This window comes from Nocardioides sp. Z43_10 (assembly GCF_059766615.1).
Genome location: NZ_JCBAJY010000006.1, coordinates 111172 through 167366 on the forward strand (window position 1 = coordinate 111172; position 56195 = coordinate 167366).

Consider the following 56195-nt stretch of genomic DNA (forward strand, 5'->3'; position numbering starts at 1 on the left):
CGCCATCGACGGCGTGGCGTTCTTCGGGCCGGTGCTCGGGAGCATCCCGCGCGGCGAGGAGGCCGGCCGGGTCTGGGACGGCGCGGTGGCGCTCGCGGCGTACCCGCAGTTCTTCGAGCTCAAGCGCTCGCGGACCGGGGACCTCGACTTCAGCTGAGCCCCGCGAGCGGGGCTCAGCCGCTGCCCGTCGTGGTAGCCACGGTGGCGGCCACCATCACCGCGGCCATCGCCGCCTGGGCGGCCTCCACGGCGTCCTTGACGGCCTCGGCCGCCCAGGCACCCTGGGCGATCTCCTTGGCCCGGTGGCGCACCTCCTTTGCGGTGAGGCCGTCGACCTCGATCAGCCGGTGCGCCTGGCCGGCCGCGGACAGCAGCGCGATCAGGGCGCCGGTGCGTGGGTCCACGTCCGCCCCGGGACGCAGCGCGGCCGCGATCAAACGGCGCACCTGCTCCTCGTGGGTGGAGGTGCGCGCCGGCCAGCGGCGGCGGGGGAAGACCCCGAGCACCTTGTCCTCGCGCCGCTCGAGGATGCCCTCCTCCTCGAGCCGGCCGAGCAGGGCCTGGCGCAGCCCCTTGCCGAGGGCCCCGACGAGGTCCTGGGCCGAACGCTGCTTGGCCGCGACGGTGGTGAGGGCGTCGCACAGGACCCGGTCGTCGAGCTCGGGCGCATCTTGGACCACGTGCACGGTGCTGCGCGCCCAGCGGCCCTCGCGGCGCTGGACTTCCAGCGCCCCGAGCACGGCCAGCTCGATCAGCACCGCGCCGCCGAGCAAGGCGTCCGGGTCGTCGACCCAGGCGAGCCTGCCGGACTCGTCGTCGAGCAGGAGCAGCAGCAGATCCTCTGCGATCAGCGTCATGGCCGGACTGTAGTTGCCCCTGGGCGTCGCGTCAGGTGGGCGGCGTGGGCGGTGATGACGCAGGATGGGCCGCGATGAGTCTGCTTCCTCCGCCTGCCCGTGTCCGTGTCCTTCTCCCCGCCACCGTCGTCACCCTGGTGGCGACCCTGCTCGGCCCGCCGCCGGCCGTCGCGACGGGGCCCGCCGAGGCGCTCCCGGCCCCCGCGCGTGTCCAGCTCAGCGACGACGCCGGTTCGGGGGTGCCGCGCGCGGAGGTGCCGCTGGGCGGCGTGCTCCAGCGCACCCGCGCGGGCGGTGAGGTGCGCCGCACCACCACCGTGACGACCTCGGCGTTCCGGATGGTGGCGCTGACGTGGCAGGGCCGGGCCCGGACCCCCGACCTGGCCGTGCGCACCCGCACCGCCGACGGCTGGGCGCCGTGGCAGGACGCGCCGTCGCTGAGCGACCAGCCGGACGCGGGGGAGGGTCGGGCCGTCCGGGCCCGGGGCACCCAGCCGCTGTGGGTCGAGGAGTCCGACGCCGTCCAGGTCCGGGTGCGCGGCCAGCAGCCGCCCGGGCTCGCCCTGGTGCTGCTGAACCCCGAGGTGCGCCGCGCCGATGCCCGGCTGGGCCGGACGGGGGCCGGCGGGGCCGTCGCTCGACGGGCCGCCCGGCCCAAGGCCGCCCCGCGGCCGGTGCTGCTCCGCAGGCCCCAGTGGGGTGCGGACGAGTCGTGGCGCACCAGCGCTCCGCGCTACAACCGCCGGCTCCAGCAGGTGCACGTACACCACACGGCGACCAGCAACTCCTACACCCGCGCCGAGGTGCCGGCCATCATCCGCGGGATGTACAGCTACCACACCCGCAGCCTGGGCTGGTCCGACCTCGGCTACAACTTCCTGATCGACAAGTTCGGCCGGATCTGGGTGGGACGGGCCGGCGGCCCCAACCGGCACGTGCGCGGGGCGCACACGCTGGGCTTCAACCACACCTCGGTCGGGGTGGCGCTGATCGGCAACCACGAGGGCTCGGCCCCCTGGGCGCGGGCGGTGACCAGCCTGGTCCGGGTGGCGGCATGGAAGCTCGACCGGGCCAACCGGCGCCCGACCGGCGTCGTCCCGGTCTTCTCCCAGGGCAGCGATCTCTACCCGGAGGGCCGCCGGGTCCGGCTGCCGGTCATCGACGGGCACCGCGACACCAACCACACCGCCTGCCCGGGTGGGGACCTGCACGACCTCCTCCCGAAGATCCGGCGCCGCGCCCAGAAGCGCGCCGACAGCTTCGGCCGCTGACGCGCCGTCGCCCGTGCCGACCCCTCCTCCTAGGATCACCCCATGAGCAGAGTCCTGTCCGCAGTCGCCTGGCCCTACGCCAACGGCCCCCGCCACATCGGCCACGTCGCCGGCTTCGGCGTCCCCTCCGACGTCTTCAGCCGGTACATGCGGATGGCCGGGCACGACGTGCTGATGGTCTCCGGCACCGACGAGCACGGCACCCCGATCCTGATCGCCGCCGACGAGGCCGGCGTCAGCGCCCAGGAGCTCGCCGACACCAACCACCGGATGATCGCGCAGGACCTCTGCGGGCTCGGGGTCTCCTACGACCTCTACACCCGCACCACCACGCCGAACCACTACGCCGTGGTCCAGGAGCTCTTCACCGGCGTCCACGACAACGGCTACTTCGTCGAGAAGACCACCTACGGCGCGATCTCGCCGTCCACCGGGCGGACCCTGCCGGACCGCTACATCGAGGGCACCTGCCCGATCTGTGGCGCCGAGGGCGCACGCGGCGACCAGTGCGACACCTGCGGCAACCAGCTGGACCCGCACGAGCTGAGGAACCCGCGCTCGAAGATCAACGGCGAGGTGCCGGAGTTCATCGAGACCCAGCACTTCTTCCTCGACCTGCCCGCGCTGGCCGACGCGCTCAAGGAGTGGCTCGACGAGCGCGAGGCGTCGGGGACCTGGCGGCCCAACGTGATCCGGTTCAGCCAGAACATCCTCAAGGAGATCAAGCCGCGCGCGATGACGCGCGACATCGACTGGGGCATCCCGGTGCCGCTGGAGGGGTGGCGCGACAACCCCACCAAGAAGCTCTACGTGTGGTTCGACGCGGTCGTGGGCTACCTCTCGGCCAGCATCGAGTGGGCGCGGCGCACGGGGGACCCCGACGCGTGGCGCTCCTGGTGGAACGACCCCGAGGCGCTGTCGTACTACTTCATGGGCAAGGACAACATCACCTTCCACAGCCAGATCTGGCCGGCCGAGCTGCTGGCCTACTCCGGCAAGGGGAAGTACGGCGGCCGGCCGGGCTCCCTGGGCGAGCTCAACCTGCCCACCGAGGTCGTCTCGAGCGAGTTCCTGACCATGGAGGGCAAGAAGTTCTCCTCCTCCAAGAAGGTCGTCATCTACGTGCGCGACATGCTCGCGCGCTACCAGCCCGATGCGTTCCGCTACTTCGTCGCCGCCGCCGGGCCCGAGAACCAGGACAGCGACTTCACCTGGTCGGAGTTCGTGCGCCGCACCAACGACGAGCTGGTCGCCGGCTGGGGGAACCTGGTCAACCGCACCGCCACGCTGGTGGCGAAGAACTTCGGCGAGATCCCGGCCGCCGGTGAGCTCACCGACGCCGACCGTGCCGCGTTGGCCGGCACCGAGGCGGCCTTCGGCGTCGTCGGCGACCTGATCGCCCGGCACCGGCAGAAGGCCGCCATCGGCGAGGCGATGCGCGCGGTCGCCGAGGTGAACAAGTACGTCACCGACCACGAGCCGTGGAAGCTGGCCAAGGACCCGGCCGACCGCGAGCGGCTGGCCACGATCCTGCACGTGATGACGCAGTGCGTCTCGGACCTGAACACGGTGCTCTCGCCGTTCCTGCCGTTCTCGGCCAACACCGTCGACGAGGTCTTCGGCGGCGCCGGCGACGTCCAGCCGATGCCGCGCCTGGAGGAGGCCGAGGACCTCGACGGGGGCGCGTCGTACCCGATCATCACCGGCGACTACACCGGCGCCCGGCGCTGGGCCCGCACGCCGGTGGTGGCCGGCACCCCCGTCGCCAAGCCGACCCCCGTCTTCACCAAGCTCGATCCGGGGGTCGTCGACGAGGAGCTGGCCCGGCTGGCCGGCTGAGTCGCATGTGTCATTACTGCGGCTGCCGCCAGATCCCGCTGATCCGTGACTACATCGCCGAGCACGAGCAGATCACCGAGCTCGCCGATCACGCCCTGCGGGCCCTCGACCAGGGTGAGCGGGCGGCGGCGGCCGGCTACTTCTCGCAGATGGTGCCGCTGCTGCGCAGCCACTGGCAGGGCGAGGAGGAGGGCGTCTTCAAGGTGATGGCGCAGACCGAGGAGCTCTACGCCGACTACGTCGCGCCGCTGGTCGCCGAGCACCGTGCGCTGGACGCGTTCCTGAGCGCGCTGGACCTCGACGTGCCCGAGCAGGTCGAGCGAGTCCGACACGAGATGGCCGAGCTGGGCGAGCACATCCTGCGCGAGGAGGACGGGCTCTTCCCGCCCACGCTGACCACGCTGAGTGGTGAGCAGTGGGACGAGGCCATCGCCGCCTGGCACCGGGCCCACCCCGGTGCCGAGCTGATCGCCGACTAGCGAGGCGATCGGGTCCTCAGCGCAGCATGATCGATCCGCCGTCGACCATCAGCGTCTGCCCGGTCATGTAGGAGGCGTCCTCGCTGGCCAGGAAGACCGCCACCCGGCCGATGTCGGACTCGGGGTCGCCGAGGCGGCCCAGCGGGGTGCCGCGCAGCAGCAGCTGCTCCTGCTCGGGGTGCTCGGCGATGAAGGCGTCCACGCCCTCGGTGCGGGCCAGCGGGCAGATCACGTTCACGTTGATGTGGTCGCGGGCCCACTCGTGCGCGGCCACCCGGCTCATCGCCCGCACCGCCTCCTTCGCGGCGGCGTACGTCAGCTGGCGCGGGTTGCCGCTCAGCCCCGCCCCGGAGCCGAAGTTGATCACCGAGCCGCGGGTCCGGGCCAGCTCGGGGTGGCAGGCCCGCATCAGCCAGAAGGCCGGGTAGAAGCCCGTGCTGAAGGAGAGGTCGAACATCTCCTGGGTGGACTCCAGCAGGGTCGCCTGGCGCGAGGCGTGCGCGTTGTTCACCAGCACGTCGATCGCGCCGAAGGCGTCGAGGGCGGCATCGCGGATGACCGGCGCGCTCTCCTCCACCGAGATGTCCTGGGCCAGGAAGCAGGCGCGCTCGCCCAGTTCCTCGGCCAGCTCGCCGCCGAGGTCGGCCTGGACGTCGACGAACAGGACACGCGCCCCCTCCTTGACGAACGCGCGCACGATGCCGCGCCCGATGCCGCCCGCTCCACCGGTGACGATCGCCACCTTGCCGTCCAGTCGCATCCTCGTGCTCCGTTCCTCGCAGGTCTGGTTCCGCGAGGCTAGGGAGTCTCAGGTCCGTCGTGTCGCGCGATCCTGCTCAGCGGTGCGGCCACTAAGGTGCGGCCATGACTGCCGATATGTACCTGCCGGGCTTCTACGTGAAGCAGAAGATCACGATGATGATCAACCGCTACGAGATCGTCGCGATGAACCCCGATGGCAGCGAGGGGCAGCTGATGGCGCTGGCCGAGCAGAAGCGACTCGCCTTCAAGGAGCAGGTCACCTTCTACGCCGACGCCGCCAAGACCCGCCCCGTGTTCGGGTTCAAGGCCCGCAAGACGATCGATCTCGGCTCCGGCTACGACGTCACCGACGAGACCGGCAAGCAGATCGGCTTCTTCAAGAAGGACTTCGGCGCCAGCCTGATGCGCTCCACCTTCCACATCGAGGGGCCCGGCTACACGGGGACCGGCCAGGAGCGCAACCAGGCCGTCGCGGTGCTGCGCCGCTTCACCGACCTGCCGTTCCTGGCCGTCCACTTCGACTTCAAGGACCCGTCCGGGGCCCTGCTGATGTCCAGCGAGCGGCAGATGGCGCTGCGCGACAAGTACACGGTCCGGGTGCCCGACCAGCGCGTCGACTTCCGGGTCGCGGCGGCGATGGCGGTGGGGCTGGACGCGCTGATGGGGCGCTGATGCTCCACCCCCAGGCGCGGCGCGCGGTCGACACGCACGCGGTCGAGCCCAAGGTGCACGAGCCGGGCTACGACATCGCCGCGGCGCGGGCGGCCGCCCGCGCCGCGGCCGCCGCCCAGCCCCGCGAGGAGGTCGCCGAGGTGCGCGACCTGGATGCCGGCGGGGTGCCGTGCCGGCTGTACCGGCCGGCGGCCGGCGGCGCGCCGGACGCCGCCCCGGGCGTGGTGGTGCACCTGCACGGTGGGGGATTCGTCTTCAACGACGTCGAGGTGCACGACGCCGCCGCCCGCCGGCTGGCCAACCGCTGCGGGCAGGCGGTGCTCAGCGTCGACTACCGGCGACCGCCCGAGCACCGGTTCCCGGCGGCGCCCGACGACGTCGACACCGTGGTGGCCTGGCTCGACGCCCACGCGGGGTCCCTGGGGCTGGCCGGGCCGACGTACCTGCACGGCGACAGCGCCGGCGCCAACCTCGCGCTGGTGGCCGCCCTGCGCCACCCCGGCCGCTTCCAGGGGGTCGTGCTGATCTACCCGTTCCTCGACCCGACCCAGGGCTTCGACTCCTACGCCGCCGCAGAGGGCTTCGACGCGGCCGAGGCCGCCTGGTACTGGGCGCAGTACGCCGCGCGCCCCGAGGACCTGCGTGACCCGGACCTGGCGCCCCTGCTCTCGCCGAGGCTGCACACGCTGCCGGCGACGCTGGTGGTCAGCGCCGAGCACGACCCGCTGCGCGACGAGGCCGAGCACCTGGCCGGGCTGCTGGCCGAGGCCGGGGTCCGGGTGGTGGCCACCCGCTACCTGGGGCAGGTGCACGGCTTCTGGCGTCACCCCGACGCATTCGACGCCGCAGAGCCGCTGATGCAGCAGGTGGCCGGTTTCCTGCGGGCCTGTCGCGACTGAGAGGATGGTGCCATGCGCGTTCACCTCGGTTCCGACCACGCCGGCCTCGAACTCAAGGACCACCTGCTCGCCTGGCTGGTCGACAACGGCTACGAGGTCGTCGACCACGGCCCCTTCGTCTACGACGCCCTCGACGACTACCCGGTCTTCTGCCTGCGCGCCGCCGAGGGCGTGGCCGCCGAGCAGGCCGAGGGCCTGGACAGCATGGGCGTGGTGATCGGCGGCTCCGGCAACGGCGAGCAGATGGCCGCCAACAAGGTCGTCGGCGTGCGCTCGGCCCTGGTGTGGTCCGAGGAGATCGCCGTGCTCGCCCGCGAGCACAACGACGCCAACGTGATCTCGGTCGGCGGCCGGATGCACACGCTGGCAGAGATGACCCGCTTCGTCGAGGTCTTCCTCTCCACCGCCTTCAGCGGCGACGAGCGCCACGTGCGGCGCATCGCCCAGGTCGGCGAGTACGAGACCACGCGCGACCTGCCGCCGCTCCCGGAGTCCGCCCTGAAGGGCCCGAATGCCTGAGGGTCACACCCTCCACCGCCTGGCGCGCGACCTCTCACACGCCTTCGCCGGCCGCCGCGTACGCGTCGCCAGCCCCCAGGGGCGCTTCGCCGACGCGGCCGCCCTGCTCGACGCCAGCGTGCTCGAGGCCGCCGAGGCCTGGGGCAAGCACCTGTTCCTCGCCTTCGCCGGGGAGCGGCTCGTCCACGTCCACCTCGGGCTGTACGGCAAGCTCGCCGTGCACACCGGCGTCCAGGACGTGCCCGACCCGGTGGGCCAGGTGCGGCTGCGGCTGGTCGCCCCCGATGCGCCGGTCTCCTACGCCGACCTGCGCGGGGCCACGACCTGCGCCCTGCTCACCCCCGCGCAGCGCGACGCGGTGATCGCCCGGATCGGCCCGGACCCGCTGCGCGCCGACGCCGACTGGACCCGGGCCTGGGAACGGGTGCGCCGCAGCCGGGCCAGCATCGGGGCGCTGCTGATGGACCAGAGCGTGCTGGCCGGAGTCGGCAACGTGTACCGGGCCGAGGTGCTGTTCCGCCACCGCATCGACCCGCTGCGGGCGGGGAGCACGCTGCGGGTCTCGCAGTTCCGGGCGATCTGGGACGACCTCGTGGAGCTGATGGCGGCGGGCGTCGAGGCCAACCGGATCGACACCGTGCGTCCCCAGCACACCCCCGAGGCGATGGGGCGCCCCCCGCGCGTCGACGACCATGGGGGAGAGGTCTATGTCTACCGGCGCGCCGGACAGCCCTGCCACGTCTGCGGCACCGCGGTCCGCACCGAGGTGCTGGCCGCGAGGAACCTGTTCTGGTGCCCGCGTTGCCAGCCGCGCTTCCGCTCCCGGGCCGTACAGTGAGTGCATCCGAGGCGCTGGAGGAGGACCGATGACCTCTGCGCGTGTCGTCACCGGAGACCACAGCGAGCTGACAGTCTCGCGGCGGCTGCGCACTGCCACCGCGCGCCGAGCAGCGCAGCTCGGGTTCCTCAAGCGTGTGCACACCCACACCGACCCCAGCCTGCGGGTGCTCCTCGCCATCGTCACCCTCGGCGGGATCGCCGGCCTGGTGTGGACCGAGGTGGTGCCGCTCAACTTCTTCGTGCTGCCGCTGGTCGTCGGCAGCCTGACCCTGGGGCCGCGCCAGCTGCCGTGGTTCGTGGTCTACTGCCTCGGCTGGCTCGCTGTCGTGGTCGCCGTGCAGGCCCGGATCGACGCGCGGGTCGTGGGAACGGTGGGGATCCTGTTCCTGGCCGGGCTCGTGGTGCTGCTCACCTCCTTCCGGCGCTCCCGGCTGGGGGTCGGCGGTGCGATGGGGGAGTCGATGTTCATCGACCTGCGCGACCGCATCCTCAACCAGGGCCAGCTGCCGGACCTGCCGGCCGGCTGGCACGCCGAGGCGGCGCTGCGTTCGGCCGGCGGCACCCCGTTCGCCGGAGACTTCGTGGTCGCCGCGCGGGCCGAGGACAGCAGCCGGCTGGAGGTGGCGGTCGTGGACGTCTCCGGCAAGGGCGAGCAGGCCGGGACCCGCGCCCTGCTGCTCTCCGGCGCGTTCGGCGGCCTGCTCGGGGCTCTCCCGCCCGAGGACTTCCTGCCCGCCGCCAACGACTACCTGCTGCGCCAGCGCTGGGACGAGGGGTTCGCGACCGCGGTGCACCTGTCCCTGGACCTGGACACCGGGGACTTCGAGATCCGCACCGCCGGGCACCCCCCGGCGGCACAGCTGCACGCCGGCTCCGGGCGCTGGCACGTGACGCAGAGCGAGGGATCGGTGCTCGGTCTGGTCCCCGACGCCGGCTTCCGGACCGCGCGAGGGACCCTGGGCCCGGGCGACGCGATGCTGCTCTACACCGACGGGATGGTGGAGACCCGCCGGCGTGACATCGGGCTCGGCATCGACAAGCTGCTGGGCCAGGCCGAGCGGCTGCTGCGCTCGGGCTTCGTCGGCGGAGCCGACCGCCTGGTGGACGCCCTGGGGTCCCAGGACGACGACCGCGCGCTGGTCCTGCTGCACCGCGCGTGAGCGCCTCGGTTGGGGGCCGGACGGCACCATGTGGCACCATGACTCCGGCACACGTGTGGGCAGCCGGGCGAGTGCGTGCGGATGTAGCTCAATGGTAGAGCCTCAGTCTTCCAAACTGATTACGCGGGTTCGATTCCCGTCATCCGCTCCAAGGGCGGCTCCGGCCAGACCGGGCCGACTTGGCGGGGCGTAGCGTAGTGGCTAGCGCGCCTGCTTTGGGAGCAGGAGACCGCAGGTTCGAGTCCTGTCGCCCCGACTGAACTGCACCGCCCGGCTTGCCCCTGAACACAGCAGAACCCTGTGGGCCGGCCAGCCCCACCATTGTCAGCAACCACTGAGAACACCAAGGAGACACCTGTGAAGAGCGCCGTCGAGTCCTTGACCCCCACCAGGGCCAAGCTCACCGTCGAGGTGCCCTTCGAGGAGCTCAAGCCGAGCCTCGACGCGGCGTACAAGAAGATCGCCCAGCAGATCAACGTCCCCGGCTTCCGCCGCGGCAAGGTCCCGCCGATGGTCATCGACCGTCAGGTCGGCCGTGCCGCCGTGCTGGACGAGGCGATCAACGAGGTGCTCCCGAAGAAGTACATCGAGGCGCTCCAGGAGAACTCCCTCGAGCCGCTGGCCCAGCCGGAGATCGAGGTGACGAAGTTCGAGGACAACGAGACCCTCGAGTTCACCGCCGAGGTCGACATCAAGCCCGCGATCGACCTGCCCCCCTACGAGGGCCTCGAGGCCGAGGTCGAGGACATCGAGGTCACCGACACCGACGTCGAGGAGCAGGTCGAGGCGCTGCGCGAGCGGTTCGGCACGCTGAGCGACGTCGAGCGCGAGGCCGCCGACGGCGACTTCGTGGTCATCGACCTCAAGGCCACCCAGGACGGCGAGGTCCTCGAGGGGGCCGAGGTCTCCGGGATGTCCTACCGGGTCGGTCGCGGCGGCATGCTCGAGGGCCTGGACGAGGCGCTGCTGGGCATGAAGGCCGGCGAGACCAAGACCTTCTCCTCCGAGCTGGTCGGCGGCGACATGGTCGGCCAGGCCGTCGAGGTCGAGGTCACCGTCACGCAGGTCCAGGAGCAGGAGCTGCCCGCGTTCGACGACGAGTTCGCGCAGACCGCCTCGGAGTTCGACACCGCCGAGGAGCTGACCGCGGACGTGCGTGAGCGCCTGAGCCGGGGCAAGCGCCTCGAGCAGGCCGCCGCGGCCCGCGACGCGGTCCTCGAGACCCTGCTCGAGAAGGTCGAGATCCCGCTGCCCGAGAGCCTGGTCACCGACGAGCTCAACGCGCGCCGTGAGAACGTCGAGCAGCAGCTGATGATGGCCGGCATCACCATGGAGAAGTACCTCGAGGACGAGGGCCAGACCCTCGAGGAGTTCGAGGCCGAGCTCGAGCGTCGCGTGCGTGACGCGGTCGCCGCGCAGTTCATCCTCGACGAGATCGCCAAGAAGGAGGAGTTCGGCATCGACCAGAACGAGCTCTCCTCCCACCTGGTGCGTCGCGCCCAGCAGTCCGGTCAGGACCCGCAGGAGTTCGCGAACCACATGTTCGAGCACAACCACATCCCGGACCTGGTCCAGGAGATCCTGCGCGGCAAGGCGCTGGCGACCCTGGTCGAGTCGGCGGTCGTCAAGGACGCCTCGGGCAACGTGGTCGAGCTGAAGAACCTGCGCCCGGACGGGACCATCGGTGAGCCCGAGGCCCCCGAGGCCGAGGTCGAGGAGGCCGACGAGGCCCCCGAGGCCGACGCTGCCGAGGCCGACGAGAAGGACAAGCCCACCGAGGCCTGATCCCCCTGTCGCCGACGACCCGCCCGAGCAGCTCGGGCGGGTCGTTCGCATTTCCCGTGCGCGGCGCTGCCCGCCGACATGGGTGAACGGATGTGCACCGGAGCGTTGACACCGGCCCGCGGGCTTCCCATGCTCAGCACATGACGTCCACCCACGCGCTCAGGCGTGTCGCGCCCGGTGCCCGGCGCGCCCGCGCGCATCGCGACGGCGAGCCCGGCCTGCTGCACGCCCTGTCGCTGCTCGCCCGGGTCTGTGACGACCTCGTCGTCGCGACCGCCCGCGACACCCACCGGGCGTGGTCGGATCGCGTGCACGGCGCGCTGCACGGGCCGACCCGAGGCGTCTCCCGGGGCTCCCAGCTGGCGCACACCGCGATCGCGACGCCGGTCTACGCAGGCACCAGCCTCACCCTGCGCGCGCTGGCCACCGGCCTCGACCTGGCCGCGAGCCAGGGGGTGGGGCCGAGGCTGGAGGGTGCGGGGGGCCGGGGGCGCTTCGTGCGCTCCGCGGTCAACGGCCTGGTCGGAGACCGGCTGCACGAGCAGGGCCAGCCCCTGGCGATCCCGATGGCCGTGCGGGTCGGAGGTCGCGACGTACCCCTGGACCCGGCCGGCCTGCGGGCGGCGTTCCCCGATGCCACCGGCCGGGTGGTGGTGCTCCTGCACGGGCTGTGCGAGAACGAGGACTACTGGAGCCTGGGGCGCGAGCGGGTCGGCACCACCTACGCGCAGACGCTGGCGGAGCGGGGCTGGACGCCGGTGCACCTGCGCCTGAACACCGGTCTGGCGCTGCGGGAGAACGGCGTGGCGCTGGCGGCGCTGATGCAGCGGCTCGTCGACGCGTGGCCGGTCGGCGTCGACCGGGTGGCCCTGATCGGTCATTCGCTGGGTGGGCTGGTGATCCGGGCCGGGGGAGCGGTCGCGACGGCCGAGGAGCGCCCCTGGACCGAGCTGGTCAGCGACGTGGTGACGCTCGGCACGCCGCACCTCGGCGCGCCGATCGCGCAGGGGCTGGGGCACGGCAGTCGCGCGCTGGCCCGGTTGCCGGAGTCGGCCGCGTTCGGCCGGATCCTGGACCACCGCTCGATCGGCATCCACGACCTGGTCGCCGGCCTGGCCCACGACGTGCCCCCGCTGCCCCAGGCGCGCTACCGGCTGGTCTCCGCGACGCTGACCCGATCGCCGGGCCACCCGCTCGGCGCCGTGCTCGGAGACCTGCTGGTCACGGTGCCGTCCGCCCACGGTCGCCGGGGCGGGCGACGGCGGGGTGCCGAGGGCGACCTCTTCCCCGGCGCCGAGACCCTCCACCTCCCCGGCACCGACCACTTCGCGCTGCTCAACCACCCCCGGGTGCACCGCGCCCTGTGCGAGTGGCTGGCATGAACGCGGTGCCGGCAGCCGGCTCGTCGCTGCGCGACCCCGCCCGCGAGCTGCACGCCGAGGCCGTCGTCGCCGCGCCGCCCGACCGGGTCTGGGCGGTGTTGAGCGACCTCTCCCGGATGCCGCAGCGGAGCCCGGAGCTGGTCCGGATGCTGGCGCTGCGGCCCGGAGGCCTGCGCGTGGGGCAGTCCTACCTCGGCGTCAACCGCCGCAAGCTGGTGGTGTGGCCCACCCGCAACGTGGTCGCAGTGCTGGACCCGGGCCGAGTGCTCGCCTGGGACACCACCTCCAGCGGTGCGCGCTGGATCTGGGAGCTGCACCCGCACCCGGGGGGCACCCGGGTGGTGCACCGCCGCCCGGTGCCGCGACGCCTCACCCTGCTCAGCCGGGTGTTCGCCCCGGTGGCGCTGGGCGGGAGCGCCCAGCACGCCGACGAGCTGGAGAGCGCGATGCGGCACAGTGTCGAACGCCTGGCGGCCAGCGTCGGCGCTGAAATCTGCTGAGGGCGAACAGCGGCGGATATGCCGTGGAACTGGGGGACTCACGGGCTAGTGTCGCTCCCGTGACCCAGACATCCACGCACCCCGAGATGAACGGCGGCGCCTCGGCCTACGGGCTCGACGACCACATCTACCAGCGGCTGCTCCGTGAGCGGATCGTGTTCCTCGGCTCCGAGGTCCGGGACCAGAACGCCAACGCCATCTGCGCCCAGCTGCTGCTGCTGTCGGCCGAGGACCCCGAAGCCGACATCTTCCTGCACATCAACAGCCCCGGTGGCTCCGTCGACGCCGGCATGGCGATCTACGACACCATGAACTACATCCCCAACGACGTGGCGACCGTGGCCATGGGCCTGGCCGCGTCGATGGGGCAGTTCCTCCTCTGCGCCGGCACCAAGGGCAAGCGCTACGCCCTGCCGCACTCGCGGATCATGATGCACCAGCCCTCCTCGGGCATGGGCGGCTCGGCCTCCGACATCAAGATCCAGGCCCAGCAGTCGCTGCACATCAAGAAGGTGCTGCTCGAGCTGATCAGTGAGCACACCGGCCAGCCCGTCGAGCAGGTCATCGCCGACGCCGACCGCGACCGCTGGTTCACCGCCGACCAGGCGCTGGACTACGGACTGGTCGACAAGGTGATCCGCAGCAGCCGAGAGGCCGCCGACGAGGGCCGCCCGGCCCGGCAGAAGGACTGAGCGCATGAACTACTACATCCCGCAGTGGGAAGAGCGGACCTCCTACGGGTTCCGTCGCATCGACCCCTACGCCAAGCTCTTCGAAGAGCGCATCATCTACCTGGGCACGCCGATCTCCGACGACGTCGCCAATGCGGTGATCGCGCAGCTGCTGTGCCTGCAGTCGATGAACCCCGACCAGGACATCAGCATCTACATCAACTCCCCGGGCGGCTCCTTCACGGCGCTGACCGCCATCTACGACACGATGCGGTTCATCAAGCCCGACGTGCAGACGGTCTGCCTGGGACAGGCTGCCTCGGCAGCGGCGATCCTCCTCGCGGCCGGGACCCCGGGCAAGCGGCTCGCGCTGCCCAACAGCCGGATCCTGATCCACCAGCCCTACACCGAGGGCACCTTCGGCCAGACCTCGGACATCGAGATCCAGGCCAACGAGATCCTGCGGATGCGCGAGCTGCTGGAGAAGATGATCAGCGAGCACAGCGGTCGAGACATCGAGCAGGTGAGCCGCGACATCGAGCGCGACAAGATCCTGACCGCCAGCCAGGCTGTCGAGTACGGACTGATCGACTCGGTCCTGGAGTCCCTCAAGGACGCCCAGACCCTGGTGTGACGTGACGTAACCCGTGTCCGTCCCCGTTGTGGGGGCGGCACGGGGTACCGTCGTTACGCGCTATGTACGACCGCCGGCATCCGCCGGCCGAATCGGAGGATGACCGCCCGTGGCACGCATTGGTGACGGAGGCGACCTGCTGAAGTGCTCCTTCTGTGGGAAGAGCCAGAAGCAGGTCAAGAAGCTGATCGCCGGACCGGGCGTCTACATCTGTGACGAGTGCATCGACCTGTGCAACGAGATCATCGAGGAGGAGCTCAGCGAGGGCGGCGAGGTCAGCCTCGACGAGCTGCCCAAGCCCCGCGAGATCTTCGAGTTCCTGAACTCCTACGTGATCGGCCAGGAGCAGGCCAAGAAGTCGCTGGCCGTGGCGGTGTACAACCACTACAAGCGGGTCCAGGCCGGGGTCGTCCCCTCGGGGGGCAAGCACAGCAAGGACGAGACCGTCGAGGTCGCGAAGTCCAACATCCTGGTGATCGGCCCCACGGGCTGCGGCAAGACCTACCTGGCCCAGACGCTGGCGCGGATGCTCAACGTGCCGTTCGCGATCGCCGACGCCACCGCGCTGACCGAGGCCGGCTATGTGGGCGAGGACGTGGAGAACATCCTCCTCAAGCTCATCCAGGCCGCTGACTACGACGTCAAGAAGGCCGAGACGGGGATCATCTACATCGACGAGATCGACAAGGTGGCCCGCAAGGCGGAGAACCCCTCGATCACCCGCGACGTCTCCGGCGAGGGCGTCCAGCAGGCTCTGCTGAAGATCCTGGAGGGCACCACCGCCTCGGTGCCCCCGCAGGGCGGGCGCAAGCACCCGCACCAGGAGTTCATCCAGATCGACACCACCAACATCCTCTTCATCGTCGGCGGGGCCTTCGCCGGGCTGGAGAACATCGTCGAGCAGCGCGTCGGCAAGAAGACGCTGGGCTTCACCGCCGAGGTGCGCGGTGCCGCCGAGCGCAAGGAGGAGGACCTGCTCGCGCTGGTCCGCCCCGAGGACCTCACCAAGTTCGGCCTGATCCCCGAGTTCATCGGCCGACTGCCGCTGATCGCGAGCGTCAACAAGCTCGACAGCGAGGCGCTGGTGCAGATCCTGACCGAGCCCCGCAACGCCCTGGTCAAGCAGTACCAGAAGCTCTTCGACCTCGACGGCGTCGAGCTGGAGTTCACCAAGGACGCGATCGACGCGATCGCCGGCAAGGCGCTGGAGCGCGGCACCGGTGCGCGAGGTCTGCGCGCGATCATCGAGGAGGTGCTCCTCCTGGTGATGTACGACGTGCCCTCGCGAGGTGACGTCGCCAAGGTGATCGTCACCGGCGACGTGGTGACCGACGACGTCGCCCCGACGCTGGTGCTGCGCGAGGACGAGACGAAGAAGAAGAAGTCCGCCTGAGTCGCACCGCCTCGCGGGTTGCGGCGATGGTCTAGTCGGCGCGTCTGAACGGTTGGGTGCCATCACCGGCAACGGTGAGACTGGGCCGTCCTTCTTTCTCGTGGAGAGGCCACCGGTGAGTGCCGAGCACAAACGCCCGCTGTTCGCGTTCGTCCTGGTGACGCTGGCGTGCACGCTGGTGATCGTGCACGCCATCCGCAGCGACGCGCTGACGCGGACCCTGCGCGTCGCGCTGCCCGCGGTGATCGCCGCCGGGGCGCACCTCGTGCCCAGCCTCGTCGAGCCGGGCGGGGCTCCGGCCGCACAGGCGCCGCCCCCGCGGGAGGTCGTGAGCCAGGCGAGGGAGCGGAGCCTTGCGCGCCCTCAGGCGGCCCCGGCCCGAGAGCCGCAGGCCCGACCCGTGCGACGTTCCCCGGGCGCGGACCTGCGCCCGGCCGGACCGCGAGAGCCGCGGCCCACGGCGTCGGCGCCGGGTGCGCCCGCGCGCCCCACGGGAGCCGGACGTGGGCAGGGACAGGGGCCTGGGCAGGGACACGGGCCTGGGCACGGGCAGGGACACGCGTACGGACACGGCGGTGAGCAGCGATCGCCCCAGCGCCCCGGGGCAGGTCGCGGCGAGCACGCGCACGCAGCAGCCCCGGACCGGGCCCGTGACGCCGGTCGGACCGAGCACCACGGCCAAGGCCAGGGACCCGGCCACGGCTCGGAGCACGGCGACCGGGGGCGCGGCTCGGAGCACGGCGACCGAGGTCGCGGCTCGGAGCACGGCGACCGGGGGCGCGGCTCGGAGCACGGCGACCGCGGGCGCCACTGAGCGGTCCCAGGTCCCGCCACCGCGGTGCCGGGGCGAGGGCCGTGGCCCCCACCCCGCGACAGGTCAGTCGGTCGGCGCGGGGGTCTCGATCGGGGCGAGGTCGGCGCTGACCGTGATCTCGCCGGCGGCCTCGTCAACGGTGAAGACCAGGTCCCCGACCACCTTGCCGGCTCGGCGCAGGTCGTCGGCCGCCGACTCGGCGGCGCCGACCAGCGCCGCGGGGCCGCGCACCTCGACACGGGACAACTCCGCGCGCATGGAGACCTTGGCCTGCGACTTGGCGCCTCGGATGCCGGCCAGGGCGGCGGCCACGGCGTCGAGCGTGCTGCCGTCCGCGGCGGCGGCTGCCCCGAGGTCGGTGGTGACCGGCCAGGACTGCCGGTGCACCGAGCCCTCCTGCCACCACGACCAGACCTCCTCGGTCACGTACGGCAGGAACGGGGCGAGCAGACGCAGCTGCGCGTGCAGCGCGATCGCCAGCGTCGCGCGGGCCGACGCGGTCGCGGTGCCGCCCTCGGCGTCGTACGCGCGCTCCTTGACCAGCTCGAGGTAGTCGTCGCAGAACTCCCAGAAGAACTTCTCCACCGACTCCAGGGCGGTGGTGTAGTCGTAGGCCAGGAACGCGTCGGTGGCCTTCTCGATCACCACCGCGAGCTTGCCCAGCAGGGCACAGTCGACGGCGTCGCTGACCTCGAAGTGGTTGAGCTGGCTGGCACCCACGCCGCCGAGGACGAACTTGGAGGCGTTGAGCACCTTCATCGCCAGCCGGCGGCCGACCTTCATCTGGGTCTCGTCGAACGGCGAGTCGAGGCCCGGGCGGGCCATCGCGGCGCGCCAGCGCACGGCGTCCGCGCCGAAGCGCTCGAGGATGTCGTTGGGGACCACGACGTTGCCCTTGGACTTCGACATCTTCTTGCGGTCGGGGTCCATCACGAAGCCGGACATCATCGCGTGCGACCACGGCACGACGCCGTTCTCGTGGACCGAGCGGACCACGCGGGCGAAGAGCCAGGTGCGGATGATGTCGTGGGCCTGGGTGCACAGATCCATCGGGAAGACCCGCTCGAACAGGTCGGGGTCGGACTCCCAGCCGCCGGCGATCTGCGGGGTGAGCGAGGAGGTGGCCCAGGTGTCCATCACGTCGGGGTCGCCGATGAAGCCGCCCGGGCGGCCGCGCTGTGCCTCGTCGTACCCGCGCGGCGCGTCGGTCGAGGGGTCCACCGGCAGCTCGGCCTCGGACGGCATCAGCGGGTGGGCGTAGTCGGGCTCGCCCTCCGCGTCGAGGGGGTACCAGACCGGGAACGGGATGCCGAAGAAGCGCTGGCGCGAGACCAGCCAGTCGCCGTTGAGGCCGCTGACCCAGTTGTCGTAGCGGTGCTTCATGTGCGGCGGCGCCCAGGTGATCTCGTTGCCGCGCTCGAGCAGCTCGTTGCGCAGCTGGGGGTCGCGACCGCCGTTGCGGATGTACCACTGCCGGGTCGCGACGATCTCCAGGGGCTTGTCGCCGCGCTCGAAGAAGTTCGCCATCCGCTGGGTGGGCTTCGGCTCGCCGTCGAGGTCGCCGGACTCGCGCAGCTTGGCCACCATCGCCTCGCGGGCGCTGAAGGCGGTCTTGCCCTTGAGGTCCTCGTAGGCCGCGGCGGCCTGCGGCGCGGAGAGCCACGGCGGGGTCTCGCGCAGCAGGCGTCCGTCGCGGCCGATCACCGTGCGCACCGGCAGCTGCAGCTCGCGCCACCACTGGACGTCGGTGAGGTCGCCGAAGGTGCAGCACATCGCGATGCCGGCGCCCTTGTCCATCTCGGCGCCGGGGTGGGCCAGGACGGGGATCTCGACGCCGAAGACCGGCGAGGTCACGGTGGTGCCGAAGAGGTCGGCGTAGCGCTCGTCGTCGGGGTGGGCGATCAGCGCCACCACGGCCGGGATCAGCTCGGGGCGGGTGGTCTCGATGTGCACCGGCGAGCCGTCGGGGCGGTGGAAGGCCACCCGGTGGTAGGCGCCGGCGTACTCGCGCGCCTCCAGCTCGGCCTGGGCGACGGCGGTCTGGAAGGTGACGTCCCACAGGGTCGGCGCCTCCTGCAGGTAGGCCTCGCCGCGGGCGTAGTTGCGCAGGAAGGCGCGCTGGCTGACGGTCTGGGCCTTCGGCCCGATCGTCGTGTAGTGCTCCTTCCAGTCGACCGAGAGGCCCAGGGTGCGCCACAGCGACTCGAAGACCTTCTCGTCCTGCTCGACCAGCTGCTCGCACAGCTCCACGAAGTTGGGGCGGCTGATCGCGACCTGTCGCTTGGGGTCCGGCTTCTCCGGCGGGGTGAAGTCCTTGTCGTAGGGCAGCGAGGGGTCGCAGCGCACGCCGTAGTAGTTCTGCACCCGGCGCTCGGTGGGCAGGCCGTTGTCGTCCCAGCCCATCGGGTAGAAGACGGTCTTGCCCTGCATCCGCCAGAAGCGGGCGATCAGGTCGGTGTGGGTGTAGGAGAAGACGTGGCCCACGTGCAGCGAGCCCGAGACCGTCGGCGGGGGAGTGTCGATGGAGTAGACGTTCTCGCGGGGCTGGGTGCGGTCGAAGCGGTAGGTGTCCTGCTCCTTCCACCGCTGCGCCCAGGTGGACTCGAGGCCCTCGAGCGCCGGCTTGTCCGGTACGACGACAGCGCGCGGGGAGGGCGGCGTCGCGGACGGGTCAGGCTGCTGCGGGGTCTCGGTCATGCCAGGAATGTTACGCAGGAGACTCCCGGGCCGGATAACCCGATCCGTTCTGAGCAGTCGGCGCCCCCGGGGGCCTCACCACACCAGGACCGGCTTGACGACCCTGGCCTCGGCGGAGTCGGCGATCGCCCGCGTGATGTCGGTGAACGGGTAGGGGGCCACCAGCCGGTCCACGTCGAAGCGGCCGGCGGCGGCCAGGGCCAGCAGCCGGGGCACCATCTCGAGGGGGTCGGCGTCGCCCTCGACCACCCCGCGCACGGTCTTGCCGTGCATCATCAGGTCGACGGCGTCGAGGGTGAACTCGGGGGCGCCGAGGCCCAACGTGGCCAGCGTGCCCCGGGGCTGGAGGGCCTGGACGCCCTCGCGGATCACCGCGGGGAGGCTGGTGGTGTCGATGGCGTGCGTGGCGCCGCCGCCGGTGAGCTCGCGGACCCGCTCCACGACGCGGGCGTCCAGCGCGGCCGGATCGATCCCGGTCGCGCCGTACGACTCGGCCACCGCGCGCCGGCTCGGCTGGGGGTCGACGGCGATGATCGTGCCCACCGCGGCGCCGGCGGCAGCGGCGATCGCGGCCAGGCCGACGGCTCCCGCGCCGTAGACCACCAGGCTGTCCTCGGGGTGCGGGGCGAGCACGTCCAGGACGGTCCCCGCGCCGGTCTGGAACGAGCACCCGTAGGGCCCCAGTCGGCTCAGGTCGAGGTCGGCGTCGACGACCACGACGTTGCCGGCCCCGGCGATCGCGTGCCGGGCGAAGCTGGACTGGCCGAAGAACGAGCCGTAGAGGGGTGCGCCGTCGCGGGTGTACGTCGTGGAGCCGTCGTCGCGGAAGCCCAGGTAGTTCAGCTCGACGCTGCGCTCGCAGTAGCCGGGGCGGCCGGCCTTGCAGCGGGCACAGGCGCGACACGACGCGAAGCTCAGCACCACGTGGTCGCCCGGGGAGACGCCGGTGACGCCCGCGCCGACCTCCTCGACGACGCCGGCGCCCTCGTGGCCGAACACCCGCGGGAACATCTCGGCCGGCAACGTGTCGCGCACCGAGAGGTCGGTGTGGCACAGGCCGGTGCCGACGATGCGGACCAGCACCTCGCCGGCCCGCGGGCCGTCGAGGTCCACCTCCTGGGCGGTGAACTCGCCGCCGGGGCTCTCGTTGACCAGCGCCGTGGTCCTCACCGGTCGCGCTCGAGCCAGAAGTAGTAGAGGTCGCCGACCCCGAACGCGGCCTCGAGCTTGCCGTTCATGATGCCCATCAGGGTGTCGGCGTCGACCCGCTTGAAGTGGTCGAGGACCGGCATCCGGTCGTAGACCATCGTCGCGGTGACCTCGCCGCGGAACTCCACCGGCCACAGCGAGGCGTGGCCGCCGCCGGCGGCCTCGGTGTGGGAGAAGAGCGCGCCGTCGGCGTCGCGGCAGATCAGCGGGTGCGCCTCCAGCGGCGCGTCGAAGCGCTTGCCGTGCCAGCCGATCTTGGTCAGCATCCGGCTCGCCGGGTGGCCGGTGGCGAAGTCGCCGCCGCGCCACGGGCCCAGGATCTCCTCGACGCCGACGGCGTCGAGGTCCGCCCACAGCGCGTCCAACTCGGCGGGGTCCGCGGGCGCGGCGCAGCGGAGGTCGTCGAAGCGGCCTCGGGTCACGGTGGTGGGGCTCATCCGGCCAACCTAGACGGTGACAGCTTCACTGTCACGGACGTGCTCAGCGGCGCTGTTGCGCGAAGGCGAGCAGCGACACCGCGACGTAGTCCAGGGCCGGCTCCGTGGCCGCGTAGGCCCGCACGTCGTCGAGGTAGCGGGCGCCTTGGCCGTCGAACTCGGCGAACGAGCCGGCCGAGCAGGCCGGCGCGTAGTCGCCGGGGCGGCCGAGGCCGGAGAGGTCCGCGGCCGCCGTGGGGCCGTTGGCGACCGCGCCGAGGAGCTCGGGACCACCACGGGCGCCGAGGATGCTGGCGACCTGGTGGTGCGGGCAGCGGGGGTAGGTGCTGCCGGCGCCGACCACCAGCGAGGTGCCCCACGCGTTGGTGCCGAGCGCCCAGTCGCGCTGCAGCGCCCCCAGCGCCGCGTAGGAGGCGTCGCCGCTGAGGTCGCGGTAGAGCCGCTCGGTGACCGCCACGCCCAGCGCGAAGTCGGCGCCGGGGTCCTCGTCGCCGCCGTAGCCGAGCGGAGCGGCGTAGCGCCGCTCGGCGATCCGCAGCTGGTGACGCAGGTCGCCGACCAGGTCGGCGCGCGAGACCGCGAGCCGCGGCCGGACCCGGGCCTGGGCGAGGGCGCGGGCCAGGTCGGCGTGGGCGAGGGCGCTCTGGTCGTCGCGGGCCAGCGTGAACCAGCCGTGGTGCGGGCCGTCCAGGTAGGACCTCGCCCAGCGGGCGGCGCGCTGCAGGTCCTGGCGCTGCTGGGCGGGCCCGGCACCCAGGGCCTGCCCGGCCAGCGCGATCTCGGCGGCGCCGAGCTCGAGGTCGTCGCGCCACTCGTCCTCCTCGTAGTAGGAGCGCGGGGTGGTCGTGACCAGCCGGCCGACCTTGCGGGTGCGGGCCGCCTCGAGCACGGCGCGCGCCTTGCGCAGCCAGGAGCGGGCCTGGGCCGGGCGGGTGTCGGCGAGCAGCTGGGCGGCGAGCGCGAACGCCGCGGCGGTGCGGCCGGCCAGGTTGGGGCTGATCGGCTTGCCCGGCGCGTTGGCGGCGAAGACGGGTCGCCGGGCCAGGTAGCGGGTGGCGGCACGGGGACCGGCAGGGAGGGCGTCGTCGGCCTCGGGCAGCCGCCACCGGTCGTGGTCGCCGAGCAGGCCGGGGCGGCCGTCGCCGAGACCGACCTGGTGCAGCAGCTGGCCGCGCCGGTCCAGCCACATCCGGTCCAGCCACCGCGCGCCGTACAGCGCCTCGCGCTCCAGGGCCGGGTCGCGCCGCTCGGCGTCGCGGGCGGCGCTGAGCAGCAGCACGTCGGCGTAGCTCGTGGTCTCGACGAACTTCAGGTAGTCGCCCGCGTCGAACCACCCGCCGCTGACGTCGGCGACCTGCCCGGTGGCGCGCAGGCTGCCGACCAGCCGGCCCCCGCGGTACCTCGGCGCCCGGTGCACCCGAGCCCGGCGGTCGTTGAGGTGGCTCGGGCGGCGGCCCATCACCGAGCCGATCACGTCGCGCCCGTCGCGCTGGGCCTGGAAGAAGCGCACCGCGTTGGCCACCAACGGTGCGTAGAGCTCGCCCGAGCCGATCGAGAACCAGGGCGACTCGCCGCTCAGCCCGTCGCCGAGCACCACCCGGTACCGCCCCGGCGTCCGCACCGCGCTCAGGTCGACCGGGCGCACGTGCGGCCACCGCTCGCTCCAGCGCCCGGTGTCGGCGCCCACCGGCCCGGTCGCGGCCACGGAGCCGTCCGCGCGCACCAGGCGGTACGACGCGCCGGGGACGTCGGCACGGGCCATCACGAACGCCTGCTTCGCGTCGTCGCCCAGGTAGCCGACCTGGTTGACCCGGACCACCGCGGCGGCGTCGTCGACCCGCTCGGGGTCGGCGGCCGCGGCGCCCGGCCCCGCCGGGGCCGCGCCCAGCGCCAGGACGCCGGCCAGGGCGGTGGCCAGGGCGGTGGCCACGGCGCTCGCCCGGGCGGCCGGAGAGGTCAGCGGGTGTCGCCGGAGAGCCCGGTGTCGGCGCAGCATCCCGCGAGCCTGTCACCGATCGGGGTTCGGCGCCCTGTTCGGCCTAGACTCGCAAGGCGATGAGTGATCCCACCCCGGCCACCGGCCCATCCCCCCAGCAGCCCTCCGAGCCGACCCCGGGCTCCCCGCCGGCCGAGCGCCCGCGCCCGGCCCAGAGCGTGGCCGAGGCCGAGGACGCGCTGCTCTCGCGCTGGCCCGAGACGCGCCTGGAGCCGTCCCTGGACCGGATCCGCGCCTTCACCGAGCTGCTCGGCGACCCGCAGCGCAGCTACCCGGTCATCCACCTGACCGGCACCAACGGCAAGACCTCGACCTCGCGGATGATCGACGCGCTGCTGCGCGCCCGTGGGCTGCGCACCGGGCGGTTCACCAGCCCCCACGTGGAGCGCATCAACGAGCGGATCAGCCTGGACGGGGAGCCGCTGTCCGACGAGGACTTCGTGCGCGCCTTCAACGACGTCGCCGCCTACACCCACCTGGTCGACGCTGCCGGGGACCACCCGCTGTCGTTCTTCGAGACCATGGTGGGGATGGGGTTCGCCGCCTTCGCCGACGCGCCCGTGGACGTCGCCGTGGTCGAGGTCGGCCTCGGTGGCGTGTGGGACGCGACCAACGTCGCCGACGGGGAGGTGGCGGTCGTGCTGCCGGTCGCCGTCGACCACGCCCGCTGGCTGGGGGAGACCGCCGCGGAGATCGCGGTGGAGAAGGCCGGCATCATCAAGTCGGGGTCGCGGGCCGTGCTGGCCCAGCAGAGCGAGGAGGTCTCCCGGGTTCTGCTGGAGCGGGCCGCCGAGGTGGGCGCCGGCGTGGTCAGCGAGGGCGTGGACTTCGGCGTGATCTCCCGGGTCCCGGCCCTGGGCGGCCAGATGGTCTCGCTGCAGGGCCTGCGCGGCCGCTACGACGACGTGTTCCTGCCGCTCTTCGGCGAGCACCAGGCGCAGAACGCCGCGGTCGCGCTCGCCGCCGTCGAGGCGTTCGCCGGCGACGAGACCCTCGACGAGGACCTGGTCCGCGAGGCGTTCGCCGAGGTGACCTCGCCGGCCCGGCTGGAGATCATCCGGCGCAGCCCTACCGTGGTGCTCGACGCCGCCCACAACCCCCACGGCGCCGCGGCCACCGCGGCGGCGATCGAGGACTCCTTCGCGTTCAGCCCCCTGATCGGGGTGATCGGCGTGATGGACGACAAGGACCACGAGGGGCTGCTCGCCGCGTTCGAGCCGCACCTGGCCCACGTGGTGTGCACCCAGAACTCCACGCCCCGGGCGATGAGCGCCGAGCGGCTCGCCGTCGCGGCCCGTGAGATCTACGGCCCCGACCGGGTCAGCGTGGCCCCGCGCCTGGTCGACGCGATCGAGGCGGCGGCCACCCTCGCCGAGGCCGGCGAGGCCTTCGGTGGCTCGATCGGCTCCGGCGCGGTCCTGGTGACCGGCTCCGTGGTGACCGCGGGCGAGGCCCGCACGATGCTGAAGGGACGCGCATGAGCGAGAGCGCTGACTCCACGACACCGGCCGCACCGCCGGCCCGCTCCCCGCGGCGCGGGATGTGCGCGGCGATCCTCGCCCTCGAGGCGATCACCCTGGGGCTGACCACCCCGGTGATGGTCACCGTCGCCGACATCGCGCTCGGCCCGGCGCTGGCCGTGGGCCTGGGGCTCACCGTGGTGTGCCTTCTGCTGGCCGGGATGCTGCGCGCCCCGTGGGCCTACACCGCCGGCTGGGTGGTGCAGGCGGCCGCGATCGGGCTCGGCTTCGTGATCCCGATGATGTTCTTCCTCGGTGCGGTCTTCGCGCTGCTGTGGGGCACCGCGGACCTGCTCGGGCGCAAGATCGAGCGAGAGCGGGCCGCGGCGTACGCCGCCTACGAGGCGCAGCGCGAGGCCTGAGGCGCACCTGAGGCTCGGGCTCAGCCCGCCAGCCCGCTGCGCAGCGCCTCGAGCGCCGCGTCCAGCTGGGCGTCGGTGCACCCGCCGAAGCCGACGACCAGCCCGTCCAGCTCGGCGCTGCGGCAGTAGTCGCGCAGCCTGGGGACGTCGAAGCCGGCCCGCCGCGCGGCGGCCACCGCCCGACCGGCCGACGCGGGGTCCAGGAGGACGGCGGCGTACATCCCCGCGGGCGGCCCCGCCAGCTCGCCGTACGGCGCGAGCGCGGCCGCCACCCGGGGCGCCCGCTCGGCGTAGACCCGGCGCGCGGAGCGGACCACCCGGTCGACGTACCCGTCGCGCAGCATCGCCAGCAGCGCGCGCTGGGCGGGCCAGGACGCGGCCTCGTGGGCGTCGGCGCGCAGCGCGTTGATCGTCTCGAGCAGCGCCGGCGGCGCCACCATCCAGCCCAATCGCAGGCTGGGGGAGACCGACTTGGAGGCGGTGCCGAGGTAGCACACGCGCTCGCGGTCCAGCGAGGCCAGCGCCGGGACCGGCGCCACGTCGTAGCGGAACTCCGAGTCGTAGTCATCCTCGAGGACGACCGCGCCGCCGGCGCGCGCGGCGGCGAGCAGCGCGAGCCGATCGGGGCCGGGCATCACCGGCCCGAGTGGGTGCTGGTGGGCCGGTGTGACGTAGGCGGCTCGCACCTCGGCGAGCTCGGTCACCGGGCGCAGCGCGGGCAGGTCCACCACCTCGCGGCCCGCCGCCCGGACGGTGCGCACGGCCGCGCGGTAGCCGGGGTCCTCGACGGCCACCGGCCCGGGCGGCAGCGCGGCGAGCAGATGGCGCAGGCCGTCGGTGGTCCCGTGGGTGATCACGATCTCGTCGGGGTCGCAGACCAGGCCACGCGTCCGGGCGAGACGCTCGGCCAGCGCTCGGCGCAGCTCGACGAGCCCGCGCGCGTCGCCGTACTCCGAGGGCGGCGCGCAGGCCGACACCTCCCGCCAGGCGCGGCGCCATCCGGACGCGTGGCGCGGCTCGATCCAGGGCGTGCCGGTGTCGAGGCGGACCAGGCCCGCCGTCTCCGGGGTGCGGGGGCGCGGCGTGGCGGGGGAGGCCGGGGCACCCGCGGTGGCGACGTAGGTGCCGGCCCCGCGCCGACTCAGCAGCCAGCCCTCGGCCAGGAGCTGGTCGTAGGCCTGCTCGACCACCGCCCGGGCGACGCCCAGGTCGGCGGCCAGCGCGCGGCTGCTGGGCAGGCGCGCACCGCGGGCCACGACGCCGGCGAGGATCGCGCGGCGCACCTGGTCGGAGAGCTGCACCCCGAGCGGGGTCGCCAGCCGGCGGTCCAGCCGCAGCGCCAGCGGGGTGGGCTCCATGGCAGTGTCCTATCGAGAGTGTCCCGTCGCGACTGGCCCGTCGAAAGTGTCCTGGCGAAGTGTCGCAGAAGTGGCCCGTGACCGCAGGCCACTCGCGAGGCCACGATGGTCCGGTGACCACGATCCCGCCGCTGTCTCCCACCGCCCGCACCACCGTGACCCGCGGGCGCAACCGCGCCGTCGCCGACCGGGCGGCGCTGTGGAGCCTGCTGGACGAGGCCCTGCTGTGCCACCTCGCCCTGGACGCCGGCGAGCATCCCGTGGTGCTGCCGACCGCGTTCGGGGCGGACCCGGACGGCCCCGACGAGGGGGGCACGCTCTACCTGCACGGGTCCGTGGCCGCCGGCTGGGTGCGTCGCGCGCCGCAGCGCACCGTGTGCGTCGCCCTCACCGTGCTCGACGGCCTGGTGACCGCGCGCTCGGCCTTCCACCACTCGATGAACTACCGTTCCGCGGTCGTGATCGGCCGTCCGCGGCTGGTCACGGACCCGGCGGAGAAGGAGCGGGCGCTGGGGCTGATCGTCGACCAGATGGTGCCGGGGCGCAGCGCGACGCTGCGGGCCAGCACCCGCAAGGAGCTCGCCGCCACCGCGGTGCTCGCGCTCTCCCTGCACGAGGCCTCGGTCAAGGCGCGGGAGGGCGGGCCCGTGGACGACCCGGACGACGTGGCGGCGGGGATCTGGGGCGGACACGTGCCGATGCGGCTGGTCGCGCAGGCGCCGGTTCCGGCCCCCGAGGCAGGCGGGCCGGTGCCACTCGACGTACGCGCCCGAGTGACCGCCCTGGGGGCTCGCTAGGCTGCCAGCCATGACGCAGCGCACCCTGGTCCTTCTCAAGCCCGACACCGTCGCCCGTGGCCTGATCGGCACGGTCCTGGCCCGCTACGAGGCCAAGGGCCTCAACGTGGCGGCCATGGACCTGCGCACGATCGACGCCGAGCTCGCCGACGCCCACTACGCCGAGCACGTGGAGAAGGACTTCTACCCGCCGCTGCGCGACTTCGTCACCAGCGGTCCTCTGGTCGCACTGGTGCTCGAGGGCTCGCACGCCGTCGAGATCGTGCGCCAGCTCAACGGCGCCACCGACGGCCGCACCGCCACCCCCGGCTCGATCCGCGGCGACTTCAGCATCTCCAACCGCGAGAACCTCGTGCACGGCTCGGACTCCGAGGAGTCGGCCGAGCGGGAGATCGCGCTCTGGTTCCCCGGCCTGTAGACCCCAGGTCCGCGGGCCCGATCGACCGGTAGCCCCAGCGCGCCATCCACAGGCGGGCCGATCCGTCGTTTTCCGCGGCACGGGTCGGGCAGCATCGCGCCATGAAGCTCCAGCGACACCGTGGGCCCCTCGACGACCCCTTCCTCAGCGCCGTGCGGCGTCGCCACCGCGACGTCGACGTGGTGCTGCTGCCGCCGGCGGCGCCCAGGTCGCACGAGGCCGGGGCTCCGCTCTCGACGGTCGAGACGGCGCAGGAGCGGGTGGCCGAGGTCGGGGCCACCCTCGAGCGCCTGTGGCGACGGCTCGCCGACGGGCCGGGCGCCACCCTGCGGGCCCGCGAGGACGCCCTGGTGGCCGGTCCGAGGGTCGGCGCCGTCGAGGCGCGCAGCCGAATGCTCGTCGACGCCGCCGACGGCGCGGTGGTCCTGGAGCGCCTCGCCGAGACGCTCGCCGCGGACGGCTGGCGCGTCGAGCACGCGGACGGTGCCGTGCTCCGGCTCACCGGCACCGGGGCCGGTGAGCGGCTGCGCGCGACCCACGCCCGGGGCAGCGCCACGCTGATGCTCGAGGTGCGCTCCGACCCACTGGAGGTCGGTCCCGCGCTGGCGGGGCGGCTGCTGGGCGCGGCGCGATGAGGCTGGTCCCGCTGGAGGTCGGCGCCGTCTCCCGTGCCTGGGACGAACAGCACCTGGACCTGATCTCCGCGGCGAGCCAGATCGCGGACGCGCCGACCGAGGGGTTCACCCGCGAGGTCGCCGGGACCGCCGCCCGGTTCACCGCGGCGTGGCGAAGACACGTCGCCGCGCTGGCGGCCGATGCGGAGAGCCGGGCCGACGCTCTGCGCGACTCGATCCGGGACTTCCTGGAGACCGACGCCCGGGTCGCGGGCTCGCACGCCGCGCTCGCGTCGTACCTCAGCGAGCGGCGATGAGCGCGGGGGCCGGCCAGGCGGGCCCCGGTGACGTGGCCATCCCGGCGCGCCCGCACGCCGTGCCCGCGCTGGCGGTGGACGTCGGCGCGATCGAGCGGTTCGTGCGCGACCTCGGCGCCGCCAGCGCGCAGATCGACGACCTCGGCACGTTCGTGGCCGGCGCGGCCCGGGTGCCGAGCTGGGAGGGCGATGCGGCGTTCGCTTACCACCGGGCCATCCGCGGTCCCGGCGAGCTGGCCGACGCGATGTCGCTGGCGCTGCGCCGGGTGGTCCGGGTCGGCGGCGCGCACGCCGAGGCGATGACCGAGCTGGGGGCACGGCGCGAGTCGCTCGCCGAGGAGCGCGCGGAGCTGGCCCGCGGGATCGACCAGCTGTGGCAGCGGGCCCGGGCAGCCGAGGACGCCGCCACGCTGCGCCCGGACGCCCGTCGTCTGGCGGAGCGCGCGGACGCCTTCGAGACCGCTCGCCAGGAGTGGGTCCGCGACGTGGCGCGCGAGGAGCGCGCGATGATCGAGGCGTTCGAGGCGGCGACGTCGCTGGACCAGGTACGCCGACGCTACTCAGCGGTGAGCGACCCTGCCGACGCGGCGCTCGACCGACTCCCGCGCGGGGCCACCGTGGCGCAGGTGGCCGCGTGGTGGGCCTCCTTGAGCCCCGCCGAGCGACGCGCCATCGGCTACGCCTCGCCCGGGGCGATCGGCAACCTCGACGGCATTCCCGCCCCGGCCCGCGACGCCGCCAACCGGGTCGCGCTCGCCCGGGACCTGCACGAGCTGGAGATGCTCGAGGACCGGGGACTGCTGAGCGCCGACGAGCAGGCGGCCCTGGCCAACGCGCGTGCCGCCCAGCAGGCGATGAGACGGATGGCGGACGCCGTCGACCCGCGCACGCTCGAGCCGGTCCCGGTCCAGCTCTACCTCTACGACCCCGCGGCATTCGGGGGCGACGGCCGGGTGGCCCTCGCGCTCGGCGACCTCGCGACCGCCCGCAACGTCGCGGTCATCGTGCCGGGGTTCAGCGTCGACGCGGCCAGCGTCCCGGGGCTCGCCGACCGGGCGATCAACGTCTACGAGGCCGCGCGCTACGACGGGTCGGCAGCCTCGACCGCCTCGATGACCTGGATCGGCTACGACGCCCCCGACAACCTCGTGGGCGGCGCCGACGGCTTCGCGGTGCTCGGCGAGCACCTCGCCAGGCAGGGAGGCGAGCGGCTCTCCGACCTGGTCGACGGGCTGCGTGGCTCGCGGGTGGGGGAGCCCGCGCACCTCACGGTGATCGGCCACAGCTACGGCGCGACGACGACCGGGCACGCGGCCACCGGCGACGGCCTGAGCGCGGACGAGATCGTCCTGCTCGGCAGCCCGGGAGCCGGGGACGACGCCCACCAGGCGAGCGACCTGGGCGTCGGCGAGGAGCACGTCTGGGTGGGCCGCAACAGTCGCGACGCGGTCTCGATGCTCGGCGACCAGGGCTGGGTCAACCTCGGCAACGCCGGTCTCGGGCTGGGCGATGACCCCAGCAGCGATGACTTCGGGGCCCGGCGCTTCGAGGCGGAGGCGGTGGACCGCGACCTGGCGCGCCCCGACCTGTGGAACTCGCTGGCCGACCACTCCAAGTACTTCGACCACGACTCCGAGTCGCTGGCCAACATCGCCCAGGTGGTCAACGCCGACTACGACGACGTGGGGCTGGCCCCGCACACCCGCGACCCGTTCGTCGGCGAGCCGCACGACCCCGAGTGGGACCGCACCCCGGGGGCCGGGTGGACGCGGCACCGATGAGATGTCGGGGGGTGGCGCTGGCGGTGGCGGTGGCGGTGGGCGCAGCGCTGGCGGGGAGTCTCGCGGGGTGCGCCCCGGAGGGGGACACCGACGCCGAGCCGCGACTGGAGCAGCAGCGCGCGCAGGTGCGCGCCGACGCCCGGGACCTCGTGCCGCGCCTGGCCCGGACGACCGGAGGAGACATCGCCCGCAGCGACGGCCGCTTCGCGGGCTGCCACAGCGCCGATCCCGGGCTGGAGTACCGCGACTTCTCCTACGGCGTCGTCGTGCGCCTCGACCTGGTCGGGCGGCAGCCGGCTCTGCCGAGGCTCGGCGAGACGCTGCGAGCGAGGGGCTACGCGGTGGGGGAGCAGACCTCCGACGGGGACGGCACGACGCTGTCCGCGACCCGCCCGGGCAGCGACGTACGCGTCGGGCTCACCGAGTACGCCGGGGACGGCGGGCACCACCTGCTGGTCGGGCTGCGCGGGCCCTGCGTCGAGGTGCCACCGGAGCGCCGCGCGACCTGGGCCGAGCGGCGCGAGCGCGAGCCGCTGGGCCTCGAGCAGCCGGCACCCTAGCCACGGGCCGGCGAGCGTGTCCTGCCGGGAACTCGGCCCCGCGCCTCTTACCCTCGTCGCAGGGTCGGCTGTCGGTCGACCACCTTCCCCCAGTTCGATCGACCCTGCGAGGCATCACGGCATGGCGAAAAGCTTCATCGGTCGGGACATGGCCGTGGATCTCGGCACCGCCAACACCCTGGTCTACGTCCGGGGCAAGGGCGTGCTCCTCGACGAGCCGTCGGTCGTCGCGCTGAACGCGACCACCAACGAGATCCTCGCGGTCGGCCACGAGGCCAAGCGGATGATCGGGCGCACCCCCGACAACATCACCGCGATCCGGCCGCTCAAGGACGGCGTGATCGCCGACTTCGAGGCGACCGAGCAGATGCTGCGCTTCTTCATCCGCCAGGTGCACCGCCGCCGGTACTTCGCCAAGCCCCGGATGGTGATCTGCGTGCCCAGCGGCATCACCGCGGTGGAGCAGCGGGCGGTCAAGGAGGCCGGGTACCAGGCCGGCGCACGGCGCGTCTACATCGTCGAGGAGCCGATGGCCGCCGCCATCGGGGCCGGCCTGCCGGTGCACGAGGCCACCGGCAACATGGTCGTCGACGTCGGCGGCGGCACCACCGAGGTCGCGGTGATCTCGCTGGGCGGCATCGTCACCTCGCTGAGCGTGCGCACCGCCGGCGACGACCTCGACCAGGCGATCATCGCGTGGATGAAGAAGGAGTACTCCCTGATGCTGGGGGAGCGCACCGCCGAGGAGATCAAGATGACCCTCGGCTCGGCGTTCCCGCTGCCCCAGGAGCCCGAGGCCGAGATCCGCGGCCGGGACATGGTCTCCGGTCTCCCGCGCACCGTCGTGGTCTCCAGCGCCGAGGTCCGCCAGGCGCTCGAGGAGCCGCTGCACGCGATCGTCGACGCCGTGCGCGCCACCCTCGACCAGACCCCTCCCGAGCTCGCCGGCGACATCATGGACCGCGGGATCGTGCTCACCGGCGGCGGCGCGCTGCTGCGTGGGCTCGACGAGCGGCTGCGTCACGAGACCGGGATGCCCGTGCACGTGGCCGAGGAGCCGTTGACGTCGGTGGCCCTGGGCGCCGGTAAGTGCGTCGAGGAGTTCGAGGCCCTCCAGCAGGTCCTGGTCTCCGACCCGCGGCGGTTCTGATGGCGGCACCCGATCTGCGCCGCAACGGCGTCGACCGCGAGAAGCGCTGGCGCGGACTCGACCGCCTCGAGGCGCGCTCGCGACCCTCGCGCGCCGTGCTCGCCGCGCTGGTGCTGGCGAGCCTGAGCCTGATCACCCTCGATGCCCGGGGCGGGGCCGACTCGCCGCTCGAGCCGGTCCGCCGGGTCGCGGGCGAGGCGCTCGGGCCGGTGGAGTCCGCGACCGCCGGCGTGGTGCGTCCCTTCACCGCGGTCCCCGACTGGTTCCGCTCCAAGCGCTCGCTGCGCGAGGACCTCAACGCGCTGGAGGCCGAGAACTCGGCCCTGCGCCAGCAGGTCGCCACCAGCGACCTGGACCGCAACCGGCTCGCCGAGCTCGACGGCCTCACCACCGTGGCCCGCGAGTCGGGCCGCGCGCTGGTCCCCGCCCGGGTGATCGCCCTGGGGCCGATGCAGTCGTTCTCGCGGACCGTCACCATCGACGCCGGCACGAACGCGGGCATCGACGCCGACATGACCGTGCTCAACAACGACGGGCTGGTCGGCCGGGTGCTGCGCGCGACCCGGACGACGGCCACGGTGCTGCTGATCCTCGACGCCGACTCGGTCGTCGGCGGCCGGGTGGGCCGGTCGATGGAGGTCGGCTTCCTGCGCGGCCGCGGCGTCATCGGCGACCAGGGCCGCCTCGACCTCGAGCTGGTCGACGGCGCGGTCGTCCCGGCCGAGAGCGACGTCGTGGTGACCTGGGGCAGCGACGGCGGCGCGCCGTACCTGCCGGGGATCCCGATCGGCGAGGTCACCCAGGTCTACAGCAGCCCGCGCGAGACGTCGCGGCGTGCGGTGATCCGCCCCTTCGTGGACTTCAGCGCCCTGGACCTGGTCGGGGTGGTGGTCGCCTCGGGGACCCGCAGCGACCGGGCCGTGATCGAGGCCGACGGGAGCATCGAATGAGCGCCGTGCGCGTCGCGCTGGCCGCGCTGGCCGTCGTCGTGGCGGTCGTGCTCCAGGTCACCGTCTTCTCCCACGTCGCCTGGGAGGGCGTCGTGCCCAACCTGTGCCTGCTGGTCGTGGTCGCCACCGCCCTGACGCTCGGCCCTCAGCCGGCCGCGGTGCTCGGCTTCTTCGCGGGCCTGTCCCTGGATCTGGCCCCGCCGGCCGACCACGTGGCCGGGCGCTGGGCGCTGGCGCTGGTCGTGGTCGGCTACCTCGCCGGCCGGGTCCGCCAGGAGGCGCGCCCCTCGGTCACCGCGGTGGTCGCCACGGTGGCCGCCTCCTCGTTCGTCGGCACCTCGATCTTCGCGCTCAGCGGCCTGATCCTCAAGGACCCGGTGGTCAGCGTCCCGGACCTGCTGCAGGTCATCGTGATCGGCGTGGCCTGGGACGTGGTGCTCACGCCGTTCGTGCTGCCGCCGCTGATGACGCTGCTCAGCCGGCTCCAGCCGCACCGGGTCGCCGCATGACCGGGCGCGAGCGCGCCGCCCGACGCAGCCGGCTTCGGCTGATCGTGGTCCAGGTGCTGGTGCTGTCGCTGTTCGCCACCCTGTTCGCGCGGCTGTGGTACCTCCAGGTCCTCGGCGGCGAGCAGTACCAGGCGCAGGCCGCCTCGCAGTCCGTGCGCGAGGTGGTCGTCCAGCCCCAGCGCGGCCTGATCGTGGACGCGATGGGCCGCCCGCTGGTGGCCAACCGCACCTCCTGGGCGATCTCGATCGACCGCACCCTGCTCGGCAAGCTCGACGAGCCCGCGCAGCTGCAGGTGCTGCGGCGGGTGGGCCGGGCGACCGGGCTCACCGTGCCCCGGCTGCGCGCCAGGCTCCTCGACTGCGGGGACGCCGGCGCGGTCGCCGGCAGCTGCTGGAACGGCTCGCCGTACCAGCCGGTCCCGGTCGCCTACGACGTGGAGAAGTCCGTCGCGCTCGGCATCCTCGAGCAGCCCGAGGACCACCCCGCGGTGGTGGCCGAGGAGCACAGCGTGCGCGCCTATCCCCAGCCGTACGGCGTGAACGCTGCCCACCTGCTGGGCTACCTGAGCCCGATCACCGAGGACGAGCTCGACGCCGCCGAGGAGGACGGCGACGCCTCGGTCAACGGCGCCTCCTCCGTGGGCCGAGCCGGCGTGGAGCGGCAGTACGACGAGTGGCTGCGCGGGATGCCGGGCTACAACCGGGTCGCGGTCGACTCGATGGGCCGGGTGCTCGGCGACGACGGCGCCGTCGAGTCCCAGCCGGGCGACACCCTGGTCACCTCGATCGACGCGAAGGTCCAGGGCGTCGTCGAGCGCCAGCTGGCCCAGACGATCAAGACGGCGCGGGCCACCCGCGACACCGTGACCGGGCGCAACTACGTCGCCGACTCCGGTGCCGCGGTCGTGCTCGAGGCCGACACCGGCCGGGTGGTGGCGATGGCCAGCCAGCCGACCTACGACCCCGAGGTGTGGGTCGGCGGGATCAGCGAGAAGCAGCTGCGCCGGCTGTACTCGGAGAAGGCCGGGACGCCGCTGCTGCAGCGGGCCACCCAGGGCCAGTTCGCACCCGGCTCGACCTGGAAGCCGTTCATGACCGCCGGCGCCCTGACCAACGGCTACACGCCCAACACCCAGCTGGCCTGCTCCTCGTCGTTCCGGGTCGGCAACCGCGACTTCAAGAACTACGAGTCCGGTGCCTACGGCTCGATCGGCTTCGCCAAGGCCCTCGAGGTCTCGTGCAACACGTTCTTCTACCGGATCGGCTACGACTACTGGCAGCGGTTGGGCTCCGACGTCGCGGACGTCAGCGCGAAGGACCCCCTGGTCGCCGCGGCGAAGCAGTTCGGGTTCGGTGCGGAGACCGAGATCGACCTGCCGGGTGAGGCACCGGGGCGGATCGCCGACCGGCGCTGGAAGCGCGCCTACTACGAGTCGCAGAAGGACTACTACTGCGGCCTGGCCGAGAAGCCGAAGGACGACAAGACCAGCGACTTCGTCTACCGCTTCGCTCGTGAGTTCTGCATCGAGGGCTTCGCCTACCGGGCGGGGGACGCGGTCAACTTCGCCATCGGCCAGGGCGACACCCTCGTGACGCCGCTGCAGCTGGCGCGCGCCTACGGCGCACTGGCCAACGGCGGCACCCTCTACGAGCCCCGGGTCGGCAAGGCCATCGTCGGCGCCGACGGCGAGATCAAGCGCCGGATCATGCCGAAGAAGGCGGGTCGCGTCGACGTCCCCGGCAAGGTCATCGACTACATCGACGGGGCGCTGAAGAGCGTCACCCGGGTCGGCACGATGGCGTGGCGGATGGGCGGCTTCCCGCTCGACGACGTGGTGATCCGCTCGAAGACGGGCTCGGCGGAGGTCTACGGCAAGCAGTCGACGTCGTGGGTCGCGTCGTACTCCGACGACTACGTGGTGGTCATGATGGTCTCCCAGGGCGGCACCGGCTCGGGCACCTCCGGCCCGGCGATCCGCAAGATCTGGGAGTCGCTGTACGGCGTGCGCGGCGACCGGGTGGTACCGGCCCAGGCCGCGATCCCCGGCACGAGCCCGCCCGCGCAGCTCCCGACGTTCGCCGAGGACGGCTCGATCCTGCCGCCGCCGAGGAGGAAGGGCTGATGGCTACGCGTACCCCCGTCCGCGGCGCCGGCCAGGCGGCCAGCCGGCTGCGGGCCCCCGGCATCGACTGGGTGCTGATGGTGGCCGTGCTGGTCCTGGTGCTGCTCGGCACCGTCCTGGTCTGGTCGGCCACGTCCTCGCGCGAGGACCTGACGTTCGGCGACCCCACGGCGTACCTCAAGAAGCAGCTGGTCAACGTCGCGATCGGCCTGGTCCTGATGGTGATCGTGCTGGCCACCGACCACCGGTGGGTGCGCATCGTGGCGCCGCTGGTCTACCTGGCCTCGCTGGTGGGCCTGGTCCTCGTCCTCGCCATGGGCAGCACCATCAACGGCTCGCGCTCGTGGGTGCAGCTGGGCGGGATGTCGATCCAGCCCTCGGAGTTCGCGAAGCTGGCCGTGGTGATCGCGATGGCGCTGCTGGTGGCCGAGCGGATGGAGGGGTCCTGGCGCCGCGGCGTCGGCACCGTCGAGGTGGTCGGGATGCTCGCCATCGCCGCCGTCCCCGCGGCCCTGATCCTGGGGCAGCCGGACCTCGGCACCATGCTCGTGCTCACCGCGACGGTGTTCGGCGTCCTCGCCGTCTCCGGGGCGCCGCGGCGCTGGCTCCTCGGACTGCTCGGCGTCGGCGCGGTCGCGGCCGCCGTCGGCGTCGCCGCCGGTGTCCTCAAGGACTACCAGGTCGACCGGTTCATGGCCTTCACCAACCCCGACCTCGACCCCCGAGGCGCCGGCTACAACGTCGAGCAGGCTCGGATCGCAGTCGGCAACGGCGGGCTGTTCGGGCAGGGGCTCTTCGACGGCTCGCAGACCCGGGCCGGCTTCGTGCCCGAGCAGCACACCGACTTCATCTTCACCGTCGCCGGCGAGGAGCTCGGCCTGCTCGGCGCCGGGCTGCTGATCGCGCTGATGTGCGTGGTCATCTGGCGGGCGCTCTCGATCGCGGTGCAGTCCGAGGACGTCTTCGGCCGGGTGGCCGCCGCCGGCATCGCCTGCTGGTTCGGCTTCCAGGCCTTCCAGAACGTCGGCATGTGCCTGGGCATCATGCCGGTCACCGGCGTCCCGCTGCCCTTCGTGTCGTACGGCGGGTCGTCGATGTTCGCGGGCATGCTCGCGATCGGTCTGCTGCAGAACATCCACCTGCGCTCCACCGCGCAGCTGCCGACGCGCTACGTGATGCAGCAGCGCTCGCTGGTCGGGCGCTGACGACCCGGAGACCGGGCGGTGAAGGCGGAGGTGGGCGGTGTCCCGGTCCGCCTTCGTGACCCTGAGGGGCCCGCGATCACGGAGCCGAGTGCGGCCCGAGATCTTTTTTCGCTCGTTGTCCACAGATTGGGACCAGGGCGCCTCTGTGGGGGCCGGACTGTCGGTGGTCGCTGCTTGAGTGAGTGTCATGGAGATCACACTCGGCCCCGCAGATGGCACCGGTGACGGTGGCGCTGGTGGTGCGGTCGCGGTGGTCTCCCGGGCTGAGGAGGCTCTGGCGGGGTTGGACTCGGTGCTGTGGGCCGGCCGGACCTCTGAGGAGTTGATGGACGGGGTCGGTGCGTTGGAGGGGCTGCGGGCGCATCTGGCGGCGGTGGAGGCAGTGTTGCTGGCCGAGGTCCACGCCCGTGCCGCGGCCAAGAGCGAGCGGGCGTGGGCCTCGACCGGGGACTGGTTCACCCATGTGGGTGGGCTGCGCCGTGCGCAGGGCAAGCGGGCGGTCGACCACGCCGGGCTGTTGTGCGCCGACCGGCAGGCGACGTTGGCCGCGTTGCGCGCGGGCCGGGTCTCGCCCGAGCAGGCCGGGGTGATCGTGGACGCGGTCGAGCAGCTGCCGCGCAACCCGCGTCTGCGTGCGGAGGCTGAGGCGCTGTTGCTGGGTGAGGCCGAGCGCCTTGATGCCTCGGAGCTGGCCAAGGCCGCGCGGCACCTGGTTCATGTCGTCGACCCCGAGCGGACCGAGCGGGATCTGGAGAAGGCGCTGGACCGTGCGGAGCGGGCGGCGCACCTGGACCGGTTCCTGTCCCTGGTCGACGACGGCGCCGGCGGGGTCCGGGTGAAGGGGCGTGGGTCGGTGGAGGACGCCGCGGTGCTGAAGGCCGCGCTGTTGCCGTTGACGAAGCCGCAGCCGGCGTTGAGCGACGACCCCGACGAGGGGTGTGGCGGGCAGGTGCTGGATCCGCGTGATCATGGGGCGCGGTTGTGGGATGCGCTGATCCAGACCGCGCAACATGCCTTGGACACCGATCAGGCACCGGAGTCGCATGGCGCCCGGCCGCGGGTCACGGTCACCCTCGACTACACGGCCCTGACCGGGTGCCTGGACCGTCGGGCATCCACGACCGGCCGTACCTCAGGCAGCACCTGGGCTGACAGCACCGCCGCCGGTGCGGGCGACATCGACTGGTCGTTGCTGGGGTCCGCGTTGCCTGATGACCTGGCCTCGGGGCTGGGGGTCACCGACGAGGGCCTCACCCTGTCCGCGGCCACCGCCCGGCGGTTGGCCTGTGACGCCGACCTGATCCCCGTCGCGTTGGGCGGCCCCGGCGAGCAGCTCGACGTCGGCCGCGCCCACCGCCTGGTCACCCCCGCACTGTGGCGCGCCCTCGTCGTTCGCGACCGGCACTGTGCGTTCCCGGCCTGCACCCGGCCCCCGGTGATGTGCCACGCCCACCACCTCACCCACTGGGCCGACGGCGGCACCACCGCACTCGACAACCTGGTACTGGTCTGCGGCCACCACCACCGCACGCTGCACCACACCCCCTGGCAGGTCCGACTCAACGCCCACGACCGGCTACCGGAGTTCCAGCCACCCCCACCCCGCAGGGAGCCCCACCACTGCCACGGCCAGCACCACGAGCACCGCCAGCACCACGACGGCCACGACGGCCACAGCCCACACACCGACTGCCCGGCCCCGGACCCGGCCCCGCCCGACTGGCCCCGCCACCGGCCCCGCCGCGAGTAACTCGCCCGCGCCTGTCTCAGGGCGTGGCAGGCGGTGGGATGCGAGCATGGCCCCATGAGCGAGCACATCGAGGAGACCGTCGACCCCGCGATCGGCGAGGCGGTGCAGGCAGTCAGCAACCGGTTCGGTGTCAAGGGACTGGAGGATCTGATCGCACTGGCGGAGGTCGAGCTGCAGCGGGCCAGGCGCGCGCTCGAGGAACTGGCACCCACCGACGAATGAGCGCGTGTGGCCGAGGGCGACGTACCCTTGGAGGCTGACCCCCCGCCCGCGATCCCATGAGGTTCCGACGTGTCCGTGCCTGGTCTCGACCAGCGAAGCCCCGAGTCCGTCTTCCCCCGGCTGGAGCCGAAGCTCCCGTCGGTGCAGAAGCCGATCCAGTACGTCGGCGGTGAGCTGAACTCGACCGTCAAGGAGTGGGACTGCGCGCCGGAGGGGCCGACCGTGCGGTGGGCCCTGATGTACCCCGACGCGTACGAGGTCGGCCTGCCCAACCAGGGTGTGCAGATCCTCTACGAGGTGCTCAACGAACGCGACTGGATCGTGGCCGAGCGCACCTATTCGGTGTGGGCGGACATGGAGAAGGTGATGCGCGAGGGCGACGAGCTCGGGCCCATCCCGCAGTTCACCGTCGACTCGCACCGCTCGGTGCGCGCCTTCGACCTGTTCGGCGTCAGCTTCTCCACCGAGCTGGGCTACACCAACCTGCTCAACGCCCTCGACCTCGCCGGGATGGCGCTGCACGCCGTCGACCGCACCGACGACGACCCCGTCGTGATCGCGGGCGGCCACGCGGCGTTCAACCCCGAGCCGATCTCCGACTTCATCGATGCCGCGGTGCTCGGCGACGGCGAGGAGATCGTGCTGGCCATCTCCGAGGTGGTCCGGGAGTGGAAGGCGCAGGGTCGCCCCGGCAACACCGAGCTCGGCCTGTCGGGTCGCGACGAGCTGCTGCGCCGGCTCGCGGTCAGCGGTGGGGTCTACGTCCCGAAGTTCTACGACGTCACCTACACCCCCGACGCGGAGATCGCCGCCGTGGTGCCCCGCCTGCCCGGCGTGCCCGCCCGAGTCCGCAAGCACACGCTGATGGACCTCGACGCCTGGCCCTACCCGGCCAAGCCGCTGGTGCCGCTGGCCGAGACGGTGCACGAGCGGTTCAGCGTGGAGATCTTCCGCGGCTGCACGCGCGGCTGCCGCTTCTGCCAGGCCGGGATGATCACCCGCCCGGTGCGCGAGCGCTCCATCGAGACCATCGGCGCCATGGTGGAGAACGGCATCCGCAAGTCCGGCTTCGACGAGGTCGGCCTGCTGTCGCTGTCCAGCGCCGACCACACCGAGATCGCCGAGGTCGCCAAGGGCCTGGCCGATCGCTACGAGGACTCCAACGTCTCGCTGAGCCTGCCCAGCACCCGCGTCGACGCCTTCAACATCAACCTCGCCAACGAGTTCTCCCGCAACGGCCGTCGCTCCGGGCTGACGTTCGCGCCCGAGGGCGGCTCCGAGCGGATGCGCCGGGTGATCAACAAGATGGTCACCGAGCAGGACCTGATCAACACCGTCGCCGCGGCGTACTCGCACGGCTGGCGGCAGGTGAAGCTCTACTTCATGTGCGGGCTGCCCACCGAGACCGACGAGGACGTGCTCGAGATCGCCGACCTGGCACGCAAGGTCATCGCGAAGGGCCGCGAGGTCGCGGGCACCAACGACATCCGCTGCACCGTGTCCATCGGCGGCTTCGTGCCCAAGGCGCACACGCCGTTCCAGTGGGCCGGCCAGCTCGACCACGAGACCACCGACGCCCGGCTGAAGAAGCTGCGCGACGTGATCCGCGCGGACAAGAAGTTCGCCCGCGCCATCGGCTTCCGCTACCACGACGGCAAGCCCGGCACCATCGAGGGCCTGCTCTCGCGCGGTGACCGCCGGGTCGGGCGGATCATCGAGGAGGTGTGGCGCGACGGTGGCCGCTTCGACGGCTGGAGCGAGCACTTCTCCTATGACCGTTGGGTGGCCTCCGCGGAGCGGGCGCTGGCCGGCACCGGTGTCGACCTCGACTGGTACACCACCCGCGAGCGCGGCTACGACGAGGTGCTGCCCTGGGACCACCTCGACTCCGGTCTCGACAAGGACTGGCTGTGGGCCGACTGGGAGGACGCCGTCCAGGCCGGGGACCCGAACGCCGAGATCCCCGAGGTCGAGGACTGCCGCTGGACGCCGTGCTACGACTGCGGGGTCTGCCCTTCGATGGACACCGACATCCAGATCGGGCCCACCGGTCGCCAGCTCCTCCCGCTCAGCGTCGTCTGAGCCCCGCCGAGTCGGCGCGACCGCGCGAGCTTGCGCCGACTCGGCGTCGTACGGGCGCGAGGTTGCGCCGACTCGGCGGTCAGGGGAGCTGGTCTTCTATGTGGGCGGGGCGGGCGCAGTAGAGGCCGACCGCCAGCTGGGGGATGACCAGGGCCAGCAGGAAGCTGATCGGCCAGGTCCAGCCGTCGGTGGCGTCGTAGAGCGCGCCGACGATGAACGGCCCGGCGGCGGCGATCAGGTAGCCCGCCGACTGGGTGAAGCCGGAGAGGGCGGCGGTCCCCGAGGGAGTGCGCGAGCGCAGCCCGATCATGGTGAGCACCAGCGGGAACGTGCAGGCGCCGATGCCGATCAGCAGTGCCCACAGCGGCGCGAGCCGGTACGGCGCGAGGATCAGGCCGAGGTAGCCGACGGGGTAGCACGACATCACCGCCAGCAGGATCCCGCGCTGGTCCGTACGCCGGGCGGCGGCGGCCGGCAGCCACAGGGAGAGCGGGATGCTCACCGCGGCCACGATGCCGAGGATCAGCCCGGCGGCGGTCGCCGACCAGCCGCTGTCACGCCACAGCTGGGCGAACCAGCCGAAGACCGCGTAGGCGTGGATCGACTGCAGCCCGAAGAACACCGCCATCGCCCAGCCCAGCCTGGTCCGCGCGACCTCCCCGAGCCGCACCCCGCGCCCACCGGGCTCGAGGTGGCGGTCGTGGGCGAACAGTCGGACCCAGGGGAGCGCGGCGACCAGTGCCAGCAGCGCCCACGCGCCGATGCCGGCCCGCCAGCCGCCGCCCGCCTCGGCGATCGGCACGGTGAGCATCAGCGCGCTGGTGATGCCGACGGCCATCGCGGTCGTGTAGAGCGCGGTGACCCGGCCGACCCGGTCGGGGAAGTGCAGCTTCACCAGCGAGGGCAGCAGCACGTTGGCGGTCGCCATCCCGGCCAGCGCCAGCGCGGACAGCGCCAGGAAGGGCGGCGTGGAGGAGACCGCCGCGCGACCGCCCAGACCCAGCACGACCGCGAGCAGGCTGAGCAGCGTGACCCGGTGCACGCCGATCGCCCGGGCCAGGGCGGGCGCAGTCGCCCCGAACGCCGCGAACGCGACGACCGGCAGCGAGGTGAGCAGGCCGGCGGTGGTGTGCGACATCCCGACGCCGTCGGTGACCTCGGCCAGCACCGGCCCCACGCTGACCGCGGCCGGACGCAGGTTGAACGCCAGCAGGATCAGCCCGGCGAGCATCAGCCAGGGGGCGACCCCCGCCGCCCCGGCACCCGCGCTCGTGGGCGCGCCGGGGTCGCCGGGGGAGGATGGCGCGGGACTGCCACCTGCGCGACGGCGCTCAGGCTGAGCTGCGGGCTGAGGTTCGGACACGCGGCGATGCTCTCAGGCGTACTGTGACGCCCGCGGTCGGGGCGCCCGCTGCGTGGGAGTCGCCGGCCGGGGCCCGGCGAGCCGGGCAGGACAGGCAGAGGACAGGCAGCCAGGACAGGCAGGACAGGGATGCGGCACATCACCGACGACGAGCGCCGGGCCCGCGTCGCCGTACGGCACGGGCTGACGCAGCACACGCGCTTGCCCGACGCCGTGGCCGCGACCCGGGCGATGACGGTCCTGCACGCCACCGAGCCGGCCACCGTGCACCTGTCGCTGGCCGCCCGGATGGACGCGCCGTCCCTCGCCGACGTCGACGCCGCGCTGTACGACCAGCGCACGCTGGTCAAGCAGCTCGCGATGCGCCGCACACTGTTCGTCTTCCCCCGCGACCTGCTGCCGGCGGCGTGGGGGAGCGCCTCGGCGCGGGTCGCCACCACCCAGCGGACCCGACTCGCCAAGGACGTCGAGGCCTCCGGGATCGCAGGCGACGGGGCGCGCTGGCTGGACACCGCCTGCGCCGCCGTCGAGGAGCGCCTCGCCGGCGGCGACGAGCTCACCGCCCAGGAGCTGCGCGAGCAGCTGCCCGAGCTCGAGGGCCGGTTCGTGGCGACGCCCGAGAAGAGCTACGGCGGGTCGTTCCCGGTGGCGCCGCGAGTGCTCACCGTGCTCGGCGCGCAGGCGCGGGTGGTGCGCGGCCACAACGCCACCCACTGGCGCGGGTCACGCCCGCGCTACGCGGCGATGCGGCACTGGCTCGGGGAGAGCCCCGAACCGTGCGGCAGCCGCGAGGGGTACGCCGAGCTGGTGCGCCGCTGGCTGCGCACCTTCGGCCCCGGCACCGCCGCGGACCTGCGCTGGTGGCTGGGATCCACCGGCGCTACGGTGACCGCGGCGCTGGCCGACGTCGGCGCGGTCGAGGTCTCCCTCGACGGCGGCGCAGTCGGCTGGGTGCTGCCCGACGACCTCGACCCCGTCTCCTACGACGAGCCCTGGGCGGCGCTGCTGCCGGTGCTGGACCCGACGGTGATGGGCTGGCAGGCGCGGGACTTCCTGCTGGGCGAGCACGGGGCCCTGCTCTTCGACCGCAACGGCAACGCCGGCACCACCGCCTGGTGGAACGGCCGAGCCGTGGGCTGCTGGCTGCAGGACGCCGAGGGCGTCGTCCGGGTGGTCCCGGCCGAGCCGCTGGCCGCCGGGGCGCGCCGCGCGCTCGAGACCGAGGCCGAGCGGCTCACCGCCTGGCTCGCCGGGGTCAGGGTCGGGACGGTCTACCCCTCACCGCTGATGAAGCAGGCCCGGGCGCAGCTCTGAGCCGGCCAGGCGCTGGGGGTTCAGGCGCTGGGGGATCAGGTGCTCGGGGGCCAGCGGGTCAGCTCGTCGCCCGGTGCACGACCTGGGCGCTGGACTGGTCGCGGGCCAGCATCAGGATCTGGTCGATGTTCACGTGCGGCGGCCGGGTGGCGACCCACCGCACGGTCTCGGCGACGTCCTCGGCGGTGAGCGGCGTGACTCCGGCGTAGACGGCGTCCGCCTTCTCCCGGTCGCCCTCGAAGCGGACCAGGCTGAACTCGGTCTCCACCATGCCCGGATCGATCTCGCAGACCCGGACCGGCTCGCCGAGCAGCTCGATGCGCAGCACCCGGGTGAGCGCCGCGACCCCGTGCTTGGCGGCGTTGTAGCCGGCGCCGCCGCGGTAGGGCTCGCGCGCCGCGACGGAGCCGATGTTGATGACCTGGCCGTCGCCGGAGGCGATCAGCATCTGGAGCAGCGCCTTGGTCATCCGCAGGGTGCCCAGCACGTTGGTCTCGTACATCCAGCGCCAGCCCTCGACGTCGGCCTGCGCCACCGGGTCGGCGCCCAGCGCGCCGCCGGCGTTGTTGACCAGCACGTCGCAGCGCTCGAGGCGGGCGACGAACTCGGTCACCGAGGCGTCGTCGGTCACGTCCAGCGGGTACGCCGTCGCGCCGCAGGACTCGGCGACCTCGGCCAGCCGCTCGGCACGCCGGGCGCCGACCACGACGTCGTACCCGGCGCCGGACAGTGCGACGGCGGTGGCGGCACCGATGCCGCTGCTGGCTCCCGTGACGACGGCGACAGGGCGGCTGCTGCTCATGATGCTCCTCGAGGTGGCGGGAAGCATGGAGCATAGGCTGTCGGGGTGCGCGACCAGCCAGAGCAGCAGGCCCCTCCCGTCCAGCGTCTCCGGATCCGGTACGCGAAGCGCGGACGGCTGCGCTTCACCAGCCACCGTGACTTCAGCCGTGCCTTCGAGCGGGCGGTGTTCCGGGCCCGGATCCCGATGGCGTACTCGTCCGGCTTCAACCCGCACCCTCGGATCTCCTACGCCGGTGCGGCGCCGACCGGTTCGGCCAGCGAGGCGGAGTTCCTCGAGATCGCCCTGGCCGAGGTCGTCGACCCGGCCGCCGTGCACGGGGCCCTCGACGAGGCCCTCCCGGCCGGGCTCGACGTGCTCGAGGTCGTGGTCTCCCCGGGCGGATCGCTCTCGGACCTGCTCGAGGCGAGCCGGTGGGCGATCGACATCGAGGCCGAGCAGGACGATGCCCGGCGCGCAGTGGAGACGTTCCTGGCCACCGAGAGCGTGACCGTGGAGCGGATGACCAAGAAGGGCGTGCGCGCCTTCGACTGCCGCGCGGCGGTGGTCGCCCTCACCGTGGAGCCAGCGCCGAGCGGGCGGGGGAGCAGGCTCGACCTCGTCGTGCGCCACGCCGTGCCCGCGGTACGACCCGACGACGTGCTGACCGGGCTGCGCCAGGTCACCGATCTGCAGACCGGTTCCGCCCCGCTGCTGACGCGCACCGCCCAGGGACCCCTGGACGCGGAGGCGGGCAGCGTGGGCGACCCGCTGGTCTCCTCGACATGACGAGATCCCGGGCGGCGTGTGCGATACTCGCCACGGTCGTAGATGTGGCCCACCCGCCGCTTCCTTCGACCCGACGACGTTCTCGCCGGTCCGGGACACCGGGTCGGCACGACGGATGAAGGTCGTCACCAGACCGCGACGCGGCCGGACAGTCTGTGACAGAGACGCCCCGGGCCCGACGACCGCGGCAGGTGATCGGCGCGCACCCGTTGACGCATCCCGCGGAGGGAGTCGCCGCCACACGCAGGCTTTGCGTCGTCGGTCCTGAGCATCCGGGCCGCGGCGTCGGACATGCTCGGCGCGCACCGCGCAGCCGGGCAGAGGAGCGCACATGCTCGACGAGAACCAGACAGAAGAGCTGAACAACCCGGCCCCGGACGCCTCCGGCGCGACGGGAGGTGAGGACGCGGCACCGCCGCCGCGCAAGCGAGCGGCCCGCAAGAGCACCGCCACCAAGGCGGCCGCCGGCAAGGCCCCGGTCAAGACCCCCACCCGGCGGGCGACGAAGAAGGTCGCCGCCCCGGACCCCGTGCCGGACGCCTCGGTGAGCACCGAGGCGCCGGTCGTTGCGGACGCGGAGCCGGCCACGCCCGCGGAGGCAGCCCCGGTCGAGGAGAAGGCCGCCCCGCGCAAGCGGGCCGCGGCCAAGAAGACGGCGGCCGCCAAGACCGCCGCGCCTGCGAAGAAGGCCGCCGCCAAGCGCACCACCACGCGCAAGAAGGCGGCCGCATCCGCCGAGGAGCTGCCGCTGGAGGTGTCCCCGGCGCTCGAGGCCCAGCCGCTGGCGGAGCCCGCGGCCCAGGCCCCCGAGGAGACCGAGGAGGAGGCCGCGGCCCGCGTCGCCGCGGAGCTCGCCGACGCCCGCGCGGCCGAGGCCCAGCCGATCGAGGCGGAGGACACCGTCCCCGCCGCAGCGCCGCAGACGGCCGTGCTCTTCCAGGCGCCGGACCCGACCAAGGCGGTACGCCGCCCCCGCAAGACGGCCGCCAAGAAGGTCGCCGCGCCCGTCGAGGAGCCCGCCTCCGCGGACTCCGCCGTCGCCGAGCCGGCCGCCGAGACCCGCGCCGACCAGCCGAGCGACGTTCCCGGTGACGCGCCGAGCGAGGACGCGGCCGAGAGGCCCGCGCCCCGCAAGCGCTCGCGCCGCCGGCCCGCCGCCGAGGTGGAGACGGCCACCGACGCCGACGCCGCACCGAGCGCGGAGGCCGAGGGCCAGGCGACCGAGGTCGCCCCCGAGGCCCAGCCCGCGGCGCGCCGCGGCCGCCAGAGTGCTGCGAGCCGCCAGGGCGCCGAGAGCCGCCAGGGCGACGAGAGCGACCAGGACGACGACAGCGCCCAGAGCCAGGACCAGGGCGAGAGCGAGGACGACGACGAGACCGGTGGCGGCAACCGCCGTCGCCGTCGCCGCGGCGGCCGACGTCGCCGCAAGTCCGGGGACGACTCCGCGAGCGGCGAGCAGGAGGCGGGCGAGCAGGACGGCGAGGCCGACACCACCCCCGCCGAGCCCGCGCGCGGCGGCAACGACGCCGAGGACCAGCAGGAGTCCGGTGAGGGCACCTCGCGTCGCCGTCGCCGCCGTCGCCGCGCAGGCGACGACTCCGGCAGCGAGGGCGAGGAGTCGGAGAACACCGTCACCCGCGTCCGCAAGCCCCGCTCGGCCGAGGACGAGATCACCTCGATCTCCGGCTCGACCCGACTCGAGGCCAAGAAGCAGCGTCGTCGTGACGGTCGCGAGGCCGGCCGCCGCCGCGCGCCGATCGTCAGCGAGGCCGAATTCCTGGCCCGCCGCGAGGCCGTCGAACGAGTGATGGTCATCCGCCAGCGCGGCGACCTCACGCAGATCGGCGTCCTGGAGGACAAGGTCCTCGTCGAGCACTACGTCGCCCGTGAGTCGCAGACGTCGCTGATCGGCAACGTGTACCTCGGCCGGGTCCAGAACGTGCTGCCCTCGATGGAGGCGGCGTTCGTCGACATCGGCAAGGGCCGCAACGCCGTGCTGTACGCCGGTGAGGTGAACTGGTCGGCGCTGGGCCACCGCGACGGCCATCCGCGCAAGATCGAGTCCGTGCTCTCCTCGGGCCAGCCGATCCTGGTGCAGGTCACCAAGGACCCCATCGGTCACAAGGGTGCCCGTCTCACCAGTCAGATCAGCCTGGCCGGACGCTTCCTGGTCTACGTGCCCGACGGCACCACCAGCGGCATCTCCCGCAAGCTGCCCGACACCGAGCGCAGCCGCCTCAAGGCGCTGCTCAAGGAGATCGTCCCCGAGGGCGCCGGCGTGATCGTGCGCACAGCCGCCGAGGGTGCCAGCGAGGAGGAGCTGACCCGCGACGTCGAGCGACTGGCGGCACGCTGGGAGGACATCGCGGGCAAGGCCAAGGGCAACGCCCCGCAGATGCTGTACGGCGAGCCCGACCTGACCCTCAAGGTCGTGCGCGACCTGTTCACCGAGGACTTCTCGAAGCTGGTCATCCAGGGCGACGACGCCTGGGACACGGTGCAGAACTACGTCAGCCACGTGGCCCCCGACCTCGTCGAGCGTCTCGAGCGCTACGACACCGCGGACGGGCCGGACATCTTCGCGGCCTACCGCGTGGAGGAGCAGATCGCCAAGGGGCTCGACCGCAAGGTCTGGCTGCCCTCGGGCGGCTCGCTGGTCATCGACCGCACCGAGGCGATGACGGTCGTCGACGTCAACACCGGCAAGTTCACCGGCTCCGGCGGCAACCTCGAGGAGACCGTCACCAAGAACAACCTCGAGGCCGCCGAGGAGATCGTGCGCCAGCTCCGGCTGCGTGACATCGGCGGCATCATCGTCGTCGACTTCATCGACATGGTGCTCGAGTCCAACCGCGACCTCGTGCTGCGCCGGCTCGTGGAGTGCCTGGGGCGCGACCGCACCAAGCACCAGGTCGCCGAGGTGACCTCGCTGGGTCTGGTGCAGATGACGCGCAAGCGCATCGGCACCGGCCTGGTCGAGTCCTTCAGCGAGAACTGCGACCACTGCCAGGGACGCGGCGTCGTGATCCACGACGCCCCCGTGGAGCCGCATGACGCCGAGGACGACGGCCGTCGCGGCGCTCGCCGCGGTCGTGGCACCAAGGGTCGTGGCGAGTCCGGTGGCGACAACCGCGGCGGCGACAGCCGCGGTGGCGACAGCCGCGGTGGAGGCTCGGGTGCGAGCCGGCCCGTGGTCGTGCCCAGTCCCAAGGACATCGCGGCGGTGGCTCGCCCCGAGAACGCCGAGCGGGCCCCGGTCGACGAGACGAGCGCGACGCAGCCGGCCCAGGAAGAGGCCCCCGCCAACGAGCCGGCTACTGCCGGCGCGGCGGACCAGGCTCCGACCGAGCAGGCTGCGGTGGACCAGGCTCCGACCGAGCAGGCCGCGGCCGAGCAGGCTGTGGCAGAGAGTCAGGAGCGGCCCACCCGCTCGCGTCGTTCCCGCAGCCGCGGTGGCGCGAACCGGGCGGAGCAGGCAGCGCAGGCGGAGCAGGCGGAGACGCCCGCTGCCGAGGTGGCCCAGCCGGAGGCGAAGCAGCCTGAGGTGGCCCAGCCGGAGCCGGCCCAGCCCGAGGTGAAGCAGCCCGAGCCGGCCCAGCCCGAGGCGGCTCCGGTCGCCGAGCGGGCCCCGGCCGGCGCTCCCCAGGTCACCAAGCGGGTCGTGCGCACCCGCCGGGCGCCCCGGGTGGTCAGCACCGCGCCCGTCGCGGTGAAGGTCCAGGAGCAGGCCGACCCCGCCTCGTTCACCGAGACGCCGCTGGCGACGCCCCCGGCGCCCAAGGTCGTCACCCGCACACGCTCGCGCCGTACCGTCAACCCGGCCGCGGCCGGCGGTGGCACGGCGGGGGAGAGCGACTCCGAGCGTTGACGGATGCCGGGCCCTCGCCGCGCACGACGTTCCCCCAGTGGGTTCGTTTTGCGGTGAGGGCCCGGCTTCCGTAGTATTGACCCTCGGCGTACCCCGGCGAATCGGTCGTGGGTGCCCTTCTGTGTGGAACCCCCACCCGGTGCTCGGCCTCACGGTCGTGCCCAGCGCTCGTCAGGGCGCCGGTGGAGGAGCCCCAGACCCGGACTTACATGCAGCAAGACGACGAAGGAGACCGCGGTGTACGCGATCGTGCGCGCAGGCGCCACCCAGCAGAAGGTTGCCGTCGGCGACGTCATCGAGATCGACAAGGTGACGACCGGTGTCGGCGAGTCGGTGAAGCTGCCGGTCGTGCTCGTGGTCGACGGCGAGGCGATCACCTCGGACGCTGCCAAGCTCGACAAGGCTTCGGTCACGGTTGAGGTTCTCGGCGCCACCAAGGGCCCGAAGATCATCATCCAGAAGTTCAAGAACAAGACCGGCTACAAGAAGCGCCAGGGTCACCGTCAGAAGTACACCCAGGTGAAGGTCACCGACATCTCCCTCTGAGCTTGCCTCAGCGGCCGGGCTCTGCAATCGACTAAGGACTGAACTCATGGCACACAAGAAGGGCGCAGCCTCGACCAAGAACGGTCGGGACTCCAACTCCCAGCGTCTGGGCGTCAAGCGGTACGGCGGCCAGTCCGTCAACGCCGGCGAGATCATCGTGCGCCAGCGCGGCACCCACTTCCACCCCGGCAGTGGCGTCGGTCGCGGCGGGGACGACACCCTGTTCGCCCTGCTCGCCGGTGACGTGGAGTTCGGCACCAAGCGCGGTCGCCGCGTCGTCAACATCGTCCCGGGCGAGTGACCTGACGCTTCTGTCTGTCACAGACCTCACCGAAGGGCGTCCCTAGAATCGGGGGACGCCCTTTCGGCATTTTTCTTTCTCACCAGGAGTTCCCATGGCTGTCCCGACGTTCGTCGACCGGGTCACGCTCCACATCAGCGCCGGTCGCGGTGGCAACGGAGTCGCTTCCGTGCACCGCGAGAAGTTCAAGCCGCTGGGCGGGCCCGACGGCGGAAACGGCGGGCCGGGCGGCTCGGTGATCCTGCGCGTCGACCCCAACGTCACCACGCTGGTCGACTACCACCACAGCCCCAAGCGGGTCGCCGAGCACGGCGGCCACGGAGCCGGTGCGCACAAGAACGGCGCCCACGGCTCCGACATCGTGCTGCCGGTCCCCGACGGCACCGTGGTGCGCGACAAGCAGGGCGAGGTGCTCGGCGACCTCGTCGGCGCCGGCACCGAGATGGTCATCGCCACCGGCGGACGCGGAGGACTCGGCAACGCGGCCCTCGCCTCCTCCAAGCGCAAGGCTCCCGGCTTCGCGCTCCTCGGCGAGCCCGGCGACGAGCTCGACGTCGTCCTCGAGCTCAAGGTCGTCGCCGACATCGGGCTGGTCGGCTTCCCCAGCGCCGGCAAGTCCTCGCTGATCGCGGCCATCTCCCGGGCTCGGCCCAAGATCGCCGACTACCCGTTCACCACGCTGGTCCCCAACCTCGGCGTGGTCACCGCCGGCGAGACCACCTTCACGGTCGCCGACGTCCCCGGGCTGATCGAGGGAGCCAGCGACGGCCGCGGCCTGGGTCACGACTTCCTGCGCCACATCGAGCGCTGCGCGGCGCTGGTGCACGTCGTGGACACCGCGACGATGGAGCCCGGCCGCAACCCGGTCGAGGACCTCGACATCATCGAGAACGAGCTCAGCCGCTACGGCGGCCTCGAGGACCGTCCGCGGCTGGTGGCGCTGAACAAGATCGACGTCCCCGACGGTCGCGAGATCGCCGAGATGGTCGTCGACGAGCTGCGTGGGCGCGGACTCTCGGTCTACCCGGTCTCGGCCGCCTCCGGCGCGGGGATGAAGGAGCTCACCTACGCGATGGCCGAGATCGTCAAGGCCGCGCGCGCGGCCCGGCCGGTCTCGGAGACCACCCGGATCGTGATCCGGCCCAGGGGAGCCGACCAGAAGGGCGACTTCCAGGTCAGCCGGACCAACGAGGGCTGGCGGGTCTCGGGGGAGAAGCCCGAGCGCTGGGTGCGCCAGACCGACTTCAGCAACGACGAGGCCGTCGGCTTCCTGGCCGACCGGCTCAACCGGATCGGGGTGGAGACCAAGCTGGTCGAGCTCGGTGCCGTGGAGGGCGACGCGGTCCTCATCGGCGACCCGGACAACTCGGTGGTCTTCGACTTCAAGCCCGGCATCGAGGCCGGGGCGGAGATGCTGGGCCGCCGTGGCGAGGACCAGCGCTTCGACGAGTCGCGCCCGGCGGCTCGCCGTCGGCGCGCCATCGACGAGCTGCTGCCCGAGCGCGGGGACAACGAGACCCGCGCCGACGTGGCCCGACGCCTGGACAAGGCGGCGCGCCCCGACGTGGGCCCGATGTCGTACGAGATCGGCGGCGCCGACGACCCCGACTGGGCCGAGTCCGACCCCGACGCCGGCACCGCCGGTGGCACCGACGACGGGAACGGGGCCGCACGGGACCAGAGCCGGTGACGCGGTCGCAGGTCACCGGGGCCGGGCGTGTGGTCGTCAAGGTGGGCTCCTCCTCGCTGACCAGCGCCGCCGGCGGGATCGACCTCGCCCGCCTCGAGCACCTGGTCGACGTGCTCGCCGCGGCCCGGGGGCGCGGCACCGAGGTGGTGCTCGTCTCCTCGGGGGCGATCGCCGCCGGGCTGGCTCCGCTCGGCCTGCGCAAGCGCCCCCGCGACCTCGCCACCCAGCAGGCGGCGGCCTCGGTGGGCCAGGGGCTGCTGGTCAGCCACTACACGAAGTTCCTCGCCGGGCACGACCTCACCACCGGCCAGGTCCTGCTCACCGTCGACGACGTGGTGCGCCGCTCGAGCTACCGCAACGCCTACCGGACCTTCGCCCGGTTGCTGGAGCTCGGTGTGCTGCCGATCGTCAACGAGAACGACACGGTGGCCACCGGGGAGATCCGCTTCGGTGACAACGACCGGCTCGCCGCGCTGGTGGCCCACCTGGTGCACGCCGACCTGCTGGTGCTGCTCTCCGATGTGGACGGCCTCTACGACGGCAACCCGGCCGAGCCCGGCACCTCGCTGATCCCGGAGGTGGCCGCCGGCGACGATCTGGCCGGGGTCCGGATCGGCAGCACCGGGTCGGCCGGGGTCGGCACCGGCGGCATGGTCACCAAGGTCGAGGCGGCCCGGATCGCCACCGGGGCGGGGATCCCGGTGGTGCTGACCTCCGCGGACCAGGCCGGCGCCGCGCTGGCCGGCGACGGTGTCGGCACCCTGTTCCACCCCACCGGGCGGCGCCGCCCGACCCGGCTGCTGTGGCTGCGCCACGCCACCGAGCCGAAGGGCACCCTGCAGCTCGACGCGGGCGCGGTGCGCGCGGTGGTGGAGCGGCGGGCGTCCCTGCTGGCCGCCGGGGTGACCGGGGTGACCGGCCGCTTCGTGGCCGGCGACCCGGTCGACCTGGTCGACCCCGAGGACCGGGCGGTGGCGCGTGGCCTGGTCAACTTCGACTCCGACGAGCTGCCCTCCCTGCTGGGCAAGACCAGCCAGGCGCTCAAGGCCGAGCTGGGGGCGGGCTACGAGCGGGAGGTAGTGCACCGCGACGACCTCGTCCTGCTCGGCGGGCGCTGAGTCTGCGGGAGCGGGCCTGCGGGAGCGGGGGGCGGCCACAGGCAGTGGTCGGTTCGCGGCCGGCACCGAGCGCGCCGTACGCTGGAGGGTGCCATGACCGTCCCCCCGCCCGCGCCCGGGCTGCCCGAGAGCGCGCCCACCGTCTATCTCGACCACGCGGCCACCACCCCGATGCTGCCCGCGCCGATCGAGGCGATGACCGCGCACCTGGGCGCCGGCAACCCCAGCTCCCTGCACGCCTCGGGACGCCGCGCGCGCCGCGTGGTGGAGGAGTCGCGCGAGAGGGTCGCGCGCGCCCTGGGGTGCCGTCCCGGCGAGGTGGTGTTCACCTCGGGGGGCACCGAGGCGAACAACCTCGCCGTCAAGGGGCTCTACTGGGCCCGCCGCGCGGCCGACCCGCGCCGTACCCGGATCCTGTCGAGCACGATCGAGCACCACGCCGTGCTCGACCCCCTGCACTGGCTGCAGGAGCGTGAGGGCGCCCAGGTCGAGCTGCTGACGGTCGACGCCCTGGGCCGCCTCGACGTGGACGCGCTGCGCGCCTGCGTCGAGCAGGATCCCGAGTCCGTCGCGCTGATCACCGTGATGTGGGCGAACAACGAGGTGGGTACCCTCCAGCCGATCCCCGAGGTCGTCGAGATCGCCGCGGCGCACGGTATCCCGGTGCACACCGACGCCGTCCAGGCCGTCGGGGCCGTGCCGCTGGACTTCGCCACCTCCGGGGTCGACGCGCTGACCCTGACCGGGCACAAGGTCGGCGGCCCCTTCGGCGTGGGCGCCCTCGTGGTGCGCCGCGAGCTCGAGCTCACCCCGCTGCTGCACGGCGGGGGACAGGAGCGCGACGTGCGCAGCGGCACCATCGACACCCCGGCCATCGTGGGGTTCGCCGCCGCCGTCGAGCACGCCGTCAAGCACCAGAGCGACCACGCGAGCCGGCTCCGCGCGCTGCGCGACGAGCTGGTGGAGCGGGTCCGCGCGGTGGTGCCCGACGTCATCTACGACGGGGACCCGGTACGCCGCCTGCCCGGCAACGCGCACCTGCGCTTCCCCGACTGCGAGGGCGACTCGCTGCTGATGCTGCTCGACGCCCGGGGCATCGAGTGCTCGACCGGCTCCGCGTGCTCCGCCGGCGTGCCCCAGGCCTCCCACGTGCTGTTGGCGATGGGCTGCGACGACGTGGACGCCCGCAGCTCGCTGCGCTTCTCGCTGGGACACACCAGCACCCGCGCCGACGTGGACGCGCTCGTCGAGGCGATCGGCCCGGTGGTCGAGCGCGCCCGCGCCGCCAACCGCAGGGTGCGCTGATGCGCGTCCTCGCCGCGATGTCGGGGGGCGTCGACTCGGCGGTGGCCGCGGCCCGCGCAGCGGAGGCGGGGCACGACGTCACCGGCATCCACCTGGCCCTGTCCCGCAACCCGCAGTCCTACCGCACCGGCGCGCGCGGCTGCTGCACCATCGAGGACTCCAACGACGCCCGGCGCGCCGCCGACGTGATCGGCATCCCGTTCTACGTCTGGGACATGAGCGACCGCTTCCACGAGGACGTCGTGGAGGACTTCATGGACGAGTACGCCGCCGGTCGCACCCCCAACCCGTGCCTGCGCTGCAACGAGAAGATCAAGTTCGCCGCGGTCCTCGACCGGGCCCTCGCGCTGGGCTTCGACGCGGTCGCCACCGGGCACTACGCGCAGCTGCGCACCGGGGCGGACGGGCTGATCGAGATGCACCGCGCCGTCGACCACGGCAAGGACCAGTCCTACGTGCTGGGGGTGCTCGACCAGGAGCAGCTGGCCCACTCGCTGTTCCCGCTCGGCGGCTCCACCAAGACCGACGTGCGCGCCGAGGCGGCCGAGCGCGGGCTGCTGGTCGCCGACAAGCCCGACAGCCACGACATCTGCTTCGTCGCGGACGGGGACAACGCGGGCTGGCTGCGCGAGAAGCTGCCCGCGCGCCTCGGCGACGAGCAGACGCGCCGGCTCTCCGGGGAGATCGTGGACGCCGCAAGCGGCGACGTGCTGGGCCACCACGACGGGACCTACGGGTTCACGATCGGCCAGCGCAAGGGACTGCGCCTGGGCCGGCCGGCCCCCGACGGCAAGCCGCGTTTCGTGCTCGACATCGAGCCGGTCTCCGGAACCGTGCGCGTCGGGCCCCGCGAGGCGCTCAGCGTCGATCGGATCAGCGGCATCCGGCCACGCTGGTGCGGCTCGGTGCCGACCGAGCCGCTGCACGGCACCGTCCAGCTCCGCGCGCACGGCGACGAGCACCGCGCGGTGGTCCGCGTCGACGGCGACGAGGTCCACATCGAGCTGCTCGACCCGGCCACCGGCATCGCTCCCGGCCAAGCTGCCGTGGTCTACGACGGCACCCGCGTCGTCGGCTCCGCGACCATCAGCGCCACCTCTCGAAGCGAGGCCCTCCGATGAGCTCCTTCACCGTCCGCGCCACCGGCGTCGGCTCGATGCCCGGCGACGACGCCGCGGCGTACGGCGAGGCGGTGCGGACCGTGCTCGGCGAGCTGCCCGACCTGCCGCACCTGCCCGAGCTTCCCGGACGCGGCATCACCGCCGGGATGATCGGGCGTGGCCTCGCGGTGGTCGCGGGCCTCGGCGCCGACCTCCAGCCGGCGGGCTGGCGACTCACCGACGCCTCCGGGATCGACCACCGCCGCGCCCGCAGCCTGCTGGCCCAGGACCTGGACGCGCTCGAGGAGCAGGCACAGGGGCACGTCGGGGCCTTCAAGGTGCAGGTCGCCGGACCCTGGACGCTCGCCGCGTCGGTGGAGAAGCCGCGCGGGGACAAGGTGCTCTCCGACCACGGCGCCCGTCGCGACCTCGCGCAGGCCCTGGCCGAGGGCGTCCGCTCCCACGTGGCGGACGTGCGCCGCCGCGTCCCGGGCGTAGAGCGGCTCATCGTCCAGGTCGACGAGCCGGCCCTCGCGGCCGTGATGACGGCGCGGATCCCGACCGCCTCGGGCTTCGGCCGGCACCGCACGATCGACCGTCCCGAGGCCTCCGAACAGCTCGGCTGGGTGCTCGCCGCGATCACCGAGGCGGGTGCCGAGCCGTGGGTGCACACCTGCGCGTCCGGCACCGACCTCGCGCTGGTCCGCGGCGCCGGTGCCCGCGGGCTCAGCATCGACCTCGACCAGATGTCCGCGGCCGACCACGACGTCCTCGCCGAGGCGCTGGAGGCGGGAGACGCGGTGGCGTTCGGAGTGGTCGCCTCGACCGAGCCGGCCTCGGCGCCCGACGACGCGCAGGCGACCGAGCGGGTGCTCCGCTGGCTCGACATGCTCGGCCTGGACCAGGCGGAGGTCGGAGACCAGGTCGCGGTCACCGCGACCTGCGGGCTGGCCGGAGCGTCCTGGGCATGGGCCAGGCAGGCGATGCGGCTGCAGCAGACGGTGGCGCGCAACCTCTCCAGCTGAGCCGGGCCGTCGTCGGCGGACCGGGTCGCGCCCGGTCGGTGGTGGTGTGGATGCCGGAGCGGAGTGGGTACCGGTCGTCGGTCCCGAGAACCGACACACGAAGGAGGCCCTGGCATGGCAGACCTGAGCGGCAAGAGGATCGCGATCATCGCCACCGACTACTTCGAGGAGCCCGAGCTCACCGAGCCGCGTGACCAGCTGGCCTCGGCCGGGGCGGAGGTCAAGGTGTACTCCACCGGCACCGACCCGATCCAGGCGATGCGCAACGACACCGACAAGACGATCACGGTCCCCGTCGACGGCACCCTCGACGAGCTGGACCCCGCCACGGTCGATGCCGTGGTGATCCCCGGTGGAACCGTCAACGCGGACCGGCTGCGCACCGAGGAACGGGCCCAGCAGATCGTCCGCGCGGTGCACGAGGCCGGCAAGCCCCTGGCGGTCATCTGCCACGGTCCCTG

Annotated in this window: 50 protein-coding genes, 2 tRNA genes and 1 pseudogene (2 of these 53 only partly in view); 44 read left to right on the forward strand and 9 right to left on the reverse strand. The window is 73.2% G+C overall.

What is annotated here, in order from left to right:
- Positions 1-157, forward strand: the 3' portion of a protein-coding gene (locus AC6EI4_RS12530) for a mycothiol-dependent nitroreductase Rv2466c family protein (RefSeq protein WP_498424231.1). It extends 443 nt beyond the left edge of the window; the window shows 157 of its 600 coding nt (coding positions 444-600); its start codon lies beyond the left edge, outside the window; its stop codon occupies positions 155-157.
- A 16-nt stretch (positions 158-173) separates the two neighbouring features.
- Here AC6EI4_RS12530 and AC6EI4_RS12535 read toward each other — a convergent pair whose 3' ends face one another.
- Positions 174-857, reverse strand: coding sequence for a GOLPH3/VPS74 family protein (locus tag AC6EI4_RS12535; RefSeq protein WP_498451661.1), 684 nt, complete (start codon positions 855-857; stop codon positions 174-176).
- A gap of 74 nt (positions 858-931) precedes the next feature.
- Between AC6EI4_RS12535 and AC6EI4_RS12540 the strand changes: the two genes are divergently transcribed.
- The 3 genes from AC6EI4_RS12540 to AC6EI4_RS12550 are packed head-to-tail and all read left to right on the forward strand — an operon-like array spanning position 932 to position 4446.
- Positions 932-2128 carry a peptidoglycan recognition protein family protein gene (locus tag AC6EI4_RS12540; protein ID WP_498424229.1) on the forward strand — a complete coding sequence of 399 codons (1197 nt, stop codon included), beginning with the start codon at positions 932-934 and terminating at the stop codon, positions 2126-2128.
- Positions 2129-2170: 42 nt separating this feature from the next.
- Positions 2171-3967, forward strand: a complete 1797-nt coding sequence (gene metG / locus AC6EI4_RS12545; RefSeq protein ID WP_498451662.1) for a methionine--tRNA ligase — start codon at positions 2171-2173, stop codon at positions 3965-3967.
- 5 nt (positions 3968-3972) lie between these two features.
- Positions 3973-4446, forward strand: a complete 474-nt coding sequence (locus AC6EI4_RS12550) for a hemerythrin domain-containing protein (protein ID WP_498424227.1) — start codon at positions 3973-3975, stop codon at positions 4444-4446.
- Between the two features lie 16 nt (positions 4447-4462).
- Here AC6EI4_RS12550 and AC6EI4_RS12555 read toward each other — a convergent pair whose 3' ends face one another.
- Positions 4463-5206: an SDR family NAD(P)-dependent oxidoreductase gene (locus tag AC6EI4_RS12555; RefSeq protein WP_498451663.1), complete on the reverse strand. Its 744-nt coding sequence runs from the start codon at positions 5204-5206 to the stop codon at positions 4463-4465.
- Positions 5207-5310: 104 nt separating this feature from the next.
- On the opposite strand from AC6EI4_RS12555, the gene AC6EI4_RS12560 reads away from it, so the two are divergent.
- The 13 genes from AC6EI4_RS12560 (at position 5311) to clpX (ending at position 15663) form a co-directional block, all read left to right on the forward strand.
- A complete protein-coding gene (locus tag AC6EI4_RS12560; RefSeq protein ID WP_498424225.1) occupies positions 5311-5880 on the forward strand; it encodes an LURP-one-related family protein in 570 nt (189 codons plus the stop codon).
- On the forward strand, positions 5880-6779 hold the full coding sequence (locus AC6EI4_RS12565; RefSeq protein WP_498451664.1) for an alpha/beta hydrolase: 900 nt from the start codon (positions 5880-5882) through the stop codon (positions 6777-6779). The genes AC6EI4_RS12560 and AC6EI4_RS12565 overlap by 1 nt, the downstream gene beginning before the upstream one ends.
- 12 nt (positions 6780-6791) lie before the next feature.
- Entirely contained in the window at positions 6792-7298 is a 507-nt protein-coding gene (locus tag AC6EI4_RS12570) for a ribose-5-phosphate isomerase (protein ID WP_498451665.1), read from the forward strand.
- Positions 7291-8136 (forward strand): Fpg/Nei family DNA glycosylase, encoded by an 846-nt coding sequence (locus tag AC6EI4_RS12575; RefSeq protein WP_498451666.1) that lies wholly within the window; start codon positions 7291-7293, stop codon positions 8134-8136. Before AC6EI4_RS12570 ends, AC6EI4_RS12575 begins: the two co-directional genes overlap by 8 nt.
- 28 nt (positions 8137-8164) lie before the next feature.
- Positions 8165-9298 (forward strand): PP2C family protein-serine/threonine phosphatase, encoded by a 1134-nt coding sequence (locus AC6EI4_RS12580; protein WP_498451667.1) that lies wholly within the window; start codon positions 8165-8167, stop codon positions 9296-9298.
- A 77-nt stretch (positions 9299-9375) separates the two neighbouring features.
- Positions 9376-9449: transfer RNA gene (locus tag AC6EI4_RS12585), tRNA-Gly, on the forward strand.
- Between the two features lie 32 nt (positions 9450-9481).
- Positions 9482-9554: transfer RNA gene (locus AC6EI4_RS12590), tRNA-Pro, on the forward strand.
- Between the two features lie 101 nt (positions 9555-9655).
- On the forward strand, positions 9656-11083 hold the full coding sequence (tig, locus tag AC6EI4_RS12595; protein ID WP_498451668.1) for a trigger factor: 1428 nt from the start codon (positions 9656-9658) through the stop codon (positions 11081-11083).
- A 140-nt stretch (positions 11084-11223) separates the two neighbouring features.
- On the forward strand, positions 11224-12465 hold the full coding sequence (locus AC6EI4_RS12600; protein WP_498451669.1) for a lipase family alpha/beta hydrolase: 1242 nt from the start codon (positions 11224-11226) through the stop codon (positions 12463-12465).
- Positions 12462-12965, forward strand: a complete 504-nt coding sequence (locus AC6EI4_RS12605) for an SRPBCC family protein (protein WP_498451670.1) — start codon at positions 12462-12464, stop codon at positions 12963-12965. The genes AC6EI4_RS12600 and AC6EI4_RS12605 overlap by 4 nt, the downstream gene beginning before the upstream one ends.
- A gap of 86 nt (positions 12966-13051) precedes the next feature.
- Positions 13052-13657, forward strand: a complete 606-nt coding sequence (locus AC6EI4_RS12610; protein ID WP_498424367.1) for an ATP-dependent Clp protease proteolytic subunit — start codon at positions 13052-13054, stop codon at positions 13655-13657.
- Positions 13658-13661: 4 nt separating this feature from the next.
- Positions 13662-14270, forward strand: a complete 609-nt coding sequence (locus AC6EI4_RS12615) for an ATP-dependent Clp protease proteolytic subunit (protein ID WP_498424216.1) — start codon at positions 13662-13664, stop codon at positions 14268-14270.
- Positions 14271-14379: 109 nt separating this feature from the next.
- Positions 14380-15663, forward strand: coding sequence for an ATP-dependent Clp protease ATP-binding subunit ClpX (clpX, locus tag AC6EI4_RS12620; RefSeq protein ID WP_498451671.1), 1284 nt, complete (start codon positions 14380-14382; stop codon positions 15661-15663).
- Positions 15664-16540: 877 nt separating this feature from the next.
- Here the strand turns inward: clpX and valS are convergent.
- The 4 genes from valS to AC6EI4_RS12640 form a co-directional block, all read right to left on the reverse strand.
- Complete coding sequence (valS, locus tag AC6EI4_RS12625; protein ID WP_498451672.1) at positions 16541-19174, reverse strand: valine--tRNA ligase; 2634 nt, start codon at positions 19172-19174, stop codon at positions 16541-16543.
- A 75-nt stretch (positions 19175-19249) separates the two neighbouring features.
- Positions 19250-20344, reverse strand: a complete 1095-nt coding sequence (locus AC6EI4_RS12630; protein WP_498451673.1) for an NAD(P)-dependent alcohol dehydrogenase — start codon at positions 20342-20344, stop codon at positions 19250-19252.
- Positions 20341-20820 (reverse strand): DUF4334 domain-containing protein, encoded by a 480-nt coding sequence (locus AC6EI4_RS12635; protein ID WP_498451674.1) that lies wholly within the window; start codon positions 20818-20820, stop codon positions 20341-20343. Before AC6EI4_RS12635 ends, AC6EI4_RS12630 begins: the two co-directional genes overlap by 4 nt.
- 43 nt (positions 20821-20863) lie before the next feature.
- Positions 20864-22816 carry a glycoside hydrolase family 9 protein gene (locus tag AC6EI4_RS12640; protein WP_498451675.1) on the reverse strand — a complete coding sequence of 651 codons (1953 nt, stop codon included), beginning with the start codon at positions 22814-22816 and terminating at the stop codon, positions 20864-20866.
- A 59-nt stretch (positions 22817-22875) separates the two neighbouring features.
- On the opposite strand from AC6EI4_RS12640, the gene AC6EI4_RS12645 reads away from it, so the two are divergent.
- Both AC6EI4_RS12645 and AC6EI4_RS12650 read left to right on the forward strand, forming a co-directional pair.
- Positions 22876-24297 (forward strand): bifunctional folylpolyglutamate synthase/dihydrofolate synthase, encoded by a 1422-nt coding sequence (locus AC6EI4_RS12645; RefSeq protein ID WP_498451676.1) that lies wholly within the window; start codon positions 22876-22878, stop codon positions 24295-24297.
- Complete coding sequence (locus AC6EI4_RS12650) at positions 24294-24698, forward strand: DUF4233 domain-containing protein (protein ID WP_498422241.1); 405 nt, start codon at positions 24294-24296, stop codon at positions 24696-24698. Before AC6EI4_RS12645 ends, AC6EI4_RS12650 begins: the two co-directional genes overlap by 4 nt.
- A gap of 20 nt (positions 24699-24718) precedes the next feature.
- On the opposite strand, the gene pdxR is transcribed toward AC6EI4_RS12650, so the two are convergent.
- Positions 24719-26056 carry a MocR-like pyridoxine biosynthesis transcription factor PdxR gene (gene pdxR / locus AC6EI4_RS12655; RefSeq protein ID WP_498451677.1) on the reverse strand — a complete coding sequence of 446 codons (1338 nt, stop codon included), beginning with the start codon at positions 26054-26056 and terminating at the stop codon, positions 24719-24721.
- A 113-nt stretch (positions 26057-26169) separates the two neighbouring features.
- On the opposite strand from pdxR, the gene AC6EI4_RS12660 reads away from it, so the two are divergent.
- The 14 genes from AC6EI4_RS12660 (at position 26170) to AC6EI4_RS12725 (ending at position 40534) form a co-directional block, all read left to right on the forward strand.
- A complete protein-coding gene (locus AC6EI4_RS12660) occupies positions 26170-26853 on the forward strand; it encodes a pyridoxamine 5'-phosphate oxidase family protein (RefSeq protein ID WP_498451678.1) in 684 nt (227 codons plus the stop codon).
- 10 nt (positions 26854-26863) lie between these two features.
- On the forward strand, positions 26864-27271 hold the full coding sequence (gene ndk / locus AC6EI4_RS12665; RefSeq protein ID WP_498422237.1) for a nucleoside-diphosphate kinase: 408 nt from the start codon (positions 26864-26866) through the stop codon (positions 27269-27271).
- 101 nt (positions 27272-27372) lie between these two features.
- Positions 27373-27906, forward strand: coding sequence for a hypothetical protein (locus tag AC6EI4_RS12670; RefSeq protein ID WP_498451679.1), 534 nt, complete (start codon positions 27373-27375; stop codon positions 27904-27906).
- Positions 27903-28202, forward strand: a complete 300-nt coding sequence (locus tag AC6EI4_RS12675; RefSeq protein WP_498422234.1) for a hypothetical protein — start codon at positions 27903-27905, stop codon at positions 28200-28202. Before AC6EI4_RS12670 ends, AC6EI4_RS12675 begins: the two co-directional genes overlap by 4 nt.
- The gene (locus tag AC6EI4_RS12680; RefSeq protein WP_498451680.1) at positions 28199-29983 is read left to right on the forward strand and encodes an alpha/beta hydrolase; all 1785 of its coding nucleotides are present in this window, start codon (positions 28199-28201) and stop codon (positions 29981-29983) included. The genes AC6EI4_RS12675 and AC6EI4_RS12680 overlap by 4 nt, the downstream gene beginning before the upstream one ends.
- A complete protein-coding gene (locus AC6EI4_RS12685) occupies positions 29980-30543 on the forward strand; it encodes a hypothetical protein (protein WP_498451681.1) in 564 nt (187 codons plus the stop codon). The genes AC6EI4_RS12680 and AC6EI4_RS12685 overlap by 4 nt, the downstream gene beginning before the upstream one ends.
- Before the next feature lie 121 nt (positions 30544-30664).
- Positions 30665-31693: a rod shape-determining protein gene (locus AC6EI4_RS12690; protein ID WP_498451682.1), complete on the forward strand. Its 1029-nt coding sequence runs from the start codon at positions 30665-30667 to the stop codon at positions 31691-31693.
- The gene (gene mreC / locus AC6EI4_RS12695; protein WP_498451683.1) at positions 31693-32643 is read left to right on the forward strand and encodes a rod shape-determining protein MreC; all 951 of its coding nucleotides are present in this window, start codon (positions 31693-31695) and stop codon (positions 32641-32643) included. Before AC6EI4_RS12690 ends, mreC begins: the two co-directional genes overlap by 1 nt.
- Positions 32640-33152: a rod shape-determining protein MreD gene (gene mreD / locus AC6EI4_RS12700; protein ID WP_498451684.1), complete on the forward strand. Its 513-nt coding sequence runs from the start codon at positions 32640-32642 to the stop codon at positions 33150-33152. Before mreC ends, mreD begins: the two co-directional genes overlap by 4 nt.
- Positions 33149-35275 (forward strand): penicillin-binding protein 2, encoded by a 2127-nt coding sequence (mrdA, locus tag AC6EI4_RS12705; RefSeq protein ID WP_498422223.1) that lies wholly within the window; start codon positions 33149-33151, stop codon positions 35273-35275. The genes mreD and mrdA overlap by 4 nt, the downstream gene beginning before the upstream one ends.
- Positions 35275-36480: a rod shape-determining protein RodA gene (gene rodA, locus AC6EI4_RS12710; protein WP_498422220.1), complete on the forward strand. Its 1206-nt coding sequence runs from the start codon at positions 35275-35277 to the stop codon at positions 36478-36480. The genes mrdA and rodA overlap by 1 nt, the downstream gene beginning before the upstream one ends.
- 187 nt (positions 36481-36667) lie before the next feature.
- Complete coding sequence (locus AC6EI4_RS12715) at positions 36668-38230, forward strand: HNH endonuclease signature motif containing protein (protein WP_498451685.1); 1563 nt, start codon at positions 36668-36670, stop codon at positions 38228-38230.
- A gap of 54 nt (positions 38231-38284) precedes the next feature.
- Positions 38285-38452, forward strand: coding sequence for a hypothetical protein (locus tag AC6EI4_RS12720; protein ID WP_498422217.1), 168 nt, complete (start codon positions 38285-38287; stop codon positions 38450-38452).
- 75 nt (positions 38453-38527) lie between these two features.
- Entirely contained in the window at positions 38528-40534 is a 2007-nt protein-coding gene (locus AC6EI4_RS12725; RefSeq protein ID WP_498451760.1) for a TIGR03960 family B12-binding radical SAM protein, read from the forward strand.
- Positions 40535-40613: 79 nt separating this feature from the next.
- Here AC6EI4_RS12725 and AC6EI4_RS12730 read toward each other — a convergent pair whose 3' ends face one another.
- Positions 40614-41897: an MFS transporter gene (locus AC6EI4_RS12730; RefSeq protein ID WP_498451686.1), complete on the reverse strand. Its 1284-nt coding sequence runs from the start codon at positions 41895-41897 to the stop codon at positions 40614-40616.
- Positions 41898-42026: 129 nt separating this feature from the next.
- Between AC6EI4_RS12730 and AC6EI4_RS12735 the strand changes: the two genes are divergently transcribed.
- Positions 42027-43211: a winged helix DNA-binding domain-containing protein gene (locus AC6EI4_RS12735; RefSeq protein ID WP_498422213.1), complete on the forward strand. Its 1185-nt coding sequence runs from the start codon at positions 42027-42029 to the stop codon at positions 43209-43211.
- Positions 43212-43269: 58 nt separating this feature from the next.
- Here AC6EI4_RS12735 and AC6EI4_RS12740 read toward each other — a convergent pair whose 3' ends face one another.
- Positions 43270-44013, reverse strand: coding sequence for an SDR family NAD(P)-dependent oxidoreductase (locus AC6EI4_RS12740; RefSeq protein ID WP_498451687.1), 744 nt, complete (start codon positions 44011-44013; stop codon positions 43270-43272).
- Between the two features lie 45 nt (positions 44014-44058).
- Between AC6EI4_RS12740 and AC6EI4_RS12745 the strand changes: the two genes are divergently transcribed.
- The 10 genes and pseudogenes from AC6EI4_RS12745 to AC6EI4_RS12790 form a co-directional block, all read left to right on the forward strand.
- Positions 44059-44781, forward strand: a complete 723-nt coding sequence (locus AC6EI4_RS12745; protein ID WP_498451688.1) for a TIGR03936 family radical SAM-associated protein — start codon at positions 44059-44061, stop codon at positions 44779-44781.
- Positions 44782-45112: 331 nt separating this feature from the next.
- Positions 45113-47851 (forward strand): annotated as a pseudogene (locus tag AC6EI4_RS12750) (Rne/Rng family ribonuclease); the annotation flags it as partial.
- A 1035-nt stretch (positions 47852-48886) separates the two neighbouring features.
- Entirely contained in the window at positions 48887-49195 is a 309-nt protein-coding gene (gene rplU, locus AC6EI4_RS12755; protein WP_498422206.1) for a 50S ribosomal protein L21, read from the forward strand.
- A 46-nt stretch (positions 49196-49241) separates the two neighbouring features.
- Positions 49242-49496, forward strand: coding sequence for a 50S ribosomal protein L27 (gene rpmA, locus AC6EI4_RS12760; protein WP_498422204.1), 255 nt, complete (start codon positions 49242-49244; stop codon positions 49494-49496).
- 94 nt (positions 49497-49590) lie between these two features.
- The gene (obgE, locus tag AC6EI4_RS12765; protein WP_498422202.1) at positions 49591-51186 is read left to right on the forward strand and encodes a GTPase ObgE; all 1596 of its coding nucleotides are present in this window, start codon (positions 49591-49593) and stop codon (positions 51184-51186) included.
- Entirely contained in the window at positions 51183-52304 is a 1122-nt protein-coding gene (gene proB / locus AC6EI4_RS12770; protein ID WP_498451689.1) for a glutamate 5-kinase, read from the forward strand. The genes obgE and proB overlap by 4 nt, the downstream gene beginning before the upstream one ends.
- 93 nt (positions 52305-52397) lie before the next feature.
- Positions 52398-53609: a cysteine desulfurase family protein gene (locus AC6EI4_RS12775; protein ID WP_498451690.1), complete on the forward strand. Its 1212-nt coding sequence runs from the start codon at positions 52398-52400 to the stop codon at positions 53607-53609.
- A complete protein-coding gene (gene mnmA, locus AC6EI4_RS12780) occupies positions 53609-54730 on the forward strand; it encodes a tRNA 2-thiouridine(34) synthase MnmA (protein WP_498422196.1) in 1122 nt (373 codons plus the stop codon). The genes AC6EI4_RS12775 and mnmA overlap by 1 nt, the downstream gene beginning before the upstream one ends.
- Complete coding sequence (locus AC6EI4_RS12785; RefSeq protein WP_498451691.1) at positions 54727-55734, forward strand: uroporphyrinogen decarboxylase/cobalamine-independent methonine synthase family protein; 1008 nt, start codon at positions 54727-54729, stop codon at positions 55732-55734. The genes mnmA and AC6EI4_RS12785 overlap by 4 nt, the downstream gene beginning before the upstream one ends.
- A 114-nt stretch (positions 55735-55848) precedes the next feature.
- Positions 55849-56195 carry the 5' portion of a type 1 glutamine amidotransferase domain-containing protein gene (locus AC6EI4_RS12790; RefSeq protein WP_498451692.1) on the forward strand. 190 nt of this gene lie beyond the right edge of the window, so only the first 347 of its 537 coding nucleotides appear in the window; it begins with the start codon at positions 55849-55851; its stop codon lies off the right edge, out of view.

Excerpts from the sequence above, each read along its gene's own strand:
- AC6EI4_RS12715 (WP_498451685.1), top strand. The coding sequence starts at position 36,668 with ATGGAGATCACACTCGGCCCCGCAGATGGCACCGGTGACGGTGGCGCT.
- AC6EI4_RS12740 (WP_498451687.1), bottom strand. The coding sequence starts at position 44,013 with ATGAGCAGCAGCCGCCCTGTCGCCGTCGTCACGGGAGCCAGCAGCGGC.
- rpmA (WP_498422204.1), top strand. The coding sequence starts at position 49,242 with ATGGCACACAAGAAGGGCGCAGCCTCGACCAAGAACGGTCGGGACTCC.
- AC6EI4_RS12605 (WP_498451670.1), top strand. The coding sequence starts at position 12,462 with ATGAACGCGGTGCCGGCAGCCGGCTCGTCGCTGCGCGACCCCGCCCGC.
- AC6EI4_RS12685 (WP_498451681.1), top strand. The coding sequence starts at position 29,980 with ATGAGATGTCGGGGGGTGGCGCTGGCGGTGGCGGTGGCGGTGGGCGCA.
- mreD (WP_498451684.1), top strand. The coding sequence starts at position 32,640 with ATGAGCGCCGTGCGCGTCGCGCTGGCCGCGCTGGCCGTCGTCGTGGCG.
- obgE (WP_498422202.1), top strand. The coding sequence starts at position 49,591 with ATGGCTGTCCCGACGTTCGTCGACCGGGTCACGCTCCACATCAGCGCC.
- AC6EI4_RS12640 (WP_498451675.1), bottom strand. The coding sequence starts at position 22,816 with ATGCTGCGCCGACACCGGGCTCTCCGGCGACACCCGCTGACCTCTCCG.
- AC6EI4_RS12560 (WP_498424225.1), top strand. The coding sequence starts at position 5,311 with ATGACTGCCGATATGTACCTGCCGGGCTTCTACGTGAAGCAGAAGATC.
- AC6EI4_RS12675 (WP_498422234.1), top strand. The coding sequence starts at position 27,903 with ATGAGGCTGGTCCCGCTGGAGGTCGGCGCCGTCTCCCGTGCCTGGGAC.
- AC6EI4_RS12570 (WP_498451665.1), top strand. The coding sequence starts at position 6,792 with ATGCGCGTTCACCTCGGTTCCGACCACGCCGGCCTCGAACTCAAGGAC.
- mrdA (WP_498422223.1), top strand. The coding sequence starts at position 33,149 with ATGACCGGGCGCGAGCGCGCCGCCCGACGCAGCCGGCTTCGGCTGATC.
- AC6EI4_RS12610 (WP_498424367.1), top strand. The coding sequence starts at position 13,052 with ATGAACGGCGGCGCCTCGGCCTACGGGCTCGACGACCACATCTACCAG.
- ndk (WP_498422237.1), top strand. The coding sequence starts at position 26,864 with ATGACGCAGCGCACCCTGGTCCTTCTCAAGCCCGACACCGTCGCCCGT.
- AC6EI4_RS12540 (WP_498424229.1), top strand. The coding sequence starts at position 932 with ATGAGTCTGCTTCCTCCGCCTGCCCGTGTCCGTGTCCTTCTCCCCGCC.
- AC6EI4_RS12720 (WP_498422217.1), top strand. The coding sequence starts at position 38,285 with ATGAGCGAGCACATCGAGGAGACCGTCGACCCCGCGATCGGCGAGGCG.
- metG (WP_498451662.1), top strand. The coding sequence starts at position 2,171 with ATGAGCAGAGTCCTGTCCGCAGTCGCCTGGCCCTACGCCAACGGCCCC.
- AC6EI4_RS12615 (WP_498424216.1), top strand. The coding sequence starts at position 13,662 with ATGAACTACTACATCCCGCAGTGGGAAGAGCGGACCTCCTACGGGTTC.
- pdxR (WP_498451677.1), bottom strand. The coding sequence starts at position 26,056 with ATGGAGCCCACCCCGCTGGCGCTGCGGCTGGACCGCCGGCTGGCGACC.
- AC6EI4_RS12775 (WP_498451690.1), top strand. The coding sequence starts at position 52,398 with ATGACCGTCCCCCCGCCCGCGCCCGGGCTGCCCGAGAGCGCGCCCACC.
- valS (WP_498451672.1), bottom strand. The coding sequence starts at position 19,174 with ATGACCGAGACCCCGCAGCAGCCTGACCCGTCCGCGACGCCGCCCTCC.
- AC6EI4_RS12550 (WP_498424227.1), top strand. The coding sequence starts at position 3,973 with ATGTGTCATTACTGCGGCTGCCGCCAGATCCCGCTGATCCGTGACTAC.
- mreC (WP_498451683.1), top strand. The coding sequence starts at position 31,693 with ATGGCGGCACCCGATCTGCGCCGCAACGGCGTCGACCGCGAGAAGCGC.
- AC6EI4_RS12635 (WP_498451674.1), bottom strand. The coding sequence starts at position 20,820 with ATGAGCCCCACCACCGTGACCCGAGGCCGCTTCGACGACCTCCGCTGC.
- AC6EI4_RS12735 (WP_498422213.1), top strand. The coding sequence starts at position 42,027 with ATGCGGCACATCACCGACGACGAGCGCCGGGCCCGCGTCGCCGTACGG.
- AC6EI4_RS12650 (WP_498422241.1), top strand. The coding sequence starts at position 24,294 with ATGAGCGAGAGCGCTGACTCCACGACACCGGCCGCACCGCCGGCCCGC.
- AC6EI4_RS12645 (WP_498451676.1), top strand. The coding sequence starts at position 22,876 with ATGAGTGATCCCACCCCGGCCACCGGCCCATCCCCCCAGCAGCCCTCC.
- AC6EI4_RS12600 (WP_498451669.1), top strand. The coding sequence starts at position 11,224 with ATGACGTCCACCCACGCGCTCAGGCGTGTCGCGCCCGGTGCCCGGCGC.
- AC6EI4_RS12670 (WP_498451679.1), top strand. The coding sequence starts at position 27,373 with ATGAAGCTCCAGCGACACCGTGGGCCCCTCGACGACCCCTTCCTCAGC.
- AC6EI4_RS12785 (WP_498451691.1), top strand. The coding sequence starts at position 54,727 with ATGAGCTCCTTCACCGTCCGCGCCACCGGCGTCGGCTCGATGCCCGGC.
- AC6EI4_RS12690 (WP_498451682.1), top strand. The coding sequence starts at position 30,665 with ATGGCGAAAAGCTTCATCGGTCGGGACATGGCCGTGGATCTCGGCACC.
- AC6EI4_RS12555 (WP_498451663.1), bottom strand. The coding sequence starts at position 5,206 with ATGCGACTGGACGGCAAGGTGGCGATCGTCACCGGTGGAGCGGGCGGC.
- mnmA (WP_498422196.1), top strand. The coding sequence starts at position 53,609 with ATGCGCGTCCTCGCCGCGATGTCGGGGGGCGTCGACTCGGCGGTGGCC.
- AC6EI4_RS12535 (WP_498451661.1), bottom strand. The coding sequence starts at position 857 with ATGACGCTGATCGCAGAGGATCTGCTGCTGCTCCTGCTCGACGACGAG.
- AC6EI4_RS12680 (WP_498451680.1), top strand. The coding sequence starts at position 28,199 with ATGAGCGCGGGGGCCGGCCAGGCGGGCCCCGGTGACGTGGCCATCCCG.
- rodA (WP_498422220.1), top strand. The coding sequence starts at position 35,275 with ATGGCTACGCGTACCCCCGTCCGCGGCGCCGGCCAGGCGGCCAGCCGG.
- AC6EI4_RS12575 (WP_498451666.1), top strand. The coding sequence starts at position 7,291 with ATGCCTGAGGGTCACACCCTCCACCGCCTGGCGCGCGACCTCTCACAC.
- AC6EI4_RS12580 (WP_498451667.1), top strand. The coding sequence starts at position 8,165 with ATGACCTCTGCGCGTGTCGTCACCGGAGACCACAGCGAGCTGACAGTC.
- AC6EI4_RS12565 (WP_498451664.1), top strand. The coding sequence starts at position 5,880 with ATGCTCCACCCCCAGGCGCGGCGCGCGGTCGACACGCACGCGGTCGAG.